A 55,407-nucleotide genomic window follows, 5' to 3' on the forward strand; every position below is an offset into this window, starting at 1 on the left:
GCCGTCGCGCTGCGGGTCGAACATGAAGGCGGCCTCGCCGTCCAGCGTGCCGGGAATGGTCACGCCAGAGCTCGCCGCCTGGCCGGGCAGGCCGTTGAAGCCGTAGTCGGGCGAGCTGCTCAGCGGGCCGAGGAAGGGCGCCAGGGCACTGCCCAGCGCGCCCAGCAGCGGGATGCCGTTGGTGTCCTTGCGGTTGGCCACCTCCACCATTTGCTCGCGCAGGCCCTGCAGCTGGTTGGCAATGGTGGCGCGGTCGTTGGGCGTCAGGGCGGCGCTGCCGGCGTTCACCACCAGCTCGCGGAAGTTCTGCACCAGGTCGACCGCGTCGCCCAGTGCGGATTCGGCCTGGGCGATGGCGTTGCGCTGTGTTTCCAGCGCGCGCTGCTCGGTCTGGATGCGCGACAGGCGGTTGATGGCGCGCTCGGCCTGCGCGGCCGACACGGGGTCGTCGCTGGCGCGCACCACGCGTTTGCCGGAGGTGAGGTTCTCCTGCAGGTTGGACAGGTTGGTCTGCCGCGTGCCCAGGTTGCGCAGGGCGTTGTCGTACATGTTGGCGGTGCCAATGCGGTAGATGCTGCTGCTCATGGGAGGCTCCTAGCTCTGTACGGTGCGGTCATCAGCGGCCCATGCCCTGGATCAGCGAGTCGAAGATGTTCTGCGCGATCTGGATCATTTTGGACGATGCCTGGTAGGCCTGCTGGTATTGGATCAGGCGGGCGGCCTCTTCGTCCAGGTTCACGCCCGAGATCGCGGTGCGGTCGCGCTCCAGGTTGGAGGCGATGGTGGTGGACAGCTCGGCCGCGAACAGCGAGCTTTGCGTGCGGGTGCCCACCTGCGCAATGGCGCCGGCGTAGCCGTCCGAAAGAGTGGATTCGTCGAACATCTTCACGTCGCGCAGGCCCATCAGCGCGCTGGCGTTGCCCGAGTTGCGGGTGAAGGTGTCGCCGTACTGCGGGTCCGACGCATTGCCGATGACGACCGTGTCGCCGGTGTTGGGCGTGCCCTGCAGCTTGATCTCCCAACCGTTGATGGTGATGGGTGCACCCGGCGTGTAGGGCTGCGCGGCCGCCACGGTGGTGGGCGGCGCGGTGCCGCGGTCGAGCACGTCGTAGGTGGTCGGCGGGCCGGCAGTAAAGCGCAGCTGGATGCCGCCCAGGATGGGGGGCACGGCAGCCGCGTTGGCGTTGGGCGGCAGCACCAGGCCGGGCGGGTTGGGCAGGCCGGTGGCCTTGAGGCCTGCCAGCTGCATGGTGCCGCCGTTGGACGTGCCCATGGCCGCGTTGACCGGGTTGGCCACGGCCAGGTCGCGCGGCGAATACACCAGCGCCTGGATGTTGCTGGCGGCCGTGCTGAACGGCTTGAACAGCATGCGCTCGCCCGGGTTGCCCGGCGTGGTCAGGTTGAAGTTGAGCCCGTCGATCTGCAGCGTGGCCAGGTTGGCGGCGCTCGTGAACGCAGTGGCCTTGCCATCCGACAGGCGCACTACCTGCCCGGCGGTGCCGGTGGTGAAGCGGATCTCGTAGTCCGATGCAGCGAACTGCGTGGGGCCGGTGAACGCCACCGATCCCACGCCCGCACCGTTGGTGTGGCCGGGCATGCTGGTGGGCAGCGAGAACAGGTCCTTGCCCAGCGCGCCGTCGAGCGTGAGGCCCAGGTTGTGCTGGTCGTTCATCGTCGTGCCGATGGCCATAGCCATGCGGCCCAGCAGGTTGCGGCCTTCCGCCAGATCGGTGTTGTTGAAGCGCAGCAGGCCCGACATCGATCCACCGCCCAGCACGTTCTCGTCCATCTCGATGGAGGGCGAGCCGGGGCGGTTGAAGAACAGCTTGATCTGCCCGCTGCCCGGGAAGGCGGTGGCGTCGTCCACCGAGAGGCTGGTGGCGGTGGTGCCCAGCACCAGCGGCTGGCTGCCCGCCACGAACAGGCCCACGGTGCCGTCGTCGGCGTAGATCTGCGTGGTCTGGATGTACTGGTTGATGTCGCGGATGACCTGGTCGCGCTGGTCGAGCAGGTCGTTGGGCGTCTGGCCGTTGCCCTTGGCGCGGGCGATCTGCTCGTTGATGCTGGCCATCTGCTTGGCCAGGCTGTTCACGGCGGTGACGCTGCTGTTGAGCTGCTCGGTGACGGTGTACTGGATTTCGGTCAGGCGGTCCGCGGCCGAGCGCATGCGCGCAGCCGTTTCGTCCATGCGGGTGAGCACCACGGTGCGGGCGGTGATGTCGGTGGGCGCGCTCACCACGTCGGAGAACGCGTTCATCATGTCGTTGATGGCTGCGCCCAGGCCGGCGGTGCCGCCGCTGAAGACTTCCTGCAGCTGGCGCAGGCGCTCGGCCCGCACGATGTCGGACGCCTGCACCGAGCCGGCCGTAGCCGACTGGCGCGTGAGCAGCTCGCTCTGGTTGCGCAGGATGGTCTGCACGTCCACACCCTGGCCGATGTAGCCGCCGCCGGTGAACTGGCCCTGCACGGTCTGCAGCGCCACGGTCTGGCGCGAGTAGCCGGGCGTGTTGACGTTGGCGATGTTGTGGCCCGCCGTTTGCAGGGCCACCTGGTTGGCCAGCAGCGCGCGGGCGCCGACGTTGAGCAGGCTCATGGCTTACCTCGCGTTGTCATGCTTGGGCACGTTGAGTGCGCAGCGCGCTGTTGATGGCACCGCTGAGCTTCTTGGCGTAGTCGGGGTCGGTCGCGTAGCCGGCCTTTTGCAGCTCGGCGGCGTAGGCCACGGCCGAGCCGGTCTTGGCGGTGGCCTGGGCTTTTTCGTAGCGGGGGTTGTCGTTGATCAGCCGTGCGTAGTCGCGGAAGGAGTCTTCGTACGAGTCGTAGGCGCGGAACTTGGCCGTCACCTTTTGCGGCTTGCCGTTGATGAATTCGGTGGTCGTGATCTCGGCGACCTTGCCCGTCCAGCCCTTGCCGGCCTTGATGCCGAACAGGTTGAACGAGTTGGAGCCGTCCTTGTGGCGGATCTCGCTCTTGCCCCAGCCGGTTTCATGGCCGGCCTGGCCGAGCATGAAGCTGGCCGGAATGCCGCTGTCCTGCGCCACGCGCTCGGCGGTGCCGGACAGATGCTGCACAAAGCCTTCGCGGCCCTTGGGCGCCTGGATGGTGGACTCGGCCGGCGCGCTGCCCGAAGCCGCGGCAGCGCCGGGCAGCGAGCGCTGCAGGCTCAGCGTGGACGGTACGGAGAAGTTGGTGTCGGCCCCGCCCATCTGGCGCGACAGCTGGCGCGCAATGGCCTCGGACAGCCCGCCCTGCATGCCGGCCATGTTCACCGACAGCTGCTGGTCCAGCATGTCCTGGCCCAGGTCGGCCTGGCCGCCCTCCATCAGGCCGGACTTCATCGTCGCGTCGCGCATGCTCTTGATCAGCTCGCGCATGAACAGCGACTCGAACTGCTTGGCCACCTCGCGCGTGGTCTGCGCGTTGTTGGCCGTGCCCGCGTCGTACTTGAGCGAGTTCAGCGAGCGGATGTCCACCGCCAGCGCGTTCGACTTGCTGGTGGTGCTACCGGACGAAGGGAGGGTGAGGGCCATGGTCAAGCCTCTTGCGTTGGGCTACCCACTGGCCGTGAATCGGGCGCGGCGCAGGCCAGTGCACCCGTGGAACTGGCTTTGCCAGGCCACCGGGTGCGTCCCCATCCCGAAGGAGAGGGGGAAGGCGCGAAGCGACTCAGGGGGTGCTTCATGTCAAATCACTTCCAGTTCGGCGTTCAGGGCGCCCGCGGCCTTGATGGCCTGCAGGATGGCCAGCAGGTCGCCGGGCGTGGCGCCCAGCGAGTTGAGCGCCTTGACCACGTCCGCCAACTGGGGCGACGACGGCATCTGGATGATGTTGCCCGGCTCCTGGTTGATGCGGATGTCGCTTTGCTGCGCCACCACGGTCTGCCCTTGCGAGAGCGGATTGGGCTGGCTGATGACCGGGGTGGAGCTGATGGTGATCGACAGGTTGCCGTGTGCGATGGCACACGGGCCCAGCGTGACCGCCTGGTTGAGCACCACCGATCCGGTGCGGGCATTGATGACCACCTTGGCGGCCGGTGTCATGGCTTCGAGCTGCAGCTCTTCCAGGTCGGCGATGAAGCCGACGCGGGCACCCGGGTCGATGGGCGCGCGGACCTGCACGGTGCGGCCGTCGAGCGCCGTGGCCAGGCCGTTGCCCAGCTTGCCGTTGATGGCCTGCGCCACGCGGCGCGCCACCTGGAAGTCGGAGGCATTGAGCCCCAGGTTGATGGTGGCGCCTTCGTTCAGGGGGGTGGGCACGGCCCGCTCGACCTGTGCGCCCTGCGGCACGCGGCCAGCGCTCAGGTGGTTGATCTGGACCTTGCTGCCGCCGGCGGAGGCGCCTGCGCCACCGACCACCACGTTGCCCTGGGCCAGTGCGTAGATCTCGCCATCGGCACCGCGCAGGGGCGTGACGATCAGCGTGCCGCCCTTGAGCGACTTGGCATTGCCCATGGAGGACACGTTGATGTCGATCATCTGCCCGGGCTGCGCAAAGGCCGGAAGCTGCGCCGTGACGATCACGGCCGCCACGTTCTTGAGCTGCAGCTGGTTGGCCGCGCCGGGCGGCAGGCTGATGCCCATCTGCTGCAGGTAGTTCGACATCGCCTGCGTGGTGTAGGGCATCTGCGTGGTCTGGTCGCCGGTGCCGTCCAGGCCCACGATCAGGCCGTAGCCCGTCAACTGGTTGCTGCGCACGCCTTGCACCGCAGCCACTTCCTTGATGCGCAACGCATGGGCGGGCAGCGCCACCCCAGCGGCCACCAGGGCCAGCAGCAGCCAGAGAGCGCGCGAAGTGCGTGGCAGGAAGGAGTGGGACAAGGCTTTCATGGCATCGATTGTGGTCGGCCCCGCCAAGAACTAAAACCCAAAAAGAAGCCGGTTCACCGGCTTATTGCGTGCGTTCCCGGGCGGGTGGGGCGCGGCCAGTGGCGCGCAGAAAACCAGGCAGACGCTGGTGCCGCGCTACGGGGAAAAATATGATTCAAAACAGCATCTACCGCTTGATAGGTAAGCGTTAGCAGCTATAAATTATGTAGCAATGACGGCGAGGGAGCACCACAGCCCCCAGACGTACAAAGTCTCATGCCCCCGGTATTTGGAGTCCCGGCGCATCCCGAGCCCGCCCCCGTAAAAACTGGCGCGCCCCAGGCGAGGGCCGCCGCGCAAGGGCCGCCCCGCCGCGCTGGCGGCGTCCCCCTCCCCGTAGCGCGCAGCGCGTAGAGAGAGGGGGAAGGCGCGCAGCGCCTCAGGGGGTGAAACTCTAGAACGGCGTGACGGTATTGAAGATCCGGTTCATCCACCCCATGGCCTGGGCTTCGTTCTGCGCCCCGCGGCCGCGCGATTCGACGCGCACGTTGGCCACCTGGGTGGAATTCACGATGCTGCCGGGCTGCAGGGCGCGCGGATCGATGGTGCCCGAGAAGCGCAGCACGTCCACGTTCTGGTTCACGCCGATCTGCTTTTCACCCGTCACGACCAGGTGGCCGTTGGGCAGCACGTCCACCACGGTGGCGGTGATCGAGCCGGTGAAGGTGTTGGCGCTTTCGGTGCCGCCCTTGCCGGAGAAGGTGTTTTCCGAGCCCGCGCCCAGCGTGGTGACGTCGCTGAGCGACTTCTTCACGAAGGGCAGGTTGGTGATGCCGGCCTTGGCGTTGGAGGTGCGGTCCACGGTGGATGTGGACTTCTGGCTGGCCGTCACGTTCTCCACGATCATGATCGTCACGTTGTCGCCCACCAGGCGTGCACGGCGGTCTTCGAACGCAGGCCGGTAGCTGGCGTTGTGGAACAGGCTGCCGGTCACCGGTGGCGGTGTGCGCTGCACTGCGGCGATGGGCGGCGGCGTGGTGGGCAAAATGTCCACGGGCGGGGGCGGCGACATGGTGGCGCAGCCGGTGAGCACCAGCGCGCCGAGGGCTGCAGGCAGGGCGAGAAAGCGGTTGAACTGCAGCATGGCAAAGGCTCCTGTCGTCATCGTCATCGTCACAGCTGTGCGAGCTTGGCCAGCATCTGGTCGGAGGTCTGGATGGCCTTGGAATTCATTTCGTAGGCGCGCTGGGTCTGGATCATGGTGACCAGCTCTTCCACCACGTTCACGTTGGAAGCTTCCAGAAAACCCTGCTTCAGGATGCCCAGGCCGTTGGTGCCGGGCGTGCCCTGCTGGGGCTGGCCGGACGCGGCGGATTCCTTGAACAGGTTCTGGCCGATGGGCTCCAGGCCCGCCGGGTTGATGAACGCGGCCATCGCCAGGTTGCCCAGGGGCTGGGGCTGGGTGTTGCCCTGCACTGTGGCAGACACCACGCCGTCGGCGCTGATGGTCACGCTGGTGGCGTTGGCGGGCACGGTGATTCCGTTGGCCACGGGCAGGCCGCTGGAGGTGACCATGCGGCCTTGCGCATCGACCTGGAACGAGCCGTCGCGGGTGTAGCCCAGCGTGCCGTCGGGCATGGTCACTTCAAAGAAGCCGTTGCCGTTGATGGCCACATCCAGGTTGTTCTTCGACTCCTGCAGGCTGCCCTGCACGAAGTTGCGGCTGGTGGCCACGGTGCGCACACCCAGGCCCAGGTGCAGGCCGGTGGGCAGCTGGTTCTGCTCGGTGGTGGCAGCGCCCACCTGGCGCAGGTTCTGATAGATCAGATCTTCGAACACCGCGTTGTTGCGCTTGTAGCCGGTGGTGGAGACGTTGGCCAGGTTGTGCGAGACGACGTCGAGCTGGGTCTGCTGGGCAGACATGCCGGTCTTGGCGATCCAGAGGGAGTTGATCATGGTGCTTCCTTATGGCGTGTCAGCGTGCGATCCGCTTCAGCCGTTCATGCTCAGCAACTGGCTGGCGGTCTTGTCATTGGTCTCGGCGGTCTGCAGCAGGCGCATCTGCTGCTCGAACTGGCGCGATGCGGCAATCATTCCGACCATGCTTTCCACCGGGTTCACGTTGGAGCCTTCCACTGCGCCGGACAGCATGCGGGCGTTGGCATCGTTGGGCATGGGGTCGCCCGACGTGGTGCGAAACAGGCCATCGTCGCTGCGCTTGAGCGGGTCTTCCTGTGCGGGCGTGGCGAGCTTGAGGCGGCCGATGTTCTGCGCGGCCTGGCCCGGGATCTTGGCGGTGATGGTGCCGTCGCCGCCCAGCGAAACCTCGGCACCCGGCGGCACGTCGATGGGTGCGCCGCCGTCGGACAGCACGGGCAGGCCCGTAGGGGTCATCAGCTGGCCGGCGGCCGACACTTCAAAGGTGCCCGCACGGGTATAGGCCTCCGTGCCGTCCAGGCCCTGCACGGCAAACCATGCATTGCCGGCGGCCATGGCGTCGAGATTGCGGCCGGTGCGCTGCACCGGGCCGGGCGTGTTCACGTAGCCCGAGGTGGCTTCGAGCGCGAAGACGCGGGTCTTGGAGCCATCGCCCTGCATGGGCACCGAGCGGAAGGTCGACATCTCCGCGCGAAAGCCCTGGGTGGACGCGTTGGCCAAGTTGTTGGACAGCACGGCCTGCCGGTGGGCGGCCGCGTTGGCGCCTGTCATCGAGGTGTAGATGATGCGGTCCATAAGTGCTTTCCGAAGTCCAGTGCAGGGTCAGTGGCGTGTGATCAGGTCGATCAGGTCGATCAGCGCAAATTCACCAGGGTGGACATCACCTGGTCTTGCGTCTTGATCGTCTGCGCGTTGGCCTGGTAGGCGCGCTGCGCGGTCATCATGTTCACGAGTTCGGCGGTCAGGTCGACGTTGGAGTCTTCCAGCGCGCCCGAGCGCAGCGAGCCGAAGTTGCCATCGGTGGCGGTGCCCACCACCGGCTGGCCGGATTCGAACGTGGCCACCCAGTTGTTGCCGCCCACCGAGGCCAGGCCCTGCGTGTTGCGAAAGCTCGACAGGGCGACCTGGCCTTCGGCACGGGTCACGCCGTTCGAGTAACGGGTCATGATCATCCCGTTGTTCTCGATGTTGATGCCGGTCAGCTCGCCGGAGGTGTAGCCGTCCTGGCTCAGGGTGGACACCGAGAACTTCTGGCCGAACTGCGTCACCTTGTCCAGCGCCACATCCACCGTGTAGGGCGTCAGGTTGTTGGGGTTCGGGGGCGTCGGGTTGACGGTCAGCGGCAGCGAAAAGCCGGTGGCAGGCGGCGTGGCGGCCGGGCCGACTATGGCGCCGTTGTTGTCGAAGGTGATCTGGCCGATGGCCGTGGCCACCACGGGCGGCGTGGCGGTGGGGTCGTCCAGCGCGTCGTACACGTCCCAGGTGTTGGCGGTGGCGGTCTTCTGGAAGTACAGGTTGACCGGCTTGGCAACGCCCTGACTGTCGTACACGTTGATCGAGGTGCCGTAGGTGGCGCGCGGCGTGGCGGGCACGGGCGGCGTGGCCGTGGGGTTGCCTGCTGCGTCGGTGGCGCGTGCGTCCAGGTTGAACGCTGCCGTGATCTTGGTGGTCTGCTTGGCAGGGATGGGTTCGGTCGTCGGGAACACCATCGGGATCGGGTCGGTGCCCGACCGCAGGCCCGTGGCCGGGTCCACCGGAAAGCCCATCACCTTGGCGTTGTCGTTGGTGATCATGTTGCCTTCCTTGTCCAGCTTGAAGTTGCCGGAGCGGGTGTAGGCAGGCGTGCCATCGGGCATGGTCAGCGAGAAGAAGCCGTTGCCGTTGATGGCCACATCGAGGCTGTTGCCGGTGATGGTGAGGTTGCCCTGCGTGAACTGCTGCGACACCGCAGCGACTTCCACACCGATGCCGGCGTTGGTACCGCCAGCCGAGCCGATGGCCGAGGCCACCATCTCAGCGAACTCGGCCCGCGAGGCCTTGAAGCCCACGGTGTTGGAGTTGGCGATGTTGTGCCCGATGACATCGAGATTTTTGCTGGCGGCATTCAAGCCCGACAGGCCTTGCTGAAAACTCATGGTGTTCTCCTATGGACGCGAAGAAAAGGGGGGGCGGGCCGGCGTTACACCAGGGCCTTGATCTGGCTGTAGCTGATGGTCTTGCCGTTGGACAGGGTCAGCTGGAGCTGGCCGTCCTCGGCGCCCGCGGCGGTGACCTTGGACAGGGCCAGCGGCGTGCTCGACAGCTTGGCCGAGCCGTTGACGGCGCTGACGCGGAACTGCAGCGCATCGGTGGCGCCGGTGTATTTGCTGGCATCCCACTCGAAGGTGTGGCGGCCTGCGCCCTTGGCGCCCAGGTCGATCGTGTCCACCACCTGGCCACCGGCGGTGGTGACCTCGATCTTCACGTTCGTGGCCGCCGACGGCAGCTCGAAACCGCCCTTGCCGACCTTGTCGGCCACCGCGATGGAGGCGCCTTCGGTCAGCACGTTGCGCCCGATCAGCGTGGTGCCCTGCATGACCTGCAGCGAGTTGAACTGCTCGGACATGCTCTGCATGGTCTGGTTGAGCTGCTGGATGCCGGTGACCGTGTTGATCTGCGCGATCTGCGAGGTCATCTGGGCGTTGTCCAGCGGGTTCATCGGGTCCTGGTTGTTCAGCTGCGCGACGAGCAGCTTCAAGAACCGGTCCTGCGCGGCTGCGGGGTCCGTGGCGGCGTTGGCCTTGGTGCCGCCGGTGGCGTCGGTGACGGTGGGCGCGCTGGTGGTGGAGTTGAGGATCATGGTGAGGTCCTTGAGTTACTGGCCCATCTGCAGGGTCTTGAGGAGCAGCGACTTGGCCGTGTTCATGACCTCGACGTTGTTTTGGTAAGAGCGCGAGGCGGAGATCATGTTGACCATCTCCTCCACCGCGTTGACGTTGGAATGCGTGACGTAGCCCTGCTCGTCGGCGGACGGGTGGCTGGGGTCGTGCACCTTGCGGCCTGGCGTGTTGCTTTCGTTGATGCCCGTCACGCGCACGCCGGCAGAGCTTTCCGCGCCCATGGGCTCGGTCTGGAACATCACCTGGCGTGCCTTGTAGGCCTTGCCATCGGGGCCGGCCACGGCATCGACGTTGGCCAGGTTGCTGGCCACCACGTTGAGCCGCTGCGACTGCGCACTGATGGCGCTGCCCGACACATTGAAGATGGAGAACATGGACATGGGGTGACTCGCTTTCTGCGCTCGATGCGGGGGCGTTTTGCTTATTGGCCCTGGATGGCGCTGAGCATGGTTTTGGCGTTGCCGTTGATGAACCGCAGCGTGGCTTCGTAGCGCACGGCGTTGTCGACGAAATTGGCGCGTTCGCGGTCCAGGTCGACCGTGTTGTTGTCCAGGGCGGGCTGGGTCTGCACCGAATAGCCCAGCGAGCCCTTGGCGCCCAGCTCGCCGCTCATGCGGCTGGTGGGCAGGGGCATGTGGCGCGCGTCGGTGGTGCCGGCCGTACCCACGGAACCCGCGGTCAGCTTGGTGGTGAAGCCCGAGCCGGTGCCCGTGCTGCTCTCGCCCGTGGCCTCTTTCAGCGCTTCGCTGAACTTGAAGTCGCGCGCCACGTAGCCGGGGGTGTCCGAGTTCGCAATGTTGCTGGCGATGGCACGCTGGCGCTCGGAACGCAGGATCAGTGCGTTGCCGTGGAAGTCCAGCCGGTTGGTCATCTTGTCGAGCATGTTTGCCTCGTGCCCTGGAGTGCAAAGACGCCGGTCCAGGGGGTTTTCCGGCGTGGCTCGATTGTGGAGAGCGTGGCTTTTTTCTAAAGCGCGAAGAACGCGGAAATGGGCGCGCAGTTTCGGGTTTTGCCCGGGCCGGGCCTGCCTATAGTTCCAGTCGTGAAATAGTCTTTGCCGCCCTGTGCGGGAAGACCCGCGACGACTCGACGACGTGCGACGACTTGCGAACCCGCCCCGCGATGCCCCAGGAGGCCCCATGCCATCGATCTCGTTCCCTCGTTCCTTCTCCGCTCCCCGTGCCGCCACCCGCCGTGCCCTGACGGCCGCGCTGCTGCTGGGCGCGGCGCTGTGCACCATGGGCTCCGCGCGCGCCCAGGCCGCTGCGGACCCTGCGGCGGACCTGGGGCCGCTGACCCAGCGCTGGCTGGACGATGCCCTCACGCGCAACCAGTCTTCGGGCTTGCCGCTGCGCATGGAAGTGAGCGTGGGCTCTCTGGATTCGCGCCTGCGGCTGGCGCCCTGTGCGCGGGTCGAGCCTTACTTGCCGGTGGGTTCGCGGCTGTGGGGCCGCACCCGCCTGGGGCTGCGCTGCGTAGAGGGGCAGACCGCCTGGAACGTGTACCTTCCGGTCACGGTCAAGGCGTTCGGCCCTGCCTGGGTGCTGACCAGCGCCGTCGCACCGGGGGCCGTCCTGACCGCCGCCGACGCCACCGAGTCGGAGGTCGACTGGGCAGCAGAATCTGCCGCCGTCATGGCCAACCCGGAAATGTGGGTAGGACAGATTGCGGCGCGCCAACTGGTGCCCGGACAGGCGCTGCGCCAGAGCATGGTGCGCGCGCCCAACCTCTTCCGTGCCGGGGCCCAGGTCAAGGTGGTGGCGCAGGGGCCGGGCTACGCGGTCACCTCCGCTGGGCAGGCGATGTCTTCAGGTGCTGCAGGCCAGATTGTCCGCATCCGAATGGACAATGGCCGCATCGTTAGCGGCACTGTGAGCGAAAACGGGACAATCGACGTCACTCTTTGATGACCGGACTGCGATAAATCGCTAAAGTCCCCGTCAAATGGGTCGAAACCATTGCTACTGTGCCCCACATCGAAGGGGTGGTGGAGAGAGCGATGAAGATTGGTCAAAAACCGGAACTCCCGGGCGGGTTGCCGCAGGCAGCGCTTGCCAAGCAAGCCAAGAGCCCTGCCACGGCTGCTGAAGGAGCCACGAAAGACGCGCTGAAGGCGTCAGCCGCCGGTGTGCCTGTCACGGTGTCGACCGCGGCCCGCGCCCTGGACCAGACGGCCCGCACCACGGGCGACTTCGACGCCGGCAAGGTCAAAGCCGTGCGCGCGGCGATCGACAAAGGCACCTTCTCGGTGAACGCCGAAGCCATTGCCGACAAGATGCTCACCAACGCCCAGGAAATCCTGTCCCGCTCACGCGGCTGACCTGACTTGTTATCGGACAGACCGCGCGTTTCTCGAGTCCTGAACTTTCCTTGGCAGACCAGCACGGTTCATCGCACAATGCGCCATGTCGCTGGAAGAATCCCTCTCGGCTGTTGAACAGCTGATCGAAAAAGTCTCCGCCGCGCTGCTTGCGGCCGATCCCCAAATCCTGGAAAAGAACAGCATCGCCCTGCGCGATGCTGCGGCGCAGTTCACCTATGCGCTGGAGCAGACGGCGCAGCGCGGGCTCCCCGTGCCCGCACAGCTGCAACAGCGGGTGGATGCCATCCGCGACGCGCTGGCCAACCACCGCGAAGGCCTGGCCCGCTTGTCCGCCAACGCCGACCGCCAGGTCGCCAGCCTCATCCCTCAGTCCGGCACCCCCGCCACCTACGGCGATGGCCGCGGCACCCAGCCCGGCAAGCCCGGCGTGGCCCGCATCTACAAGTCGGCGGGTTGAGTCGCAACTCAAAAAAGATAGCTGCTGACGCTTGCCTCGCCTGGGTTGGAATGGATAAACCGGCTCGATCTGCCGTCAGCCAAGCGCAAGCAGCTATCCTATCGATAGCAGAAGCGATGGCGAAAGCGGGTCAGTACGTCGGGAGTTAGCCTTGAGCAATGCCCGTCGAAACGGTCGCAGCCCCATACCAGTGCCACCGTGGATCTGGCTCCGCCAGTCCAGGGGTGGCGTCCCCCTCAGGGGGAAGCGGCGCAGCCGCTCAGGGGGAGCGCTAGTGCGCCCGCATTTTCGCCCGCAAGCGGGCGATGGACTGGCTGTGCAGCTGGCACACCCGGGATTCCGTGACGCCCAGCACGGCCGCGATCTCCTTGAGATTCATGTCGTGCTCGTAGTACATGCCCATGATGTGCTGCTCGCGCTCGGGCAGGCTCTTGATGGCGTTGACCAGGGACACCTTGAGCCGCTGGTCGCGCAGCATCTCCATCGGGTCGGCGTCACCGTCCGCGACGTGGCGGTCGAGGAAACCGTCGTCGTCCTCGTTGTGGGTCATGTCCTCCAGATACACCAGCTGGGTGCCGCGCACCTTACCCAGCAAGCTCTGATAGTCGGACAGCTCCATGCCCATTTCGTCGGCGATCTCGGATTCGAGCGGGCTGCGGCCGAGCTTTTGCTCCAGGCGGTGCACGGCGTGCTCGATGTCTTTCTGGCTCTTGCGCGAGCTGCGGCTCATCCAGTCGCCCTCGCGCAGCTCGTCGAGCATGGCGCCACGGATGCGCTGGGTGGCAAAGGTCTCGAACTGCACACCCTGCGCCACTTCATAGCGCGACAGCGCCTCCGCCAGGCCCATCATGCCGACCTGGATCAAGTCGTCCAGCTCCACATTGGGGGGCAGCTTGGCGATCATGTGGTGCGCGATCCTGCGAACCAGCGGAACATGCTGGCGGATCATCGCGTCACGATCGAGCTGGCCTTTGGCGGTGTACATCAGATCAGTGGCTCCGGGCAAAATGGACAGGCGCACCTGTCAGATTGTGGGTGGGGAGAGCCGTCATCGATTCACTGATAGTGCCCGCATTTTCCAGCAGTTGCAAGGCCAGGCGCTGCAGGTCCTGCGGGTTTTGCGTGGCGATGGTCGTCGTGCGCACGGGGCCGACCAGGTGCTGTTCGGCGCACTCCTGCAGGGTTTGCAGGGCGCCCTGGGTCTTTCGGCGCTCGGCAGCGGTGTTGCCGTGCAGCAGGCCGGCCACCATGCAGGGCAGGCCGGTGTGCAGCGCAATCTGCTTCAAGCTCTTGTAACTCTTGAGCACGCCTGCGGCATCGTTGCCCATCACGACGAGCGGAATGGTCGCCGTGTGCGTGAGCAAGGGCCCCAGCGTGGACGCGGGCGCGTGCAGCACCATCAGGCCGTAGGTCCTGAAGTAGGGCAGCAGGCCCTGCAGCGGCGGTGTGTCCTGCGCCAGCGCGCGGCGGGTGGTGAGCTGCAGTCCCCGCGCGGCGGGGATCACGGCCAGCGACGAGGCCGCAGCGCCCATGTTCAGGTGCGCGCCGTCGTTCCACGGCGCCTGCTGCAGCAGGTGCAGCAAACCGGGGCTGTCGTCGGTCTCCTGCGCGGTGCCGTCCAGCACCACGACCGGGTGTCCCAGGCGCTGCAGGATGGCGCAGACCTGCCACAGCGCTTCGAGGCCCGTGCCGGCGTTGTCCTGGCTGGCGACCGCCACCACGCGCAGTTCGGACTGCGGCGTGAAGCTGTGCAGGCTGGCGCCTTGGTGAAATCCGATATCAAGCATCGACCATCCCTCGCTCGTTGATGCCGTCTGGCGAGTGCGAGAAGAAGAAGTTCAGGTCGCTGGCCTTGGGGTCGAACGCCGACTTCACCGGAGCGCGCATCGAGGTGTTGATGAGCTTGTGCGCATCGGCGCGCTCCCAGTCTTCGGGCACGCGCTGGCCGTTGGTCACGCCGCGCAGCACCATCTGGTGGCGGATCAGCGCGTCGATCGCGGGGCCGAGTTTGACGGCTTCGTCCACCTTGGACAGGATGGCCTGCTGCGAGCCGTCGGTCTTGAAGGCGGTGAGCACGTCGTCCAGCGTGTCGCCATGGCAGCCGGCGTTGAGCACCAGCAGGCGGTTGACGTGCGGCAGGTCCAGCACGTCGAGCATGTCGCGCTTGCGCGGGTCGCGCGGGGCGACGCCGGTGGTGTCGATGAGCACCATCTTCTTGCCGGACAGCAGGCCCAGCAGGTCCTGCAGCGCGGCGCGGTCGTGGGCCAGGTGGGCCACGATGCCCAGCATGCGGCCGTAGGTGCGCAGCTGTTCGTGGGCACCGACGCGGTAGGTGTCCAGCGTGATCAGGCCCACGCTGCCGGGGCCGTGGATGCGGGCGCACATGGCCGCCAGCTTGGCGGTGGTGGTGGTCTTGCCCACGCCGGTGGAGCCTACCAGCGCGAAGATGCCGCCCTGCTCGTACAGCGGGGCTTCGGCCAGGTCGGTCTTGAGGTTGCGCTCCAGCACTTCCATCAGCCAACGCACCGACTCGGCGGCCGACAGCTCTTCAGGCATGCGTTCCAGCACCGCGCGGGCCAGCGAGGGCGAGTAGCCGCCGCGGATCATCTTGAGCATCAGGTTGGACTGGATGGGGTTCTGGCGCGCCTGCCCCAGCCACGCCAGCGTGTTGAAGCGGTCTTCGATCAGGTCCTTCATCGCGTGCAGCTCGGACATCACGCTTTGCTGGTTGGCGGCGGACTGCACGGCGTGGCTCACCGCGGGCTCTGGCCGACGGCGGGGCTGCTCGGGCGGCAGGTCCATCGGGATGGAGCGCAGCGGGTTGTGGCGCACCACGGCCGGTGCGCTGGCGATGCGCTCGCGCTCGGGCGCTTCGTCGCGGCTGCGCTCGGACAGCGTGGGCGGGTCCGACGGGCCGTTCATGGCTTCATGGCGGCGGCGCAGCATGCGTTCGCGCACGTAGTCCTGGAACGACAGCGTGCTCATCGCCAGCTGCTCGGTGTCTTCTTCCACCGGGTTGCGGTTCAGAGCCGACAGGGCTGCCATGGCGGCCTGGTTGTTGTGGTTTTGGCTCTGGCCTTGGCTGGCGCGCTGCGGTGCGCTGCGGGCCGGCGTGGGGGCCAGCAGGGGCGGGTTGGCGGACTGCGACGAGCCGCCGCCCGCACCGCTGCCGTCCAGGGCCGAGAGCGTGTCTTCCGCCGTGGCCACCACCTCGACGCCGTTGGCCGTGGGGCGGTTGGACAAAATGAGTGTGCCGTCCCCGAAGGCCATGCGCGCTTTGGCCAGAGCTTCCCGGGATGTGGGGGCGGTAAAGCGTTTGATGTTCATGCTGATGCACCTCTAAGGATCGGCCCAATGCGGATGGTGTGGGTCTCGGGGATTTCACTGTGCGCCAACACCTGCAGGCGGGGCGCGACGCGGCGCACCAGGCGGGAGATGGCATTGCGGATCTGGTCGGGCACCAGCAGGCACGCTGGCAGTCCCATTTCTTCCTGCTTGAGGGCTACTTCGGCGGCCTTCTGGGTCAGGATGTCGGCCACGCCGGGGTCCAGGGCCGGGCCAGCGGCGTTGCCCAGGGCCTGCACCAGGAGGCGCTCCAGGCCCGGTTCGATGGCGATGACGTTGAGCTCGCGCGTCGGGCCGTAGATCTGCTGGACGATGGCGGGCGACAGCGCAATGCGCACGCGGCGGGCCAGCTCGACGGGGTCGCTGATGCCACCGGCGAATTCGGCCAGCGTCTCGATGATGGTGCGGATATCGCGGATGTGCACAGATTCCTCCAGCAGCAGCTGGAGAACTTTCTGGAACGTTGCGATGGAGACCATTTTGGGGACCACTTCTTCGATGAGCTTGGGGGCCAGTTTCGCCACGTGTTCCACCAGTTGCTGCGTTTCCGTGCGACTGAGGAGCTTGGCGGCTTGCACTTGCATCAAGTGTGACAAATGGGTGGCCATCACGGTTTCGGAATCAACGACGGTAAAACCCGCCATTTGTGCCGCTTCCTTCTGGCGATCGTCGATCCAGTGCGCGGGCAGGCCGAACGCGGGGTCCGTGGTGGGCGTGCCGATCAGCGGCGTGGTGATGCCGCCGGGGTTGATGGCCAGGAACATGCCGGGGAAGGCCTCGCCTTCGCCCACCACCACGCCGCGCAGGGTGATGCGGTAGCCGCTGGGCTTGAGCTCCAGGTTGTCGCGCACGTGCACGGCCGGGGGCAGGAAGCCCACCTCCTGCGCGAACTTGCGGCGCACGCCCTTGATGCGGGTGAGCAGGTCGCCCTGGCGGCTCTTGTCCACCAGGCTGATCAGGCGGTAGCCCAGCTCCAGGCCCAGCAGGTCCACGGGCTGCAGGTCGTCCCAGGTGGCTTCGCCGTCGGCTACAGGGGCGGGCGGGGCCTCGACCTCGGGCGGTGCCTTCTGGCGCTCGTAGAGCAGCCAGGCGCCATAGGCCATCATGCCGCCCATGGTCAAAAACACCAGGTGCGGCATGCCGGGGATCATGCCCAGCAGCAGCAAGATGGCGGCCGTCACACCCACCACGCGGGGCGACATGAACAGCTGCGCCACGATCTGGCGGCCCATGTCCTGGTCCTTGCCCACGCGTGAGATCACCATCGCGGCGGCCACCGAGATCAGCAGCCCGGGGATCTGCGCGACCAGCGCATCGCCCACCGCCAGCAAGATGTAGCTGTCGGCGGCCTGCCCGGCCGACAGGTTGTGCTGGAGCATGCCGATGGCAAAGCCGCCGACGATGTTGATCACCAGGATCAGGATGCCGGCGACGGCGTCCCCGCGCACGAACTTGGAAGCACCGTCCATGGATCCGAAGAAGTTCGCTTCTTCAGCGACTTCGGCGCGCCGGCGCTTGGCTTCCTTTTCGTCGATCATCCCGGCGTTCAGGTCGGCGTCCACCGCCATCTGCTTGCCCGGCATGGCGTCGAGGGCAAAGCGCGCGGACACTTCGGCGATGCGCTCCGCGCCCTTGGTGATCACCACGAAGTTGATCACCACCAGGATGGCGAACACGATCAGGCCCACGGCAAAATTGCCGCCGATCAGAAAGTGGCCGAAGGCCTCGATCACCGCACCGGCCGCCCCGGGGCCGGTGTGGCCTTCCAGGAGCACGACCCGGGTGGAGGCCACGTTGAGCGACAGGCGCATCAGCGTCGTCAGCAGCAACACTGCGGGGAATGCCGCGAAGTCCAGCGGGCGCAGCATGTATGCCGCCACCATCATCACCATCAGGGCGACAGCGATGTTCAGCGTGAAGAACGCGTCCAGCAGCCACGGCGGGATCGGGAGCACCATCAGCGCCAGGATGGCGACCACCAGCAGCGGCGCCGACATGCCTTGAAGGGCGCTCGAGTGGTTGCCCGCCCAGAGTCGGACAGACTTTACAGAGGTATTCATACGGCGGCGCCTTGCACGGTGGTGCGGTTCAGCGGATCAAGCTCTGGCGGAACGAAGGGCTCCTCCAGGCTGTCGGGCATGCGGCCTTCGCCGCGCAGCGCGGCCTTCAGGCGGTACACGTAGGCCAGCACCTGCGCCACGGCGGTGTACAGCGTGGCGGGGATGGCTTGGTCGAGCTCGGCGTGGGCATACAGCGCACGTGCCAGCATGGGGGACTGCAGTACGGGCACTTCGTGCTCCTTGGCCACGTCGCGGATCCGCAGGGCGATCAGGTCGGTACCGCGGGCGATCACCTGGGGGGCGCTCATGGTCTTTTCGTCGTACTTGAGCGCCACGGCATAGTGGGTGGGGTTCATGACCACGAAGTCGGCCTTGGGCACGGCGCCGACGCTGGCGCGCTCGGCGATCTCGCGCTGCTTTTGGCGGATGTGGCCCTTGATGTGGGGGTTGCCGTCCGACTCCTTGTGCTCCTGCTTGATTTCCTCGTGCGACATCTTCAGGCGCGACTTGAAGAAATACGCCTGCAGCGGCACGTCGATCAGGGCTGCGAGGAACACCACCAGCAGCAGCAGGCTCATGCCCGAGGTCAGCCAGTCCGCCAGCTGGCGGATGGCGATGGGCGAGGGCTGCAGCACCAGCATGGCCACGGTCTCGATGCTGTTGCCCATGAACTTCCAGGCCACGTAGCTCAGGATCACGGTCATCAGCACCATCTTGGCCACGTTGGCCATCTGCTGCTTGGAAAAGAGGTTGGCCAGGCCCGAGATCGGGTTCAGGCGGTTGAACTGGGGCGTGATGGGCTTGCTGCTCATGATCCAGCCGCCTGCGCCGATGGCGCTGATCAGGGCCGCGCTGCTGGTGAGGATGGCGAACACGGCGCTGGCGATGAGGCCGATCATCACCATGTCCGACAGGCGCTTGAGCATGGTGCCGGGCGCCATCACGATGGCGGAGTCGAACGCCAGCTGGCGGCTCATGGCCAGCTGCATGTGGTCCATCAGTGCCGGGGCCATCATCAGCATGCAGGCCGCACCCGCGCCCAGGATCGCCAGGTGCGACAGGTCGCGAGAGCGCGCACCCTGGCCGTCTTCGCGCGCTTTTTGCAATTTGCGCTCTGACGCGGGTAGGTTTTTTTCTTGGCTGGATTCCATGATGGCATGACGGCTGGTGCCATGCCATTGTCGTGAGCGACCCGGAAATCTAAAGGTGGATAAGGGGGCGTCGATGCCCGCTTTTCCGTGCCGCGAGGCCTTTGGAGGGCTCCTTGAGCGCCAGCGCGACCAGCTACACGCACGCTCTCCGAAACCGGCGCGCCCGAAGCCAGCGCACCCGTGGAACTGGCTTTGCCAGGCCACTGGGTGCGTCCCCCTCAGGGGGAAGGCGCCGAAGGCGACTCAGGGGGAGATCAGAACCCGAGGCTGGCGAGCAGGTCGTCCACCTGGGACTGGTCGGTGACCACGTCCGCGGTGTTCTCGGGGTCGACCACCGGGCCTTGCAGGTGCATGGGCTTGGCTTCGACCACCGGCACCTGGGCGTTGGGGGGCGCCGTCTGGATGAGCAGCTGCACCAGCTGCTCTTCGATGTTGGCCGCCAGGTTCACCACGCGCGCGATCACCTGACCGGTGAGGTCGTGGAAGTCCTGGGCCATCATGATTTCGGTGAGGTGCGTGTCCGCTTCCTTGGTCACGCGCTCCACGTCGGTCAGGAAGTTCATGATCTCGCCCTTGGCCACGGCGGCCACGGGGTCCTTGACCAATGAAGTCACCACCCGGCGCGTTTCCGCCGCGATGTAGTCGTGCTGCGCCTTGGCCTGCTCGACGCGGTTGAGCACCTTTTCCGCCGCTTCGCCGGTCAGGCGGGCGATGTAGGAGAGGCGGCTTTGCGCGTCGGGCAGCTCGCCCATGGAGCCGCGCAGCTTGTCGGCGTAGCCCAGTTCGTTGAGCGAGTCGTGCAGTTGCCGGGTCAGCAGGCCGATCTTCTGGTGGACTTCGGCAGGCTGTTGGCTGTGGTCCGGTGTGGCATCCATGATGTCATAGCCCCATCTTCTTGAGGATCAAGGTCACCTTTTCCTCCAGGGTGGCCTTGGTGAAGGGCTTGACGATGTAACCCGCTGCGCCACCCTGGGCGGCGGCCACGATGTCTTCCTTGCGGGCTTCGGCGGTCACCATCAGGACGGGCAAGTGCTTGAGCTTGTCGTCCTTCTTGATCTCCGCCAGCAACTGGAAGCCGTTCATGTTGGGCATGTTGATGTCGGTGACCACGAAGTCGAACTTGCTGTTGCGCAACTTGTTCAGGGCAGCGACGCCGTCCTCGGCCTCGTCGGCGTCGGCGAAGCCGCTTTCCTTGAGCAGGTTGCGCACGATGCGCCGCATGGTGGAGAAGTCGTCAACAATCAAAAAACGAAGGGCTGTGGTCACGTGGGACCCTTTCGGTCGGAAGTATCTGTAAGTATTGTCATGGGCGGCAGCTTTGGTGACAAGTCGTAACCGTTATCTGCCAGGGGTGGGATTTTCCCGCTTTTCATTCAACAGTTCTGTGGAAGTGATTTCGGGGATCCCTTTACCCATGAGACGTTCTTCGGCTTCGCGGGTCAGCACCGTGATGGTGATGCGCCGGTTGGCAGGGGCACGCGGGGTCTTTGGCTCCAGCAGATCGCTGGCCGCCAAGCCCACCACACGCCCCAGTTTAGCGTCTGGCATGCCGGCCGAGACCAATTCGCGCCGCGACGCGTTGGCCCGGTCGGCCGACAGCTCCCAGTTGCTGTAGCCGCGATCACTGTTGCCATACGGCACGGCGTCGGTGTGGCCGGCCAGGCTGATGCGGTTTTCGACGCCGTTCAGCGCAGCGCCGATTTCGCGCAGGATGTCGCGCATGTAGGGTTTCACCAACGCACTGCCGCTGTCGAACATGGGGCGGTTCTGGTCGTCGATGATCTGGATCTGCAGCCCGTCGGGGGTGATGTCGATGCGGATCTGCGACTTGTATTCGTTCAGGCGCGGGTTTTCGGTGATGAGCGCGTCGATCTTGGCCTCCAGCGCCTTGATGCGGGCCAGGTCCTGCTTGGCGCGCTCGGCCTTGGCCGCGTCGATGCTCATTCGGCGCTGTTTGGCCTCTTCCACGTCCGAGCGCCGCACCTGGCCGTGTACCTTGGCCAGGTCGTTGCCGCCGCCCGGGATGATGCTGGAGCTGTTGCCCGAGCCGTCGCCGCCCGTCATGGCGACCTTGAGCGGCGAAGAGAAGTACGCCGCGATCCCCTGCAGCTCGCCCTTGGCGGTGGAGCCCAGCAGCCACATCAGCAAAAAGAACGCCATCATCGCCGTCACGAAGTCGGCGTACGCGATCTTCCAGGCGCCGCCATGCACTGCATGGCCGCCTTTCTTGATGCGCTTGATGATGATGGGCTGGAGTTTCTTTTCTGCCATGGCGCTCGGGAATCAGGGGAGGGAGCGTGCCGCTCCCGCTACTTCTTGCCTTTCACATGCCCCTCCAGCTCGGAGAAGCTGGGGCGGACGTTGGAGAACAGCACCTTGCGGCCGAACTCGATGGCGGTGGCCGGGTTGTAGCCCTGCATGCTGGCCAGCAGGGTGGACTTGATGCACTGCAGCTCCTTGGCCGCATCTTCGGTCTTTTGCTCGACCAGGCCGCCCAGGGGCTCGACCACACCGTAGGCCAGCAAGATCCCGAGGAATGTGCCCACCAGCGCCGAGCCGATCATGCCGCCCAGCACCGACGGCGGCTGGCCCACCGAGCCCATGGTGTTCACCACGCCCAGCACGGCGGCCACGATGCCGAAGGCGGGCAGGGCGCCGGCCAGACGGGCCAGCGCGGCCACGGGGGCGTGCGCCTCCTGGTGGTGGGTGTCGATCTCGCTGTCCATCAGCGCCTCGATCTCGTGGGAGTTGAGGTTGCCCGACACCATCATGCGCAGGTAGTCGGTGGTGAACTCGATCACGTGGTGGTCGCTGCCCACCGTGGGGTATTTCTTGAAGATCTCAGACTCGTGGGGCGCCTCGACATCCTTTTCAATCGCCATCAGCCCTTCCTTGCGGGCCTTTTGCAGGATGTCATAGAGCATCGCCATGAGCTCCATGTAGCGCTCTTTGGTGTACTTGGAGCCCTTGAGCGCCATCGGCAGCGCGGCCATGGTGGCCTTGATCACCTTGGGCTGGTTGTTCACCACGAAGGCGCCCAGGGCGCCGCCCAAAATGGTGATGATCTCGAAGGGCAGTGCCTTCAGGATCACGCTGATGTTCCCCCCGTGCACGATGTACACGCCGAAGATGCAGCCGAGGCAGACGACGTAACCGATGATGACAAACATGCTTTGGACGTGTTGGGCGGCAACTGCAATGAGGCCGGGAACGGCGGGTTGGGCACGGCTGCTGGCAATGCAGCTTACCGAAGGTTACTGCAAATGTATCGGATTGAAGAGTGCCAAATGGCGTCAAGAGAGCGGACATCACAGCGCTTCTTGGGCAAATGGAGCCAGAGCGACAGGCCGCGACCCGCTGTCAGCCCCCTGCGACCCGCGTGCGGACTTCGGGTGCAGCCGGGAATGGCGGCAACACTTGAGAAGCAGAGGATCTGCAGACCCGCTGAGCTCGCGACGAGGCATCGGCGCAACGGCAGCAGCCCCCGAAATTGAATGAAAAAGGCCTCTTCCGCGCGATCAACAAGCGCAAGCAGCTATATTTTAATAGCATTTGGTGGGAAACACGGCCAGCGTCGCTCCCGGCGGCCGGCATCAATCGCTGCATTTGGGGCGCTTTTGGGCGCCCACAGGGCCTTTTGGCGCTGCGGGGGCTGCACTATGCTGCGGGCATGAAAGCCGTACTGCTCGCGGGGGGACTGGGAACCCGCATCTCGGAAGAGTCGCACCTGCGTCCCAAGCCCATGATCGAGATCGGTGGGCGGCCCATCCTTTGGCACATCATGAAGATGTATGCCGCCCATGGCGTCAACGACTTCATCATCTGCCTGGGCTACAAGGGCTACGTCATCAAGGAATACTTCGCCAACTACTTCCTGCACATGTCCGATGTCACCTTCGACATGGCCAACAACCGCATGGAAGTGCACCACCGCCACGCCGAGCCCTGGCGCGTGACCCTGGTGGACACCGGCGAAAGCACGCTGACCGGCGGGCGCCTCAAGCGCGTGGGCGAATACCTCGAGCCCGACGAGCCCTTCTGCTTCACCTACGGCGACGGCGTGGCCGACATCGACATGCCCGCCCAGTTCGCCTTTCACCGCGCGCACGGCAAGCTGGCCACCGTCACCGCCGTGCTGCCCCCCGGCCGCTATGGCGCGCTGATGCGCGACGGCGACCGGGTCGAAGGCTTCGTCGAAAAGCCCCGGGGCGACGGCGGCTGGATCAACGGCGGGTTCTTCGTGCTGTCCCCCCGGGTGCTCAGCCGGATTGAGGGCGACGCCACCCCCTGGGAGGCCGAGCCCATGGACACCCTGGCGCGCGACGGCGAGCTGATGGCCTACGAGCACCACGGCTTCTGGCAGCCCATGGACACGCTGCGCGAGAAAAACCTGCTCGAAGACTTGTGGCAAAGCGGCCAGGCACCCTGGAAGCGCTGGTGATGGTGCCAGTCCCGACGACGACCCCTACAAGGCAGCAGCACCATGCGTCCTGATCCCGACTTCTGGCGCGGCAAGCGCGTGTTGCTCACGGGCCACACCGGCTTCAAGGGCGCATGGCTGGCCCTGTGGCTGCAGCGCCTGGGCGCCCAGGTCACCGGCGTGGCCCTGCCGCCCCCGGCCGACCCCAACCTGTTCACGCTGGCGCGGGTAGACGAGGGCATGGACAGCCATTTCTGCGACGTGTGCAACCCCCAGGCCTTGGCGATGCGCATCCGCGCCGCGCGGCCCGACGTGGTGCTGCACCTGGCCGCGCAGGCGCTGGTGCGGCCCGGCTATGCCGACCCGCTGGCCACTTTTGGCACCAACATCATGGGCACGGCCCACGTGCTCGATGCCCTGCGCGGCCTGCCCGAGGCGCGCGTGGCCCTGGTGGTGACCACCGACAAGGTCTACCGCAACCGCGAATGGGCCTACCCCTACCGCGAAGACGACCCGCTGGGCGGGCACGACCCCTACAGCGCCAGCAAGGCCGCGGCCGAACTGGTCACCGCCAGCTACCGCGACGCCTTTTTGGCGCCGCAGGGCGTGGCCGTGGCCACGGCCCGGGCGGGCAACGTGATCGGCGGCGGCGACTGGGCGCAGGACCGCCTGCTGCCCGACGCCGTGCGCGCCTGGGAAAAGGGCGAGACGCTGCACATCCGCCGCCCCGAGGCCACCCGCCCCTGGCAGCACGTGCTGGAACCCCTGGCCGCCTACCTGCGGCTGGCGCAGCGCCTGTGGGATGCCCCGTCGCTGGCAGGCCCCTACAACTTCGGGCCACTGCCGCACGAGGCAGCCACCGTCAAACATGTGATCGAAATGGCCTCTGGCGCTTATCTAACCAGCGCTGTAAGCTATGAAAATGATAGTGACGGCCCGCACGAGGCCGGCTGGCTGGCGCTGGAAACCGCCCACGCCCGCCAAGCCCTGGGCGTGGCCCCGCGCTGGGCGCTGACCACCTCGGTGGCCCGCACCATGAACTGGTACCGCCAGCAGCACGGCGGCGCCGATGCCCGCACGCTGTGCCTGGCCGACATCGCCGCCTGGGAGGCCCAGGCGTGAGCCGCCTAGTCCGCACACCCTTGCCCCTGGCCGGGCTGTTCCGCATAGAGCGGCAGCCGCTGGCCGACGAGCGCGGCTTCTTCGCCCGCCTGTTCTGCGCGGACGAGCTGGCCGCCGCCGGCTGGACGCAACCCATCGCGCAGATCAACCACAGCCATACCGCGCGGGCCGGCACCGTGCGCGGTCTGCACTACCAGCGCCCGCCGCATGCCGAGATGAAGCTCGTCACCTGCCTGCGCGGCGAAGTGCTGGACGTGGCCGTGGACCTGCGCCACGGCTCGCCCACCTTCTTGCAGTGGCATGCCGAGCGCCTGTCGGCCGACAACGGCACGGCGCTGCTCATCCCGCCAGGCTTTGCGCACGGCTTTCAGGCCCTGTCCGACCAGGCCGAGCTGCTGTACTGCCACTCGGCCGCCCATGTGCAGGGGGCCGAGGCGGGCCTGAACCCGCTGGACCCGCGCCTGGCCATCGCCTGGCCGTTGCCGCCCGTGGGCCTGTCGCCGCGCGACGCGGGCCAGCCCTGGCTGACCGACGGGCCCGGCCCCGAATTCGAAGGAGTGCGCCTGTGAAGTGCCGACACTGCAGCAGCCCGCTGCAACTGCCGTTTCTGGACCTGGGCAGCGCGCCCCCGTCCAACGCCTACCTGCCCGAGGCCGCCCTGCGCGCGCCCGAAACCTGGTTCCCGCTGCGCCTGCTGGTGTGCGAGACCTGCTGGCTGGTGCAGACCGAAGACCACGCCGGGCGCGAGGCGCTGTTCACCGACGACTACGCGTACTTCAGCTCGTTCTCGTCGTCCTGGCTGGCCCACGCCGATGCGTACGTCGGTGCGATGCGCGAGCGCCTGGCGCTGAATGCCGACAGCTGCGTGGTCGAGGTCGCCTCGAACGACGGCTACCTGCTGCAGTACGTGCAGGCCGCAGGCATCCCCTGCTACGGCGTGGAGCCCACGGCCAGTACGGCGGCTGCCGCCCGCGCCAAGGGTATCGAGGTGGTCGAGCGCTTCTTTGGCGTGGCCTTGGCCGACGAACTGGCCCGGGCCGGCCGACAGGCCGACCTGATCGCCGCGAACAACGTGCTGGCGCACGTGCCCGACATCAACGACTTCGTGAGCGGCTTTGCGCGGCTGCTCAAGCCCCACGGCGTGGCCACGTTCGAGTTTCCGCACCTGCTGCGCATGGTGCAGGGCTGCCAGTTCGACACCGCGTACCACGAGCACTACTCGTACCTGTCGCTCACTGCCGTGCAGCGCATCGTCGCGGCCAACGGCCTTGCGGTGCTGGACGTGCAGGAGCTGTCCACCCACGGCGGCAGCCTGCGCGTGTTCGCGGGCCGGGCCGATGCAGCCAGCCACCCGCACGCCACGGCCGACGGCGCCAGCCGCGTGCGGCAGTTGCTGGCCGACGAGGCCGCTGCAGGCATGCTGGGCGCTGATTTTTATGGCGATTTCCAGGCCCAGGCATTGCGCATCAAGCGCGAGCTGCTCACTTTTTTATTGCAATGCCAGGCGGACGGCATCACCGTTGGGGCCTATGGCGCAGCCGCCAAGGGCAACACCCTGCTCAACTTTGCGGGCGTGCGGCCCGACCTGCTGCCCTACGTGGTGGACAAGAACCCCGCCAAGCAAGGCCAGTACCTGCCCGGCAGCCGCATCCCGGTGGTGAGCGAGGCGCACCTGCACGCCCACCGGCCCCAGCGCGTGCTGATCCTGCCGTGGAACCTGCGGGACGAAGTCAGCGCGCAGCTGAGCGACATACGGGGATGGGGAGGGCAGTTCGTCACGGCCGTTCCCCGCCTTGAAGTCTGGTAGCCGCACAGCGCACCCGCTACGCAAAGCAACGCACCCGCCACGCCCATCTGAACCGTACACAACCGAAGGAGACCACCATGATCCCAATGTTCAAGCCCTTGATCGAACAGGAAGAAATCGATGCCAGCCGAGAGTCGCTGGAGCTGGGATGGCTCGGCATGGGCAGCTATGTGTCCGGCTTTGAAAAGAAGGTGAAAGAGATCCTGCAGGCGCCGGACCGCCATGTGGCCGCGGTCAGCACCGGCACGGCAGGCCTGCACATCGCGCTGCTGCTGGCGGGCGTGGGCCCGGGCGACGAGGTGATCGTGTCGGCCTTCAACTGCTCGGCCGACTACCAGGCCATCACCTGGGTGGGGGCGGACATCGTGTTCTGCGACTGCACCGACGACACGCTCGAGCTGGACCTCGCCAAGGCCGAGTCCCTGGTGGGCCCGCGCACCAAGGCCATCATCGTGATGGACTACGACTGCATCATCAGCAACCACGAAGACATCGCCGCGTTTGCCGAGCGCCACAAGCTGCGCGTCATCCACGATGCGGCCCACTCGTTCGGCTCCAGCTACAAAGGCCGCATGGTCGGCAGCTTTTCGGACATTTGCGTGTTCAGCCACGACCCGGTCAAGACCGTGACCTGCCTGGACGGCGGCACCGTCGTCGTGCGCACCGAAGAGGAATTGCGCCGCGTGCACGAACTGCGCCTGCTCGGCATGCAGCAACCCGCCGAGGTGATGTACCAGAACAAACGCGCCTGGACTTTCGACGTCGAGCGGGTGGGCTTTCGCTACCACATGCTCAACATGCACGCCGCCATCGGCTTGGCCCAGCTGGGCAAGCTCGACGTGATCAAGTCGAGCCGCCAGGCGGCATCGCGCCGCTACAACGAAAAGCTGCAGGGCATCGCACAGGTGCGCACGCCGGCAACCGACTTTGCCGATGTGAACCCGTTCCTGTACTACATCCGCGTGCCGGCGGAGCACCGCGATGCGCTGCGCGACTTTCTGAAGGCCAACGGCGCCGACACGGGCATCCACTGGCAGCCGGGGCACTGGTTCTCGCTGTGGAAGGACTGCCGCGCGGGCGACCTGTCGGTGACGGACAGCGTGGGCAAAGGCATTCTCTCGCTGCCCCTGCACTCGCGCATGTCGCTGGACACGGTGGACGCCGTGGCCGAGCAGGTGCGCCGCTACTTCGAGCAAATCTGACGAACGGGGGGCGGCCATGCAAGCACCAACTCCTGGACAGCAGCTTTTCGCAGCGATCAAGCAGACGGCCCGCGCTGGCGAGCCCGGCCTGGTGCTGCCGGTGGGGCAGCCGCTGGCGGCGGTCGTGCGGCCCATTGCCACCGTCCCCGGACACACCGACGCCCTCGACGCGCAACTCCTGACCGACTGGCGCAATCGCCATGTCAAATCCTTCCTGACCGAATTCGTTTCCACCCCCGAGCGCACGGCGGCCTGGCTGGCGGGAGCCGTCCATGACAACCCCGGCAAGATGCTGTTCATGGTGGAAACGCTGGACGGCGAGCGCGTGGGGCATGTGGGCCTGGGCTTCATCGACTGGCAGCGGGGCTATGGCGAAGCCGATGCCATCGTGAGCGGCGGGGCGTCGCCCCCGGGGTTGATGAAGGCCTCGCTGCTGGTGCTGATGCGCTGGGCCCGCGACGCGTTGGGGTTGCAGACCCTGGCCGTGCGGGTGCGCTCGGACAACCCGGCGGTCGAGTTCTACCGCAAGGTGGGTTTTCAGGAATACCAGCGCGTGCCCATCGTCGCGACCACCGTGCCGGGTGGCGTGGACTGGAACGAAGACCCTGCGGCGGTCGGCGCGCCGGCCAGCCTCGTGTACATGCAATTGCAGCTGCCCGCGGCCTGAATGAATGACTGGATAACTGACTGACTGAGCGGTTGCGGCGCACCGCCTTGGGAGACCCACCATGGACATCTTGCGGATGGACCGCGACCGGTTGCTGCGCTACGTGGTGCAGCAACTGCACAACACCCTGCCCGACGACTTCGACCCGCGCCCGGACATCGATGCGCACCTGGACGAGGCGCTGCACCGGCTGCACACGTGCATCAATGCCGTGCGGCCCTGGCGGCAGGACTGCTTCGACCCGCTGCACTCCACGCAGTACTGCAGCTTTCTGTACTTTCTGGCGCACACCATCTGGCGCAGCACCGGCAACGCCGACACGCCCACGCGGCTCTTCTTGCTGAACAAGGCGCTGAACGGCATCGATCTCTTTTATGAAATCGAGCTGCCGCCGGTGTTCTTCATCGGCCATTCCGTCGGCATCGTCTTTGCCAAGGCCACCTACGGCAACTACCTGGTGATCTATCAGAACTCCACGGTGGGCAAGAACCACGGTGTGGCGCCGGTGCTGGGAGAGGGCGTCGTCATGTACCCCGGCACCGCCATCATCGGGGGCTGCCAGGTGGGCGATGCCACGGTGCTGTCGCAGGGCACGAGCCTCGTGAATACCGACACGCCGGGGCATTGCACGGTGTACCCGGCACAGGCCGGCAAGGTGAGCTTCAAGCCCACCCGGCGCGACGCACTGCAGGACATCTTCCGGCTCTGACACGCCAGCGCGCGTCAGCCGGCCGTGACGCCCATCCCCATCGCCTGCGTGGCGTGCTGCAGGTAGGTCACCGCAAACTCGGTGTGTCCGTGGGCATGTTCCACCTCGGCCAGGCAGGCCAGGGCCACGGGGTCGTGCGGCACGGCGCTCAGCACCAGCTCTGCCAGCTCGGTCACGGCCACCCAGTGGCTGCCCATGACCGCTTGCGCCGGTGCCCCGGCCGGGGAGGGTGAGGCCGACGATGCGGCCGGCGTTGCCTTGGCCTTTTCCACCAGGTCCTGCAGGAGCTGGTGGGCTTCGTGCAGGCTCACCCGCTGGCCGGGCTTCAGGCCCACGCCGGGCACCGGGGGCTGCGTCCATTCCGGCGGGTATTGCTGCACCCAGGCCTGGATGGCCTGCTCCTGCGCCTCGGGGTCGTCCGGGTGTTCGGCCCGGGCCAGCCACTGCAGCCACATCACCCGCAGGCCCTCGCCGAAGAGCTGGTTGTACAGGTCCTCGCGCATCAGGGGTGAGTTCTCCGTCTCGCCACGCAGGTTGAGCCGCAGGTTGTTGAGCGCGGGCACGTCGGCCGCCAGGCCCGCCGCGATGCGCACGTAGTCGTCGGGCGTCTCGGCCAGCCACTCGGTGCGGCCCAGGTAGGTGAGCATGCCCACGCCCATGCGGCTCTTGAAGCTCTCGCCCACCATGGAGACGATGGGCACGCCCATCCACAGCACGTCGAAGGTGGTGGTGCCGCCCGTCAGCGGAAACGGGTCCAGCGCAATGTCGATGCGGTGGTAGGTGAGGTACTGGTTGTCGTGGCTGAGCGCCACCAGGTCTACGCGCGCCGGGGGCAGGCCCAGCCGCTCGCACCGGTCGCGGTAGGCCTGCGCGAACTCGGGGCGGTCCAGGTTCTTGCCTTCGATCAGCAATCGGGAATCAGGCACGGCCGCAAGAATCCTGCCCCACAGCGCCAGCACCTCGTCCGTGAGCTTGCCCAGGTTGTTGCAGCTGCCGAAGGTGACAAAGCCGTTGCCCACCGCGGGCGAGGTGCGCACCTGGTAGCGCGGCTGGTAGCGCCACAGGGGGTTGCGGCTCATGGGCCGATAGCACGCGAACAACGTCGGCAGCCGGTACAGGTGCTCGGTGTACTGCGCCTCGGCTCCGGGCGGGTCGGTGATCTCGTCGGAGAATTTGTAGTCCACGGCCTCCAGGCCGGTCGTGGCCGGAAACCCCAGCCACGACACCTGCACCGGTGCCGGCTTGTGCGCCAGGGCCAGCAGCCCGTTGTTGCCGGTGTGGCCGGCCAGGTCGATCAGGATGTCGATGCCGTGCGCGTGGATGGCCTTCGCCTGCTGCTCCGGCGTGAACCCGGCCAGCCGCACGAAATGATCGACATGGCGCTCCACGCGGTCCGTGACATGGTCGGACCGGGGGAACAGGAAGAAGGCATAGACCTCGAACTGCCGGCGGTCGAGCTGTGCGAGCAGGCCTTCCACCGAGTACATCACCGCATGCACCCGGAAGTCGGGCGACAGGAACCCGATCTTGAGGCGCCGCCACGGCGGGCCGCGGTGCGCGTCGAAATGGGGCCACTCGGGCCGCAGCGGGGGCTCGAACACGCTGCCGAAGTGGCGTGCCGCCACCGACAACTGGGACGCATCCACCTGGGGGTCCGCCAGCATGAACAGCAGCCGGTTGGTGTAGTTGCCCGGGTCGTTGGGGCGCAGCGCGATGGCTTTTTCGCAGTCGTGCACGGCCTCGCGCACCTGGCCCAGTTCGCGCCGGTGGATGGCGCTTTGCATCAGGGCCGCCACCTGGTCGTGGAGCGTGTCCGCCAGCTTGGCGGCTTCCTGGCTGGCGGCAAAGCCCTTGTCGTGCAGGTTGATCAGGTAGCAGCACTCGGCCAGCTTGATCCAGGCAATGGCCTGCAGGGGGCGCAGGGCGCACACCTTCTCCAGCAGCGGCAGGGCATCGATGTTGTAGGCGTGCTCGATCAGGATGTTGGCGTAGTTGACGAGCAGTTCGGCATCGTCCGGCCAGTAGATCCGCGCCTGCTTGTAGGCCTTGAGCGCGCCATCGAAATCGCGCTCTTTGTTCAGCGAGAAGCCCAGCAGGCGGTGCGCGGTGAGGTGTCGCCCGTTCTTGCGCAGCGCCTGGCGGCACAGGCGGGTGAGGAGGGGCCAGTCAGCGGCGGTGAGCGCCGCATGCAGGCGGGCGTCGTCCTGTTCGGTGTGTTTGGGTTGCACGTTGCGGCCGATCTCCGGGCAAAGGGGCGTCAATGCGGCAGTGTGCCATGCACCAAGGCAAAGGGGCCCGTCGGGGCCCCTTTGTCGTCGTCATCGGTCCACCACCAGCGGGGGGGCTTACTTGAGCAGCGAGAGCACGCCCTGCGGGATCTGGTTGGCCTGGGCCACCATGGCGGTGCCGGCCTGTTGCAGGATCTGGGCGCGCGACAGGTTGGCGGTTTCGGCCGCGAAGTCGGCATCCTGGATGCGCGAGCGCGAGGCGGAGAGGTTCTCGGACGTGATCTGCAGGCTGGCAATGCTGGTCTCGAAGCGGGACTGCATGGCGCCGAGCTTGGCACGCTCACCGCTGATGAAGGCCAGCGCGGAGTCCACGGTCTTCAGGGCGTCGGTCGCGTTGGTGAACGTGGTCACATCGAGGTTGGCCACCGTGTGCAGCGACGAGCCGCCGTTGTCCAGCTGGTTGCTGGTCGACGTCAGGGCGAACGACTTTTCCGAGTCCAGGGTGATGTAGCCACCGGTGGAGACGTTTTCTGCCGTGGTGTCGGCGGCCAGCGTGCGGGCCGTGCCGTTGCTGGCGCCTGCAGCGTCGTAGCCGGTCACGGTCACCGCTGCCGCATTGGCGTTCAGGGTGTCGCCGATCACGATGTCGTTGCCGGTGGCGTTGGTCAGGATGATCTGCGTGCCGTCCGAGCTCAGCGAGGCGTTGATGCCGGTCTTGGCCGATTGCTCGTTGATGGCCGACACCGCGGGCGACAGGCGGTCGGTGCCGGTGGCAGACGTCAGCGTGAAGGACACGGTGCGGGAGGCGCCCACGTTGTCGCCTTCGAGCGTCAGTGAGTACGAGCCGGCCGATGCCATGCCGGCCAGGCGCACTTCGGTGCGGGCCGTGGCGGTGACGCCGGTGGTCGATTGCAGGGAGTTGATCTGGTCGGCCGTGGCCTTGGCCGTGGCGTTCGATGCCACCGTCATGGTGCCGGTGCCCAGGTAGCCGCTGATGGACACCGCGCCGCTGGTCACGCCGTTGGAGACGGGCGTGGTGCCGCTGACGGCAGCCTGCGCGCCGATGCCGGAGCCGTTGGAGGCAATGTTCTGGTTGTTGCCGTACACACTGGTGCGCAGATTGGCCGTGGCGGCCACGATGGTCTGGTTGGCATTGGCGCCGACCTGGAACTGCTGCGTACCAAAGGTCCCGTCCAGCAATTTCTGGCCGTTGAACTCGGTGGTTTGCGAAATACGGTCAAGTTCTGCCACCAATTGGCCGACTTCCTGTTGCAGGGCCTGGCGGTCGCCGGCGCTGTTGGACGCGTTGGCCGATTGCACAGCCAGTTCACGCACCCGCTGCAGGATGTTGCCGGCGGAGCCCATGGCGCCTTCGGCCACCTGGGCCAGGGAAATCCCGTCGTTCGCATTGCGAACAGCCTGGTTCAGGCCACGGATCTGGCTGGTGAAGCGCTCGGAAATCGCCAGGCCCGCGGCGTCGTCCTTGGCGCTGTTGATGCGCAAGCCCGACGAAAGGCGCTGGATCGCCGTGTTCAGCGACGCCTGGCTGGTGCCCAGGTTGCGCTGTGCTGTGAGCGAGCTGATGTTGGTATTGATGGTTGCTGCCATGGCGAAACTCCTTAACGTCGCAAGACGGATCTGTTTGCCGGTTCAAGCGCACCCGTCCGGCTGTCAATGGGGGAACGATGGACGAATTGTGGAGATGCCACTTTTTGGCGTTGGGGAGATAAGCGGCAAAAAAGTCGCACAACTTGTGCGTTTGACCCTCAAGTTTTCCGGCGGGAACCCGAAAACATTTGCAACGGTCCGTAAGCGGCCCGCCGTTCACCAGGTAGCAAAAGCGCTGGCGAACCCAGGAGGCCAGCGTGGTGCTGGCAACCCCGGCTGGCGGCAACGCCATATTCAGTCAGTTCTTTCTGGAGATTTGCAATGGCTTCCACCATCAATACCAACATCGCCTCGCTCACCGCTCAGCGCAACCTGGGCACCAGCCAAACGTCGCTGAACACGTCCATCCAACGCCTGTCCTCGGGCCTGCGCATCAACAGCGCCAAGGACGACGCTGCTGGCCTGGCGATTTCCGAGCGTTTCACCAGCCAGATCCGCGGCCTGAACCAAGCGGTTCGCAACGCCAACGACGGTATCTCCCTGGCGCAGACCGCTGAAGGCGCGCTGAAGGCTTCCGGCGACATCCTGCAACGTGTGCGTGAACTGGCTGTGCAGTCGGCCAACGCTTCCAACAGCGCCGGCGACCGCCAAGCCCTGCAACAGGAAGTGGGCCAGCTGGTCTCCGAACTGGACCGCATCTCGCAAACCACCGAATTCAACGGCGCCAAGCTGCTGGACGGCTCGTTCGGTACGCAACAGTTCCAAGTGGGCGCCAACGCCAACCAGACCATCGTGGCTGCCACCGGCAACCTGCGCACCAGCGTCTACGGTAACAACCAGAACGTCGCCTCCAACGGCTCCGGCATCGGCGCACAAGCCCCAGCCAGCGGCACCACCGCCGTGAACAACGGCGTGACCAGCGGCGCTGTGTCCATCAGCGGCTACTTGGGCACCGGCAGCCTGACCGTGGCGTCGAGCGCCACTGCCAAGGCCACGGCCGACCAGATCAACGGTATCAAGGCCACCACCGGCGTGACCGCCACGGCCCGTACCGAAGTGCGCCTGGGCGGCATGGCATCGGCCGGCTCCTACTCGCTGACGCTGGAAGGCGACAACGCCGGTGCCGCCCGCACCGTGTCGTTCACGCTGACCTCCGCCACCGGCACCGACCGCCTGTCCGCCGCTGTGTCCGCCATCAACGACCAGACCGCCAAGACCGGTATCAACGCCTCGCTGAGCTCGGACGGCACGCAAGTGATCCTGACCAACGCCACCGGCAATGACATCGTGGTGGGCGACACCGCCAACGCCAACGCTGCCGCCGTGACGGTCACGGGCTACGACGCTGCCGGCGCCAGCAACGGCACGGCCCGCACGCTGACCGCCGACACCACGGCAGAAAACGTCTCCACCGGTGGCTACATCACCCTGGACTCGGAAAAGTCGTTCGCCCTGACCTCCGCCAGCAACCAGCTGGACGCCGGCGGCTCGTCGCTGCAAACGGTGGCCAACCTGGACGTGACCACGTTCGGCAACGCGACCAACGCCCTGAAGACGGTGGACTCCGCCCTGTCCTTCATCAACGGTGAGCGTGCCAAGCTCGGTGCTCTGCAATCGCGCTTCGAAACCTCGATCAGCAACCTGCAAGTGACCTCGGAAAACCTGTCTTCTTCGCGCAGCCGCATCCTGGATGCCGACTTCGCCGCAGAAACAGCCAACCTGTCGCGCTCGCAGATCCTGCAACAAGCTGGTACGGCGATGGTGGCCCAGGCCAACCAGCTGCCACAAGGTGTGTTGGCCCTGCTGCGTTAAGCGGCGGGTAAGGCGGCCGGGGCGTTGCAGCGCTCCGGCAGGACCAGGCGGCGGCAGATTTCTGTCGCCGCCATTTGGCTTTTTGGCGGCAGATGGTGGTGCCGCCAGCGGGCTCTGTAAGCCAGCGGGTGCCAGGACCGCTGGATAAGACGGGTTTCCTGGTGTGAATACGGACGATGCTGGCGACCATTCGGCGCCATAATTTCCGTTGGACCAGTTCAGGAGGTTGTTATGGCCACGATTTCATCCGTAGGTGTCGGCACGAACGGACTTAATGTCAAAGACATCATTTCCAAGTTGGTCGAACTGGAAAAAGCGCCGCTGACCAAGCTGGGTGTCGAGGCCGCCACGGTCAAGACCAAGATTTCCGCCTACGGGCAGATCAAGTCGATGGTGTCCACGCTGCAGGACGCCGCGAGCAAGCTCACCAGCGTCACCGGCTGGAACGGTGTCTCCACCACATCGTCTGACTCCAAATTTGTATCGGCCACCGCCGTCGGCGGCACTTTGCCCACCACGTTCAGCGTGGAAGTGCAAAGCCTGGCCAAGGCGCAGGCTACAGCCTCGGCGGCGCTGCTGCCGGTGGGCGGCGCCCTGGGCGCAGGCACGTTGCGGCTTGAACTGGGCAAGTGGAGCGTCTCCCCGGCGTCCTTCACGCCCGGCGCCGGCCAGCCGGTGGACATCACCGTCAGCGCCAGCGACAAGCTCTCTGATGTGGCCAGCAAGATCAATGGCTCCAATGCGGGTGTGACCGCGTCCATCCTGTCGGATGCTTCGGGCGAGCGTTTGCTGCTGCGCAGCAAGAGCACGGGCGAAGAATTCGGTTTTCGCCTGAGCGTGACGGAGGGCGCGGACACCGATCCGCAGAGCGCAGGCAACACCGACGCCTCCGGGCTGTCGCGCCTGGTGGCGGGCTCCACCGTGACGCAGGTGGCCGCCAACGCCAAGGCGACCGTGAACGGCATTGCCGTGTCGTCCGCGACGAACACGTTTGCATCCACCGTGTCCGGCGTGACCTTCAAGGCCGAGCAGGTCACCACCGCACCGATCGAGATCGCGGTGGGCAAGGACCAGTCTGCGATCCAGTCGAACATCGACGGGTTCGTGAAGGCCTACAACGCCATCAACGAACTACTGCAGGACGCGACCAAGTACGACGCCAAGACCAAGTCGGCCGGTTTGCTGCAAGGCGACTCGACCGCGGTGGCGCTGCAGAACTCGCTGCGCAATGCGATCCAGTCCGTCACCTCGGGTGGCGGCGCCTTCCAGCGCCTGGCCGATGTGGGCATCACCCAGCAGCTGGGCGGCAATCTGGCGGTGGACACCGCCAAGCTGAACAAGGCGTTGACCGAAAAGCCGGACGACGTGAAGGACCTGTTTCGCAGCACCGGCGGCGGCAAGGCCGATGGCATCGCCGTGCAGTTGAAGGCCCTGACCACCAACCTGCTGTCCAACGACGGTTTCTTCAAATCCAAGGACGACACGCTGCAGCTGAACCTCAAGCGCAATTCGCAGGACCAGACCCGCGTGGCCGAGAAGGTCGACTCATTCGAGAAGCGGATCACGCGGCGCTACAACGCTCTCGATACGCAGCTGAGCAGCTTGAACGGCCTGAACACCTATATCTCGCAGCAGGTGGCCGCCTGGAACAAATCGACGGGTTAAAGAGGCTTCAGTTTTTCTGGCGCAGGCCGATAACTTAAGTAATACCTCGGAAGGATTGTCAGCATGTTCAGCGCCTACAGCCCCCGTGCAGCCAACGCATATCAGCGTATCAATGTGGAGACCAGCATGCACACGATGGACCAGCACCAGCTGGTCAGCCTGCTGTATGAAGGTGTCCTCAACTCCATCGCCACCGCGCGCGGGTCTCTGGCCCGCGGCGATGTGCTGGGCAAAGTCAACGCCATCGGCAAGGCCGTTCGCATCCTCGAAGAGGGTTTGAGCACGTCGCTCGACAAGGTGGACGGCGGCGAACTGGCCGAAAACCTCGGTGCGCTGTATGACTACTGCATGCGCCGCCTGATTCTGGCCAATGCCCGCAACGACGACGCCATCATGCTGGAAGTGATGCGTTTGATCGAACCCGTGGCCCAGGGCTGGAACGAGATCAAGAAAACCGGCGCCACCAACGCGCCATCTGCCTATTCTTCTGCCGCTGGCCAGCCTGTGCTGGTGGAGGCTTGAGTCATGTCCCACATGCTGATTGATTACTACAAGGCGATTGAAGACAGCAGCGCCAAGATGCTGGAAGCCGCCAGGCTCAAGGACTGGGATGGCGTGGTGCGCTACGAAGGCGCCTGCGCTGTGCTGATCGAGCAACTGCGCTTCAAGTCGCAAGAGCACGAGCTGCTCCCCGAACACCGCCGCGAAAAGAGCCGCATCATGCAGCGCATCCTGCGCAACGATGCCCAGATCCGCTGCCTGGCAGAACCCTGGCTGGCCCAGTTCGAACACCTGTTCGAAGGCCAGCCGCAGATGATGCACTGAGCCCTGCGCTGACGTCCAAGACAAAGCCGACCCTACGAGGTCGGCTTTTTCATGGGCCAAATAGGGTGCTACCGCTTGTCTATCAAGCGCAAGCAGCTATCAAATTAAGAGCGATTGGCTCCTGACTCCTGGCGCGAAGGCTCCACGGGCAACGAAGTCCCCGATACCAAGAGCGTGGCGTGTATTTTGGGAGGTAAAAAGTGACCGCAGCGCTTATCCAACCAGCGCAAGCAGCTACGAAATCAGGAGTAGGCCCCCACGGTTCGATACCGGCGCGCCCCAGGCGAGAGATGCCCAGCAAGGGCCGCCCCGCAGCGAGGGCATCGTCCCCTTGCCCACAGCGCGCAGCGCTGTGAGAGCGAGGGGAAGGCGCGCAGCGCCTCAGGGGAGTGCCCCTGCTACACCTGCATGTTCATGATGTCGGTATACGCCTGCACCATCCGGTTGCGCACATGCAGCGTGGCCTGGAAGCCGATCTGCGCTTTCTGGATGGCGACCATGGTCTCTTCCAGGCTGACGGAGGGGTTTTCCATCTGCACTTCGGTCTGCAGGTTGGACGATTTGTTCTGTGCGGCGCTGACGGACTGCAGCGCGCCCTTGAGGGCGCCGGAGAACCCCACGTCGTTGGCGTCGTTTTGCGGCGCTGCAGCACGGCGCGCCACGCCTGCGCCCGTCAGGGGGGCGGTAGAGCTGGAGATGCGAAGGTCCATGGCTGTGGTTCCGTGGGGAATAGGGGTATGCTGCGTATCCTAGCCATCGCGCCGGGACCCATCGCTTTGAATTGATGGCCAAACGGGCGGCTTATTCAGCGAACATTTTGGAGGCGGGACCGAATAATCGACCCCACGCTTTGGTCCCTCGTCGGGCCTTCCTTACTGGAACGCAAGATGTCTGCAGTTGCTGAAATACCCCTCAATTCCCCCGCCAGCCCGAACTTGCTGCAGCGGCTGTCTACCCTGGACAGAGCCAAGCGCATGCGGCTGGGTGTGGGTGTGGCGCTGCTGGTGGTGGCGGCCATCGCGGCGATCGTGCTCGGTCGCCAGCCTGACTACCGCGTGCTGTTTGCCAACCTGAGCGACAAGGATGGCGGCGCCATCGTCGCCCAGCTGTCGCAGATGAACGTGCCCTACAAGTACGCGGATGGCGGCGGCGCCATCCTGATTCCCTCCGACCGTGTGCACGACGTGCGCCTGCGCCTGGCCACCCAGGGCCTGCCCAAGGGCTCGGTGACGGGCTTCGAGCTCATGGAGTCCAGCAAGTTCGGCATGACCCAGTTCCAGGAACGCCTGAACTTCCAGCGCGGGCTGGAGGGCGAACTGACCCGTTCCATCCAGGCCTTGTCGTCGGTGCAGGGTGCCCGCGTGCATCTGGCGCTGCCCAATCAGAATGGTTTCTTCCGCGAGCAGCAAAAGCCATCGGCGTCCGTGCTGGTCAGCCTGCACCCCGGCCGCATCCTGGACCGCGCGCAACTGGCGGGCATCGTGCACCTGGTGGCGTCCAGCGTGCCCGAGCTGTCGCCCTCCGCCGTGAGCGTGCTCGACGACACCGGCAAGCTGCTGTCGCAGTCGCCCGACGGCGGCACCGGTACCGAAGTGAACGCGCAGCACCTGCTGCACGTGCAGCAGCTGGAGCAGCAGTACACCCGCCGCATCATGGACATCCTGGAGCCCGTGGTGGGCCGCAACAACGTGAAGGCCCAGGTCACGGCCGAGGTGGACTTCACGCAGACCGAGTCCACGTCGGAACAATTCCGCCCCAACCAGACCCCGGACTCCACCGCCATCCGCAGCCAGCAGGTGCTCGAGAGCAAGGGCAGCGCGAACAAGACCGCCACGGGCGTGCCCGGTGCCGTGTCGAACCAGCCCCCGGCCCCGACCACGGCCCCTGTCAATGGCGCCAACCCCGCACCCACAGCCGGCAACAGCCAGCAGGGCACCGAAGAGCAGACCAGCAAGCGCGAGTCGACCACGAACTTCGAGGTGGACAAGACCGTGCGAGTCACCCGCGGCAGCACCGGCAACGTCAAGCGCCTGAGCGCCGCCGTGGTGGTGAACTACCAGACGGGCGAAGACAAGGGCAAGCCCATCACCAAGGCGCTGACGCCCGAGCAGCTGGAGCAGATGACGGCGCTGGTGCGCGAGACCATCGGCTTCAACAAGGAGCGCGGGGACTCGGTCAACCTCATGAACACGCCGTTCCAGGTCGATGCCACCCCCTCGAACGACGTGCCGCTGTGGAAGCAGCCGGAGGTGATGGACCTGGCCAAGACCTTTGCCTGGCCGGTGGGTGCGGTGCTGTTCGCAGCCCTCGTGCTGCTGGGGCTGGTGCGGCCTGCCCTGAAGGGCGGTGCTTCCGCCAAGCCGCAGCCCGTCACCGCAGCGGGTGCCCAGCTCGATGCCCTGGAGTCGGAAACCCCCGAGCGGGCCGCACTGCCTGCGCCCAACAAGAAGGACGAGGTGCTCCCTGCGACGCCCGAGCAGCTGCGCCTGGACGATGCCCGCGTGCTGGCCAAGGAAAATCCTGTGGCCGTTGCCAACATCCTGAAGTCCTGGCTCAACGGCGACCCTGCCTAAAACTACCTATTCCGGACGACCACCATGGACGAGCAAGGACTCAACGACGCCGCCATCATGCTGATGTCCCTCGGCGAAGAAGAGGCTGCCGAGGTTTTCAAGCACTTCTCGCCCAAGGAGGTGCAAAAGCTGGGCGAGACCATCGCCCGCATGCGGTCGGTGTCGCGCGAGAAGGTCGACCAGGTCATCAACAAGTTTTCCAACGCCGCATCTGCGCAGAGCCTGCTGGTGTCCGACACCGGCAACTATGTGCGGGCCGTGCTCAAGCGCGCGCTGGGCGACGACAAGGCCGGGCTGCTGATCGACCGCATCTTGCAGGGTGGCGATGTGTCGGGCATCGAAAGCCTGAAATGGATGGACCCGCTGTCCGTCGCCGAGTTGCTGCGCAACGAGCATCCGCAGATCGTGGCGGCCATCCTGGTGCACCTCGACAGCGACCAGGCATCCGGCATCCTCATGCACCTGACGGACCGCCAGCGCAGCGAAATCCTGCTGCGCGTGGCCACGCTGGAGGGCATCCAGCCCACGGCGCTCAAGGACCTCAACGAGGTGCTGTTCAAGGTGCTGGCCGGCGGCGACAAGATCCGCAAGAGCTCGCTGGGCGGCGTCAAGGCCGCGGCCGAGATCATCAACCTGCTGGGCGGCAACATGGATGCCGTGGTGCTGGAGTCGATCCGCGGCTACGACCCGGACCTCGCCCAGAAGATCATGGACAAGATGTTCGTGTTCGACGACGTGCTCAAGCTCGACGACAAGGCGATCCAGACGGTGCTCAAGGAAGTGGCGTCCGAGACGCTCATCGTGGCGCTCAAGGGCGCAGTGCCCGAGCTGCGCGAGAAGTTTCTGTCCAACATGTCGTCCCGTGCGTCCGAGGCCATGCGCGAAGACCTGGAGTCGCGCGGCCCGATGCGCCTGTCCGAGGTCGAGGCGCAGCAAAAGGAAATCCTGAAGACCGTGCGTCGCCTGTCCGACGAAGGCCAGATCGTGATCGGAGGCGGTGGTGATGATGCATTCGTCTAGCCGCTCGTACTCCCGCTTCATCCCCAGCGAAGAGGTGGGCGACTTCGTCCAATGGAAGTTCGGCGCTGTGGATGGCTCCGACCTGGTCGAGCCCGAGCCCGCCGAGGCGGTCCCTGAACTCCCCCCCGAAGTGGACGAAGCCGCCCAGCAAGCGCTGGTTCAACAGGCCTGCGACGATGCCTACGCCGAAGGTTTTGCCCAGGGCCAGGCCGAAACGGGCCTGGAGTGGCAGCGGCGCATGGACGACTACATCGCCCAGCAGGGTGCAGACGCCGCGCAGCGGCTGCAGGCCACGATGCAGACCTTCGATGCAAGCCTGATCGACATGCAGCAGGTGATGGCGCAGCAACTGCTGGAGCTGGCCTGCGACATTGCACGCCAGGTGGTGCGCCAGGAGCTTTCGGTCAACCCGAACACGCTGCAGCCGGTGGTGCGCGAGGCCGTCAACATGCTGGTTGCCGAAGGCCGGCCCGCCATGGTCCGGCTGAACCCTGCCGACATGGAATCCCTGGCGCAGCCGCTGCGCGCAGAGATGGATGGGCCTGGCGTTCAGTGGGTGGCAGACGCCGCTGTGGCGCCGGGTGGCTGCCTGGTGGAGTCGGCAGGCACGGTGGTGGACGGCAGCCTGGACAAACGCTGGCAGCGCGCCATTGCGGCGCTGGGCCTGCAGTCGCCCTGGCAGGAAGAGGACGGCGGCGATGACCGTTGAATCGCCCTCTGACTGGACGCGTTTCATCGACGATGCGCGCGAGCGCGTGGCCGAGCCAGCGCCACTGGAAACCCGCGGCACGCTGACGCGGCTGACCGGCCTGGTGCTGGAGGCCGTGGGCATTCGCGTACCGGTGGGGTCGCAGTGCATGGTGCAGATGCCGGGGGCCGAGCCTGTGCTGGCCGAGGTGGTGGGCTTTTCTGCCGACCGCGCGTTCTTGATGCCTGCGGGCGATATCCATGGGCTATCGAGCGGCGCGAGCGTGGTGCCTGCAGCACCGTACATACCGATTCCGCGCCTGGGCGAGCCTGCCCGGGCCATCCAGCGCGCCGGCGTCCTGCGCCTGCCGATGGGCGAGGGCCTGCTCGGGCGCGTGGTGGATTCTCAAGGTTTGCCACTGGACCACGGCGGGCCCGTGCAGGACGTGGTGGCCGAGCCCATGGGCCGCCGCCAGATCAACGCGATGGACCGCGACCCGGTGCGCGAGTCGCTGGACACCGGCGTGCGCGCCATCAACGCGCTGCTGACCGTGGGGCGCGGCCAGCGCCTGGGGCTGTTTGCCGGCTCGGGCGTGGGCAAGAGCGTGCTGCTGGGCATGATGGCCCGCTACACCCGCGCCGACGTGATCGTGGTGGGGCTGATCGGCGAGCGGGGGCGCGAAGTCAAGGAATTCGTCGAGGATATCCTGGGCGAAGAAGGCCGGGCCCGTTCGGTGGTGGTGGCCGCCCCGGCAGATGCGCCGCCGCTGCTGCGCATGCAGGGCGCGGCCTATGCCACGGCCGTGGCCGAGCACTTTCGCGACAAGGGCAAGCATGTGCTGCTGCTCATGGATTCGCTCACGCGCTACGCCATGGCCCAGCGCGAGATTGCGCTGGCCATTGGCGAGCCGCCGGCCACCAAAGGCTACCCACCATCGTGCTTTGCCAAGCTGCCGCAGCTGGTGGAACGCAGCGGCAACGGCCTGCACGGCGTGGGCTCGATCACGGCCTTCTACACCGTGCTGTCGGAGGGGGATGACCAGCAGGACCCGATCGCCGATGCGGCCCGTGCCATTCTGGACGGCCACATCGTGCTGTCGCGCGCTTTGGCCGAAACGGGGCATTTCCCCGCCATCGACATCGAGCAGTCCGCATCGCGGGTGATGCACAACGTCGTGTCGCGCGGCCACTTCGACCTGGCGCGGCGCTTTCGGGCGGTGTATTCGCGCTATCAGAAGAGCCGCGACCTGGTGCAGGTGGGTGCTTATATGAGCGGTTCGGACCCGGCGCTGGACGAGGCCATCCGCCTGCAGCCGGAGATGGCGGCTTTTCTGCAGCAGGACATGTTCGAGGCCGCCTCGATGGACGACAGCATCGCCGGCATGGCTTCGGTGCTGGACCGTTGACCGCCCCGGCGTCATACCCCGTAATCCGCCATGTCCAACCTCAACTCCCTCGCCATCGCGATCGACGTCGCCGAGCGCAAGCGTGACGCAGCCCGCCAGGTGCTGCAGGACACCCTGGCTGCGCAACAGGCTGCACGTGCGCAGCTGGACCAGCTGGAAGACTACGCCCGCGAGACCGAGGCACGCTGGGGCATGAAGGCCGACACGGCCATGCAGCCCGAGGTGATGTACCACCACTACCAGTTCATGGACCGCCTCGGCCACGCCGCCGGCATGCAGACGGGCGTAGTGGGCGACCATGCCGGCCGGGTCGAGACCGCCCGGCGCGCCTTGCTGGAGGCCGAACTGCGGCTCGCCAGCCTGCGCAAGGTCATCGACAAGCGCCGCCATGACCTGGAGCTGGTGCAGACACGACGAGAACAGAAACAAACCGATGAGCGAGCCTCGTTGCAGTACAGCAATGTGAGCCGCAACTCGGTGGGCCAGGAGTAAGCACTATGGAACAGACAAAAATTTCTTCTTCACAGGGAACGCAGCCGGCCCACGCTGTACGGTCCCGTTCTTCCGCACCAGCGACCGATACCGCCGACGCTGCGGGTTCGGGCGGATTCCTTGCGCTGCTGGCAGCGCTGGGGGACGGATCTTCACCGTTGGACGGTGCGCCGCTCGACTTGGGGAGTGCTGAGCAGGATGCCACGGTGGCCTTGCTGCCTGACGCGGGCACGGATGCCGCAGATGCCGCCGCGATGGCTGCGTGGCAGGGGTTGCTGGCGCCATCGGCCCCGGGGCTTTCTGGCGTCGATACGGCAACGCTTGCGCAAGACGGGGTCCTGGGCGGTGGAGGGCGCGCCAGCGCACTGAACAGCGCGCTGGTGGGCGTGGACGGCATGCCTCAAGGCCTTGTGGCCGAGACCGCGATGCTCGATACCTCTGGCGACCTCAAAGGCGGCCCGCAACCTGGAGTGGGGCAAGGCTTCGGACGTGCGTTCTCGCGGTTGCAGAGCAGTGCACTGGCGCAGAAAGCCGATTCGCTGGAGGCCCTCGGCGGCCGGACGGCGGCGGGAGACAGCGGCAAGCTGCAGTCGACGCTGCAGGCTTTCACGCCAACGGTGGGCGCAAGCTTCCAGGCGATGGGCGAGCCGCGCATGGCCGGTGGCGGCGCGGGTGAGCGTTCCTTTACCGGCGTGCCGGGGATGTCGGCCATGGAGTCGGGCGCGCCGGCGGTCGACGGCTTGCTGGCAGCGACGGCATCGTCCCGCGGCGGAGAGTCCTCGGGCGGCCGCTCGGGCGATGGCCAGCAGGGTGCAGCAGCGTGGTCCGACGGCCTGTCGGCCAGTGCCCCGCAAGAGGCCGGCAATGTGGATGGGTCCGTGTTCACCGACCCGGCCCAGGCCGGGGTGGAAGAGCAGGTGGCAGACCAGGTGGCTTACTGGGTCCACCAGAAGACCCAGAACGCCGAACTCACGCTCAACCGTGACGGGCAGCCCGTGGAGGTGTCGGTGACGCTGTCGGGCAACGAAGCCCATGTGTCCTTTCGCAGCGACCAGGCGCAAACGCGTGACATGCTGGACCGCAGCATGGCGCAGTTGAGCGAGTTGCTGCGCAGCGAGGGGCTGGTGCTCTCGGGCATGTCCGTGGGTACGTCTGCCGGCCAGGGCGCAGGCTCCGGCGAGCAGCCGCGTCAGCGCGACGGCGGCGGCACCCGCCAGGCGCAGGTGGTGGCGACAGCGCCGGTGGGTACCGCGTCGCTGCAGCGCAGCGGCGGCTCACCGGACCGTGCGGTCGATGTCTTCGTGTAACGCTACCCGGGGCGTGCGGGGCCGGGCCTAGGCAGGGTGCCACGCACAGTCTGAGCCCCAGGGCAGGTCGAGCGGGCCGAATGCCATGGTTTATGGCTTTTATTCTGGCTATTATGGGCTGCCTCTTCGTCCAATAATGGGCCTTCCAGCTTTGCCCGCCCCCTGATGGCGCAGGCGCGGCTTGCTCACTACCGCAAGGAATCCGCATCGTGTCAGCCAATACTCCTGCAGCAGCACCTCCGGCCAAAAGCAAGAAGATGCTCATCATCATCATTGCAGCCGTGGCTGTGCTGGTGATCGGTGGCGGTGCTGCGGCGTGGTTCATCTCCAGCCGCTCGCACGCCGATGCAGAGGACGGCGGTGAAAAAGTGGCGCACAAGGAAAAAGAGACCCCCAAGGTCGCGCCCACGTTTTTGCCGCTGGAGAACATGGTGGTCAACCTGGCCGATCCTGGCGGCGACCGGTTCGCCCAGATCGGCATCACCCTGGAAGTGGAAGATGCGAAGACGGCCGAGCAGGTCAAGCAGTACCTTCCGTCCATCCGCAGCGGCATCCTGATGCTGGTGTCGCAGCGCACGTCTGCCGAGCTGCTGCAGCGCGAGGGCAAGGAAAAGCTGGCCACCGATGTGTTGCGCGAAGTCTCGCGCCCCCTGGGCTACTCGGTGCCCTCAGAGCGTGAACGTGAGCGCGAGCGCGCCCGCGAGAAAGAGTCTGCCGATGATGAAGACGACCGCCCCGCGCGCCGCCGCGCGGAACCGCGCAACCCCGTGCGCCGCGTGCTTTTCTCCAACTTCATCATCCAATGACCCGGGCAAGGACCAGTCATGAGTGATTCGTTTCTTTCGCAGGAAGAGGTCGACGCCCTTCTGGAAGGGGTCACGGGCGAAAGCCAGAAGTCGGTCGAGGAAGTGGCCGAGGCGGGGTCGGTCCGCAACTACGACATCTCCAGCCAGGAGCGCATCGTCCGCGGCCGCATGCCGACGATGGAAATCGTCAACGAGCGGTTTGCGCGCAACTTCCGCATCGGCCTGTTCAACTTCATCCGCCGCAGCCCCGAGATTTCGGTGGGCACGGTGTCGGTCCAGCGGTACAGCGCCTTCCTGCGCGAGCTGGCGGTGCCCACCAACTTCAACATCGTGGCCATCCGCCCGCTGCGCGGCAGCGGGCTGATCGTGTGCGAGCCGTCGCTGGTGTTCGGCATCATCGACACGCTGTATGGCGGCGTGGGCAAATTCCAGACGCGGATCGAAGGCCGGGATTTCTCGCCCACCGAGCAGCGGGTCATCAACCGCCTGGTGGAGGTGATCTGCACCGAGTACAAGAAAGCCTGGCAGGGCATCTACCCGCTGGAGCTCGAATACCAGCGCTCGGAAATGCAGCCGCAGTTCGCCAACATCGCCACGCCCAGCGAAATCGTGGTGTCGACGGCGTTCCAGCTCGAAATCGGCGACCTCTCCGGCGCGATCCACATCTGCATGCCGTACGCCACGCTGGAGCCCATCCGCGATGTGCTGTACTCCTCCACGCAAGGCGACTCCATCGAGGTGGACCGCCGCTGGGTGCGGGTGCTGACGCGCGAGATCCAGGCGGCCGAGGTGACGCTGGTGGCAGAGCTGGCCAAGGCCGATGCCACGGTGGAGCAACTGCTGGCCATGAAGCCGGGAGATTTCATCGAACTCGACCGTGAGCCGCGCATCCGCGCGTCGATCGGCGGAGTTCCAATTTTTGAATGCCAGTACGGAACCCACAATTCCAAGTACGCCATTCGCATTGAAGAGTGCCTGCGCAATTCGGACATGAGCTGGCTGGGAGAAAAAGATGGCAACTGAAGAAGACAACAAGGACGCGGCCGCGGAAGATCCGTTTGCGGGTTGGGCCGAGGCGCTCGAAGAGCAAAAGAGCACGGACGGCAAGCCCGCCGATGGCGAGCAGGGCGGGCCGCTGTCGGGCGAGCCCGTGCGGCCTTTCTCTGGTGCTGGCGGTGGTGGCGACACCATCAACGACATCAACATGGTGCTGGACATTCCGGTGCAGTTGTCGGTGGAGTTGGGGCGCACCAAGGTGCCCATCAAGTACATCCTGCAACTGGCGCAGGGCTCGGTCGTCGAACTCGATGCGCTGGCCGGCGAGCCCATGGATGTGCTGGTGAACGGCTACCTCATCGCCCAGGGCGAGGTGGTGGTGGTGAACGACAAGTTCGGTATCCGCCTGACCGATGTGGTGACGCCTTCGGAGCGCTTGCGCCGTGTCAGCCGTGGATAGCAGCGGCATGACCCAGACCTTGCTGGTGGTGGTGCTCTTCGTGGGCGCCATGGCCTGCCTGCCGTGGCTGATCAAGCGTTTGCAGCAGCGGCATGCCGCCAGCTCGATGGCCGCAGGCACCGCGTCGCGCGTGTTGTCGGTGGTGGCGGTCGGTCCGCAGCAGCGGGTGGTGACGGTAGAGGTTGGACCCGAGCATGCGCGCACCTGGCTGGTGTTGGGGGTGACGGCTCAGAACGTGAGCTGCCTGCATGTGTTGCCGACCGCTCCCGCAGCCACGGGCCTGGGCGCCCCCGCGGTGGGTGCCGCTCCGGTGGTGGGCAGCGCACGCGCAGAGCCTTCATTCGCACAGGAAGTGGCTATCGCCGTGGCTGGTGCAGGAAAGCCGTCCAATGGTTGAAGGGCGCTCTGTGCGCCGCCTGGCGGCCTGGGGAGCGCTGGCGGCTCTGGGCCTTGCGCTGCAAGCTCCGGCGTTTGCGCAGGCTGCGGGTGGGTCATTGCCTCTGGTGGTGGGCAGCGGCCCTGGTGGCACCAACTACTCGGTGCCCATCCAGACACTGCTCTTCTTCACGGCCCTGTCCTTTTTGCCCGCCGTGCTCCTCATGATGACCGGCTTCACGCGCATCGTGATCGTGCTGTCGTTGCTGCGGCAGGCGCTGGGCACGCAGTCGGCGCCGCCCAACCAGGTCATCATCGGGCTGTCGTTGTTCCTCACGTTCTTTGTAATGGGGCCCACGCTGGACCGGGTGTACCAGGACGCATATGTGCCGTACACCACCAATGCGATCACGTTCGATCAGGCCCTGGAAAAAGCCGAGGCGCCGATGCGCAGCTTCATGCTCAAGCAGACCCGGCAGTCGGACTTTGCGCTGTTCTCCCGTCTGGCCCGCCTGGACCCGAAGGTCACTGCCGAGACGGCACCACTGCGCGTGCTGGTGCCGGCCTTCGTCACCAGTGAATTGAAGTCGGCGTTTCAGATCGGCTTCATGATCTTCATCCCGTTTCTGGTGATCGACATGGTGGTGTCCAGCATCCTGATGTCGCTGGGCATGATGATGCTGTCGCCGGTGCTGGTGGCGTTGCCGTTCAAGCTCATGCTGTTTGTGCTGGCCGACGGCTGGAACCTGCTGATCGGCTCGCTCGCAGCCAGCTTCGTACCCTGAAGGAGTCCGCAATGACCTCGCAAATGGTGCTGACCATCGGGCGCGATGCCCTGACGCTGCTGCTGATGATCTCCATGCCCGTGCTGGGCGTGGTGATGGCTGTCGGCCTGGTCGTGAGCATCTTCCAGGCCGTCACGCAAATCCATGAAGCCACGCTGGCATTCGTGCCCAAGCTGATCGCTGCCATGGTGGTGTTTGCCATCGCTGGCCCCTGGATGATCAGCACGCTGGTGGATTTCATCCGCCGGACGATTGAGTCCATTCCGTCGATGATCGGCTAGGCCACGCATCTGCCGTCCCCACCCGGCGACGGTTGTCTGGCCCTGCCTGTTTTGCCCCGCTGAGGACCGCGCGTGATCACCTTTTCGGAAGCCCAGTTGATGGCGTGGCTGTCGCCCATCCTGTGGCCTTTTCTGCGGGTGCTGGCGGTGTTTACGGTGGCGCCCGTGTTCTCCATGCGCGTCATCCCGATGCGGGTGAAAGTCGGCCTGGCGTTTCTGGTGGCCGTGTGCGCGCAAGGCGTGCTGGGTGAGCAGCCGGTCATCAGCGTCAATGGGCGCGAAGCGATGGCGGCGGTGGCCCAGCAGGTGGTCGTAGGGCTCGCCATCGGCTTTGCGGTGCGGCTGGTGTTTGCCGCCGTGGAGCTGGCAGGCGAACTCATCGGCTTGCAGATGGGGCTCAACTTCGCGTCGTTCTTCGATCCGTCCTCCAACACGCAGATCAGCGCGGTGGCGCGTTTCTTCGGGCACATGTCCTTGCTGCTGTTCGTGGTGATCAACGGGCATCTGTTGATTCTCATGGCCGTGGTGAAGAGCTTCGAGCGGTTCCCGGTCAACGGCAACTTCATGCAGGCACTAGGCCAGATGCGACTGCACGAGATGGGTTCGGCGCTGTTCTCGAGTGCGCTGTGGATTGCGCTGCCCATGATTGCGCTGCTGCTCTTCGTCAACCTGACCCTGGGCATCATTTCGCGGGTCGCACCGCAGATGAACATCTACTCGGTGGGATTTCCCGTCACGCTGACGGTGGGCATGCTGGGCATTGCGGCGACACTGCCCCTGCTGGAGCAACCCGTGCTGGCGCTGATGCAAAAGGCGGTGGATCTTTTCGCCAGGTAGGCGGCACCGTGGCGCGCTACACCAAACCGTTGCGGATGGCGTAGACCGTCAGTTCCGCGTTGTTGGAGAGCTTGAGTTTTTCGAGCACCCGGGAGCGATAGACGCTCACGGTCTTGGGGCTCAGCATCAGCTCTTCGGCGATGTCCGACAGGCGCCTGCCGGAGGCGATCTTGACCAGGGTCTGCAGCTCCCGTTCTGACAGCGTGGTGTGAGGCAGCTCCGGAGTCGGCTGCGCCAAGCTGTCGGCCAGCATCTGCGCCACCTCCGCCGTGAGGTACTTGCGGCCCTGCATCACGGTGCGCACGGCCGCAATCAATTCGACCGGGTCGCCGGCCTTGTTGGCATAGCCCTGGGCCCCGGCTTTGAGGCAGCGCAGGGCGTACTGGTCTTCGGGGTACATCGACACCACCAGGACCTTGATGGCCGAGTGGGTCTCGCGCAGGCTGGTGAGTACTTCGAGGCCGCTGCGGCCCGGCATGTTCAGGTCGAGCAGCAGCACGTCGCAGGTGGCGGTGCGCAGCACGTCCCGGAGCTCGGAATACCCCCCGGCTTCGCCCGTGACCTCGATGTCCGGCGCATCGGCCAGTGTGTCGCGAATCCCACGCCGCAGCACGGCATGGTCATCGCACAGGACCACATGAATCACTGAGCATCTCCAGAATCGGGTGGTATGGCCTGTGATGTTAGCGGTATGGACAGGATCACGGAGGTTCCGTGGCCCGGCCGGCTGCTGATATCCAGCCATCCCCCGACGGTCCGGGCACGCTCGTGCAGGCCCTTGAGGCCGAAAGCCTTGGGCTTGTCGAGCATTTGAGCGTCGATACCTTTGCCGTCATCGGTCACTTCCAGGGTCAACACTCCCTCCCTGTCAGACAGGTCGATGTCCACCTTGCGGGGCTGGGCATGCTTGGAAATGTTGGTCAGCGCCTCTTGTGCGGTGCGGTAGGCCACCAGCTGGACCTCCGGGGGCGTGTGCACGGTCTCGCTGTTGCTGACCACCCGGGCCGGAACGCCCGTGCGGCGTTCGAAACCGGCGGCCAGCCACTGCACGGCAGCCACCAGACCCTGCTCGAGGATGGGAGGGCGCAGGTTCATCATGATGCGCTGGCTGGCGCCAATGGCGTGCTGGAGCATGTCGGTGGCGGACTGGGCGTGCTCCTGCATGGCCGGGTCCGAGCTGTGGCGTCCGATCCACGCCACATCAAATCGCACCGCGGTCAGCGCGCCGCCGATGTCGTCGTGGATCTCGCGGGCTATCGATGCGCGCTCCTGCTCGATCGACAGCTGCAGGTGTTCGGTCAGGTCTGCGAGCCTGCGCTCCGATGCGGCCAGGTCCGCCACGGCCTGCTCGCGCGCCCGGCGGGCCTCGTGCACCTCGATCGCGCGTGCAATCACGTGCGGAAGCCGCTGGAGGTCATCTTTGAGCAGGTAGTCGGCGATCCCCAGGCGCATCGCATCCACCGCTGCCGCTTCGCCAATAGCCCCTGAAAGCAGCACGAAGGGGGGATGTTGCGGCTTTTGCGCCACATGTGACCAGGCGTCCAGTGCGGTGAAGCCTGGCAGTCGGTAATCCGCCAGGATGACGTCAAAAGACTGCTGATCGGTAAGCTTTTGAAATTCGGGAAGCGAATCCACCCTCTGGAGGTGGCATTGAAGGCCGGATCGCCGCAATATCCTGGCAGTCAGGTCGTGATCTGTCAGTGAATCTTCAAGATGCAGGATGTTCAGGGTCTGGTCTGATGCTATGGTGACCATAGGGGCGCTATCATAGGATACAAATTGGAACAAACAAGGGTGTTTGTCCGGTTGGGGCGGTTTCAGCGTACGCGTCCAATGGGCGATAACGCCGCGGTGCGTGCACCGGTTTTGGCTGTTGTGCGTGTATCGTAGTCCTGTGTTTTTTGCGTGCTGTGCTGCTGCGTGCTGCGATGGAGAAACGATGCAATCTACGCTAACAACCTCTGGAGGACCTGCTGTCCAGGTTCCCGTCATGGTGGCGGCAGAGTTGCAAGACTCCCTGCTGGTTGTCATGCACGACCTCCATCGGCTGGAGGGACTGCTGAGCCATGCCACCGACAACCTCATGGAACGCTTTGGCGAGGCCAATGCGGTGCTGACCGATGAGACCGTGGCCCATTCCCCGGAACTGGTGGCGGCGCGGGCTGCGCTGCGCAACGCCGTGACCGAGCTCCAGTTCCAGGACATGGCGTCCCAATTGATCTGGCACACCACCAAGGTTCTGCAGGGATGCGCTTTCCGGCTGGCCTCGGAGGCCATGGGACACGAGGATGGGGAAGAGGCCGCGCCTTTCGCCGAAATGGCGCCAGACCGCCCGAACCCGGTCACTCAGAGCGAGATGGATGCAGGTTCGGTGGACCTGTTCTGACCTTTACACCGCTGGTTAACCTATATATTCAAGTCAGTTGGAGCCATACATGCAATCGATCCTTGCCGTAGATGATTCACCCTCCATGCGGAAAATGGTGTCGTTCACCCTGACGGGCGCCGGCTATCACGTTGTGGAGGCGGTGGATGGGCAGGATGCCCTGGAGAAGGCCGAGAGTCACGATATCGATCTCGTGCTGGCCGACCAGAACATGCCGCGGCTCGACGGGATCGGCCTGACCCGCAAACTGCGCGAGAACCCCAAGTTCAAGACCATTCCCATTCTGATCCTGACCACCGAGTCCAGCGACCAGATGAAGCAGGCAGGACGCACCGCAGGCGCAACGGGCTGGCTGGTCAAGCCGTTCGACCCCAATCGCCTGATCGAAGTCATCCAAAAAGTGATCCGCTGAGCCCAGTCGGCCCGGACTACCCAGTACACAGCAGGAGCCTACGATGGCGGATACCTACCAAGAAGGATCGGGCGGGGGCGCTGACTTCGACCTGAGCCAGTTCTACCAGATCTTCTTTGAAGAGGCCGGCGAGAACCTCGACCAGATGGAGCACATGCTCCTCAATCTGGACCTGGTCAATGCCAATGACGAGGAACTCAACGGGATCTTCCGTTGCGCTCACTCGATCAAGGGCGGCTCAGCCACGTTCGGTTTTTCGGATGTGGCGGAGCTGACGCACCAGATGGAGTCGCTGCTGGACAAGCTGCGCCGCCACGAGCTGCAGCCGATTCCTCAGATGGTCGACGTGTTGCTGGAGTCTGCCGACGCTTCGCGCAGTCTGCTCGCCCGCCACCAGGCAGGTGGCCAGGGCGAGGCGGTGTCCACCGCATCGCTGGTGCGCCGTATCAGCGACCTGGCGGCCGGGCAAGTGCCTGGCGAGGCTGCCGCTGCAGCGGCACCGCCGCCCCCAGCACCGGCACCAGCGCCAGCGCCTGCTCCGGTAGCAGCTGCACCTGCGCCCAAGGCCGCAACGCCAGCCGTGGCAGGGCAGGCACGCAAACTCCAGATTCAGATCGGCCCGCTGGAGCGTTTGCAGCAAGCCGATGCCATCAAGGAGTTGTTCCGCGACATTCCAGGCCTGGGCGCGATCCAGGACCTGGAGAGTTCGCAGCCGAACACCCGCCTCTTCGCAGTGGAAACCACCTCCACCGACGACGACCTGCTGGACCTGTTTGCCTTCCATGTGGCCAAGGAACAGGTGCTCATCCGCGATGCAGCGGCAGCAGCAGACAGCGCTCAGCCTCTGGCAGACGACGAGGAAGTGTTGGTCGCTGTCGACCCGTCTGGCAGCGAGGCGCCGTACGGTTTCTTCAACGATGCGCCCGGAGCGCCTTCTGACGCGCCGCAGGCTGCCGCACAGGCCCCCTCTCAGGCCAAGGCTGTGGCTCCCAAGGCTGCCGAGCCCAAAGCCGCCATCCAGGCCCAAATGGAATCCACCACCATCCGGGTGGACGTCAAGAAGGTCGATCAGCTGATCAACCTGGTGGGTGAACTGGTCATCACCCAGGCGATGCTGGCGCAAAACAGCCGTGGCCTGGATGCCGGCGCCTACCAGCAACTGCTGGCAGGCCTGGCCGATCTGGACCGCAACACGCGCGACCTGCAGGAATCGGTCATGTCGATCCGCATGATCCCCATGTCCATCGTGTTCAGCCGGTTCCCGCGCATGCTGCGCGACCTCGCAAATAAGTTGGGCAAGAAGGTGGAGCTGGTCACGCTGGGCGAAGCCACCGAGCTGGACAAGGGCCTGGTCGAGAAGATCACCGACCCACTGACCCACCTGGTGCGCAACAGCTGCGACCACGGTATCGAAATGCCGGCCGACCGCCTGGCCAAGGGCAAGTCGGAGCACGGGACCATCACCCTGTCGGCGTCCCACCAGGGCGGCTCGATCGTGATCGAGGTGCGCGACGACGGCCGCGGGCTGTCGCGCGACAAGATCCTGAAGAAAGCCCAGGAGCGTGGCCTGGAAGTGTCCGAGCAGATGAGCGACGCCGAGGTGTGGCAGCTGATCTTCGCGCCGGGCTTCTCCACCGCCGACGAAGTTACCGACGTGTCCGGCCGCGGTGTGGGCATGGACGTGGTCAAGCGCAATATCGCAGCGCTCAACGGCTCGGTCGAGATCGATTCCGCCGAAGGCTACGGCATGAAGGTCTCCGTGCGCCTGCCGCTCACCCTGGCCATCATGGACGGCATGTCGGTGGGCGTGAGCGACGAGGTCTACATCCTGCCGCTGTCGTCGGTCGTGGAGTCCTTCCAGGTCAACTCGGACGACGTGAGCACCGTGGCGCAAGGTTCCCAGCTGGTGAAGGTGCGCGACGAGTACATGCCGGTGATCGCCCTGGAGAAGATCTTCCAGGTACCGCGCTTCGACCCCAACAAGTCCAGCAACATCATGGTCGTCGTGGAGGCCGATGGCAGCCGCGTGGCTTTGCTGGTGGATGAGCTTCTGGGCCAGCACCAGGTGGTGGTCAAGAACCTGGAGTCGAACTACCGCAAGGTGCCCAACGTGTCTGGCGCGACCATTCTGGGCGACGGCACGGTGGCCCTGATTCTGGACACGGGCGGTCTGGTGCGCAGGGCGCGCCACTAATTTCAAGCGATTCGAGCGCGCCAGCCTGCAGCGGGCGGCGCGGCTTAAAAAGGAGTGTGCACCATGAGTGTGATTGGAAAGACAGCAGAAGCGGTGCCAACCGGTACGCGGGAATACCTCACGTTCCGTCTCGATCAGGAAGAGTACGGGATCGATATCCTGAAGGTGCAGGAGATCCGGGGCTACGAGCCCCCGACACGCATTGCGAACGCCCCGAGCTTCATCAAGGGTGTGGTCAATCTGCGCGGCACCATCGTGCCTATCGTGGACATGCGCATCAAGTTCAACTGCGCGCAGGCCGACTACAACAGTTTCACGGTGGTCATCATCCTGAACCTGCGCAACCGGGTGGTCGGGATCGTGGTGGACTCGGTGAGCGATGTGATGGAGCTGACGCCTGAAAGCATCCGTTCCGCACCCGATATCGAAAGCGCGATCGATGCCAGCTGCATCCTGGGCCTGGGCTCGGTGGGTGAGCGCATGCTGATCCTGCTGGATATCGAAAAGCTCATGTCCGGCGTAGACATGGGGCTGGTGGCGGCCACCGAATAGGCCACACCCGCATGGACCGGCGACGGCGGCAGTGGGCCGCGTCGCCACTGTGGCTTGCAGATCTCTTGGAGTGAACAGAACTTCCCGTCGGATGATCAATATGGCCCAACCCACCAGCGCATCTGCTTCAGCCCGATCCCCCGCGTCCCGGGCGGAATCCGCCATGGCCGGGGCTCCATCGGGGCCTTTGGCGCAGGGGCGTGAGTTCGTCTGGACCAATGCCGACTTCGCGCGCGTCCAGGCCTTGATCTATCAACGCGCGGGCATCAGCCTGCACGATGGCAAGCACGCCATGGTGTACAGCCGCCTGTCGCGGCGGCTGCGGGATACCGGCCATTCGAGCTTTCATGACTACCTGGGTTGGCTGGAAACGCACGACGGCCCCGAGTGGCAGGAATTCATCAACGCGCTTACCACCAACCTCACGGCCTTTTTTCGCGAGCAGCACCATTTCGAAATCTTTGCCTCGCACCTGCGGGGCAAGCCGGGCACCAGCTGGCGAGTCTGGTGCAATGCTGCGTCCACGGGCGAGGAGCCGTATTCCATCGTCATGACCGCTTTCGAAGCGCTGGGGGCCAACGGTTCGTTCAAGCTCACGGCCAGCGACATCGACTCGCGGGTGCTGGCGACGGCGGCGCAGGGCGTGTACCGGCTGGATGGCCTCAAGGGCCTCAGCCCCGAGCGCCTGCAAAAGTTCTTTCTGCGCGGCAAGGCGGGCAACACCGGCATGGTGCGGGCCAAGCCCGAACTGCGCCGCGCCATCGACTTCATGAGCGTCAATCTCATCCGCGACGACTGGCCGTTCAAGGAACCGT

57 protein-coding genes (2 of these 57 cut by a window edge) are annotated in these 55,407 nt (G+C 65.8%); 32 read left to right on the forward strand and 25 right to left on the reverse strand.

The window, feature by feature from the left end; genetic code table 11:
- The 11 genes from flgL to flgB form a co-directional block, all read right to left on the reverse strand.
- Nucleotides 1-585: the 5' portion of a flagellar hook-associated protein FlgL gene (gene flgL / locus ASF16_RS23155; protein ID WP_056172828.1), read on the reverse strand. The gene continues 669 nt to the left of window position 1, outside the view; 585 of the gene's 1,254 nt are visible here — the first part of the coding sequence; its start codon is at nucleotides 583-585; its stop codon lies beyond the left edge, outside the window.
- Nucleotides 586-616: 31 nt separating this feature from the next.
- Nucleotides 617-2,593, reverse strand: a complete 1,977-nt coding sequence (gene flgK, locus ASF16_RS23160; protein ID WP_056172831.1) for a flagellar hook-associated protein FlgK — start codon at nucleotides 2,591-2,593, stop codon at nucleotides 617-619.
- Nucleotides 2,594-2,609: 16 nt separating this feature from the next.
- Nucleotides 2,610-3,530, reverse strand: a complete 921-nt coding sequence (gene flgJ, locus ASF16_RS23165; protein ID WP_056173050.1) for a flagellar assembly peptidoglycan hydrolase FlgJ — start codon at nucleotides 3,528-3,530, stop codon at nucleotides 2,610-2,612.
- A 153-nt stretch (nucleotides 3,531-3,683) separates the two neighbouring features.
- Entirely contained in the window at nucleotides 3,684-4,835 is a 1,152-nt protein-coding gene (locus ASF16_RS23170) for a flagellar basal body P-ring protein FlgI (RefSeq protein ID WP_369817191.1), read from the reverse strand.
- 424 nt (nucleotides 4,836-5,259) lie between these two features.
- Entirely contained in the window at nucleotides 5,260-5,949 is a 690-nt protein-coding gene (locus ASF16_RS23175) for a flagellar basal body L-ring protein FlgH (protein ID WP_056172847.1), read from the reverse strand.
- Nucleotides 5,950-5,978: 29 nt separating this feature from the next.
- Entirely contained in the window at nucleotides 5,979-6,761 is a 783-nt protein-coding gene (gene flgG / locus ASF16_RS23180) for a flagellar basal-body rod protein FlgG (RefSeq protein ID WP_056172850.1), read from the reverse strand.
- Between the two features lie 36 nt (nucleotides 6,762-6,797).
- Nucleotides 6,798-7,538: a flagellar basal-body rod protein FlgF gene (gene flgF, locus ASF16_RS23185; protein ID WP_056172854.1), complete on the reverse strand. Its 741-nt coding sequence runs from the start codon at nucleotides 7,536-7,538 to the stop codon at nucleotides 6,798-6,800.
- 59 nt (nucleotides 7,539-7,597) lie between these two features.
- Nucleotides 7,598-8,878, reverse strand: a complete 1,281-nt coding sequence (gene flgE / locus ASF16_RS23190) for a flagellar hook protein FlgE (RefSeq protein WP_056172859.1) — start codon at nucleotides 8,876-8,878, stop codon at nucleotides 7,598-7,600.
- A gap of 44 nt (nucleotides 8,879-8,922) precedes the next feature.
- A complete protein-coding gene (locus tag ASF16_RS23195; RefSeq protein WP_056172862.1) occupies nucleotides 8,923-9,582 on the reverse strand; it encodes a flagellar hook assembly protein FlgD in 660 nt (219 codons plus the stop codon).
- 15 nt (nucleotides 9,583-9,597) lie between these two features.
- Nucleotides 9,598-10,002, reverse strand: a complete 405-nt coding sequence (gene flgC / locus ASF16_RS23200) for a flagellar basal body rod protein FlgC (RefSeq protein WP_056172865.1) — start codon at nucleotides 10,000-10,002, stop codon at nucleotides 9,598-9,600.
- 41 nt (nucleotides 10,003-10,043) lie between these two features.
- Nucleotides 10,044-10,505, reverse strand: a complete 462-nt coding sequence (flgB, locus tag ASF16_RS23205; protein WP_056172869.1) for a flagellar basal body rod protein FlgB — start codon at nucleotides 10,503-10,505, stop codon at nucleotides 10,044-10,046.
- Between the two features lie 256 nt (nucleotides 10,506-10,761).
- Between flgB and flgA the strand changes: the two genes are divergently transcribed.
- The 3 genes from flgA to ASF16_RS23220 all read left to right on the forward strand — a co-directional run bounded on the left by flgA (nucleotide 10,762) and on the right by ASF16_RS23220 (nucleotide 12,402).
- A complete protein-coding gene (gene flgA / locus ASF16_RS23210; RefSeq protein WP_056172872.1) occupies nucleotides 10,762-11,529 on the forward strand; it encodes a flagellar basal body P-ring formation chaperone FlgA in 768 nt (255 codons plus the stop codon).
- A gap of 92 nt (nucleotides 11,530-11,621) precedes the next feature.
- Nucleotides 11,622-11,942 (forward strand): flagellar biosynthesis anti-sigma factor FlgM, encoded by a 321-nt coding sequence (gene flgM, locus ASF16_RS23215; protein WP_056172875.1) that lies wholly within the window; start codon nucleotides 11,622-11,624, stop codon nucleotides 11,940-11,942.
- Nucleotides 11,943-12,027: 85 nt separating this feature from the next.
- A complete protein-coding gene (locus tag ASF16_RS23220) occupies nucleotides 12,028-12,402 on the forward strand; it encodes a hypothetical protein (protein WP_056172878.1) in 375 nt (124 codons plus the stop codon).
- A 271-nt stretch (nucleotides 12,403-12,673) separates the two neighbouring features.
- On the opposite strand, the gene ASF16_RS23225 is transcribed toward ASF16_RS23220, so the two are convergent.
- The 9 genes from ASF16_RS23225 to motA all read right to left on the reverse strand — a co-directional run bounded on the left by ASF16_RS23225 (nucleotide 12,674) and on the right by motA (nucleotide 22,128).
- A complete protein-coding gene (locus ASF16_RS23225) occupies nucleotides 12,674-13,387 on the reverse strand; it encodes an RNA polymerase sigma factor FliA (protein ID WP_056172879.1) in 714 nt (237 codons plus the stop codon).
- Between the two features lie 4 nt (nucleotides 13,388-13,391).
- Nucleotides 13,392-14,189, reverse strand: a complete 798-nt coding sequence (locus tag ASF16_RS23230; RefSeq protein ID WP_056172883.1) for a hypothetical protein — start codon at nucleotides 14,187-14,189, stop codon at nucleotides 13,392-13,394.
- Entirely contained in the window at nucleotides 14,182-15,729 is a 1,548-nt protein-coding gene (flhF, locus tag ASF16_RS23235) for a flagellar biosynthesis protein FlhF (RefSeq protein ID WP_056172885.1), read from the reverse strand. The genes ASF16_RS23230 and flhF overlap by 8 nt, the downstream gene beginning before the upstream one ends.
- Nucleotides 15,726-17,807, reverse strand: coding sequence for a flagellar biosynthesis protein FlhA (gene flhA / locus ASF16_RS23240; protein ID WP_056172887.1), 2,082 nt, complete (start codon nucleotides 17,805-17,807; stop codon nucleotides 15,726-15,728). The genes flhF and flhA overlap by 4 nt, the downstream gene beginning before the upstream one ends.
- A complete protein-coding gene (locus tag ASF16_RS23245) occupies nucleotides 17,804-18,958 on the reverse strand; it encodes a flagellar biosynthesis protein FlhB (protein WP_056172890.1) in 1,155 nt (384 codons plus the stop codon). Before ASF16_RS23245 ends, flhA begins: the two co-directional genes overlap by 4 nt.
- A gap of 254 nt (nucleotides 18,959-19,212) precedes the next feature.
- Nucleotides 19,213-19,833 (reverse strand): protein phosphatase CheZ, encoded by a 621-nt coding sequence (locus ASF16_RS23250; RefSeq protein WP_056172893.1) that lies wholly within the window; start codon nucleotides 19,831-19,833, stop codon nucleotides 19,213-19,215.
- A gap of 4 nt (nucleotides 19,834-19,837) precedes the next feature.
- Nucleotides 19,838-20,224, reverse strand: coding sequence for a chemotaxis response regulator CheY (cheY, locus tag ASF16_RS23255; protein WP_010466076.1), 387 nt, complete (start codon nucleotides 20,222-20,224; stop codon nucleotides 19,838-19,840).
- 72 nt (nucleotides 20,225-20,296) lie between these two features.
- Nucleotides 20,297-21,229 carry a flagellar motor protein MotB gene (motB, locus tag ASF16_RS23260; RefSeq protein WP_056172895.1) on the reverse strand — a complete coding sequence of 311 codons (933 nt, stop codon included), beginning with the start codon at nucleotides 21,227-21,229 and terminating at the stop codon, nucleotides 20,297-20,299.
- A 38-nt stretch (nucleotides 21,230-21,267) separates the two neighbouring features.
- Nucleotides 21,268-22,128 carry a flagellar motor stator protein MotA gene (gene motA / locus ASF16_RS23265; RefSeq protein ID WP_056172898.1) on the reverse strand — a complete coding sequence of 287 codons (861 nt, stop codon included), beginning with the start codon at nucleotides 22,126-22,128 and terminating at the stop codon, nucleotides 21,268-21,270.
- Between the two features lie 500 nt (nucleotides 22,129-22,628).
- On the opposite strand from motA, the gene rfbF reads away from it, so the two are divergent.
- The 7 genes from rfbF (at nucleotide 22,629) to ASF16_RS23300 (ending at nucleotide 28,885) form a co-directional block, all read left to right on the forward strand.
- Nucleotides 22,629-23,399 (forward strand): glucose-1-phosphate cytidylyltransferase, encoded by a 771-nt coding sequence (gene rfbF / locus ASF16_RS23270; RefSeq protein ID WP_056173053.1) that lies wholly within the window; start codon nucleotides 22,629-22,631, stop codon nucleotides 23,397-23,399.
- A gap of 42 nt (nucleotides 23,400-23,441) precedes the next feature.
- Complete coding sequence (rfbG, locus tag ASF16_RS23275) at nucleotides 23,442-24,500, forward strand: CDP-glucose 4,6-dehydratase (RefSeq protein ID WP_056172903.1); 1,059 nt, start codon at nucleotides 23,442-23,444, stop codon at nucleotides 24,498-24,500.
- Nucleotides 24,497-25,069 (forward strand): dTDP-4-dehydrorhamnose 3,5-epimerase family protein, encoded by a 573-nt coding sequence (locus tag ASF16_RS23280; protein WP_056172907.1) that lies wholly within the window; start codon nucleotides 24,497-24,499, stop codon nucleotides 25,067-25,069. The genes rfbG and ASF16_RS23280 overlap by 4 nt, the downstream gene beginning before the upstream one ends.
- Entirely contained in the window at nucleotides 25,066-26,307 is a 1,242-nt protein-coding gene (locus ASF16_RS23285; RefSeq protein WP_082517114.1) for a class I SAM-dependent methyltransferase, read from the forward strand. Before ASF16_RS23280 ends, ASF16_RS23285 begins: the two co-directional genes overlap by 4 nt.
- Before the next feature lie 77 nt (nucleotides 26,308-26,384).
- Complete coding sequence (locus ASF16_RS23290; protein ID WP_056172909.1) at nucleotides 26,385-27,509, forward strand: DegT/DnrJ/EryC1/StrS aminotransferase family protein; 1,125 nt, start codon at nucleotides 26,385-26,387, stop codon at nucleotides 27,507-27,509.
- Nucleotides 27,510-27,525: 16 nt separating this feature from the next.
- Nucleotides 27,526-28,176: a GNAT family N-acetyltransferase gene (locus tag ASF16_RS23295; RefSeq protein ID WP_056172912.1), complete on the forward strand. Its 651-nt coding sequence runs from the start codon at nucleotides 27,526-27,528 to the stop codon at nucleotides 28,174-28,176.
- Between the two features lie 61 nt (nucleotides 28,177-28,237).
- Nucleotides 28,238-28,885 carry a hypothetical protein gene (locus ASF16_RS23300; RefSeq protein ID WP_056172915.1) on the forward strand — a complete coding sequence of 216 codons (648 nt, stop codon included), beginning with the start codon at nucleotides 28,238-28,240 and terminating at the stop codon, nucleotides 28,883-28,885.
- Nucleotides 28,886-28,899: 14 nt separating this feature from the next.
- On the opposite strand, the gene ASF16_RS23305 is transcribed toward ASF16_RS23300, so the two are convergent.
- Nucleotides 28,900-31,113: a glycosyltransferase family 41 protein gene (locus ASF16_RS23305; RefSeq protein ID WP_056173058.1), complete on the reverse strand. Its 2,214-nt coding sequence runs from the start codon at nucleotides 31,111-31,113 to the stop codon at nucleotides 28,900-28,902.
- 117 nt (nucleotides 31,114-31,230) lie between these two features.
- The gene (locus ASF16_RS23310; RefSeq protein ID WP_056172918.1) at nucleotides 31,231-32,721 is read right to left on the reverse strand and encodes a flagellin; all 1,491 of its coding nucleotides are present in this window, start codon (nucleotides 32,719-32,721) and stop codon (nucleotides 31,231-31,233) included.
- Between the two features lie 321 nt (nucleotides 32,722-33,042).
- Between ASF16_RS23310 and ASF16_RS23315 the strand changes: the two genes are divergently transcribed.
- The 4 genes from ASF16_RS23315 to ASF16_RS23330 all read left to right on the forward strand — a co-directional run bounded on the left by ASF16_RS23315 (nucleotide 33,043) and on the right by ASF16_RS23330 (nucleotide 37,023).
- Complete coding sequence (locus tag ASF16_RS23315) at nucleotides 33,043-34,533, forward strand: flagellin (RefSeq protein ID WP_056172922.1); 1,491 nt, start codon at nucleotides 33,043-33,045, stop codon at nucleotides 34,531-34,533.
- Between the two features lie 231 nt (nucleotides 34,534-34,764).
- Nucleotides 34,765-36,198, forward strand: a complete 1,434-nt coding sequence (fliD, locus tag ASF16_RS23320; protein WP_056172924.1) for a flagellar filament capping protein FliD — start codon at nucleotides 34,765-34,767, stop codon at nucleotides 36,196-36,198.
- 63 nt (nucleotides 36,199-36,261) lie between these two features.
- A complete protein-coding gene (fliS, locus tag ASF16_RS23325) occupies nucleotides 36,262-36,720 on the forward strand; it encodes a flagellar export chaperone FliS (protein WP_056172928.1) in 459 nt (152 codons plus the stop codon).
- A 3-nt stretch (nucleotides 36,721-36,723) separates the two neighbouring features.
- Nucleotides 36,724-37,023: a flagellar protein FliT gene (locus ASF16_RS23330; RefSeq protein ID WP_056172931.1), complete on the forward strand. Its 300-nt coding sequence runs from the start codon at nucleotides 36,724-36,726 to the stop codon at nucleotides 37,021-37,023.
- A gap of 398 nt (nucleotides 37,024-37,421) precedes the next feature.
- Here ASF16_RS23330 and fliE read toward each other — a convergent pair whose 3' ends face one another.
- Complete coding sequence (fliE, locus tag ASF16_RS23335; RefSeq protein ID WP_010466044.1) at nucleotides 37,422-37,733, reverse strand: flagellar hook-basal body complex protein FliE; 312 nt, start codon at nucleotides 37,731-37,733, stop codon at nucleotides 37,422-37,424.
- Nucleotides 37,734-37,910: 177 nt separating this feature from the next.
- On the opposite strand from fliE, the gene fliF reads away from it, so the two are divergent.
- The 13 genes from fliF (at nucleotide 37,911) to fliR (ending at nucleotide 49,048) form a co-directional block, all read left to right on the forward strand.
- Nucleotides 37,911-39,596: a flagellar basal-body MS-ring/collar protein FliF gene (gene fliF, locus ASF16_RS23340; RefSeq protein WP_056172934.1), complete on the forward strand. Its 1,686-nt coding sequence runs from the start codon at nucleotides 37,911-37,913 to the stop codon at nucleotides 39,594-39,596.
- Nucleotides 39,597-39,620: 24 nt separating this feature from the next.
- Complete coding sequence (fliG, locus tag ASF16_RS23345; RefSeq protein WP_056172936.1) at nucleotides 39,621-40,616, forward strand: flagellar motor switch protein FliG; 996 nt, start codon at nucleotides 39,621-39,623, stop codon at nucleotides 40,614-40,616.
- On the forward strand, nucleotides 40,600-41,325 hold the full coding sequence (locus tag ASF16_RS23350) for a FliH/SctL family protein (RefSeq protein WP_082517117.1): 726 nt from the start codon (nucleotides 40,600-40,602) through the stop codon (nucleotides 41,323-41,325). Before fliG ends, ASF16_RS23350 begins: the two co-directional genes overlap by 17 nt.
- Nucleotides 41,315-42,709: a flagellar protein export ATPase FliI gene (gene fliI, locus ASF16_RS23355; RefSeq protein WP_056172941.1), complete on the forward strand. Its 1,395-nt coding sequence runs from the start codon at nucleotides 41,315-41,317 to the stop codon at nucleotides 42,707-42,709. Before ASF16_RS23350 ends, fliI begins: the two co-directional genes overlap by 11 nt.
- A gap of 30 nt (nucleotides 42,710-42,739) precedes the next feature.
- Nucleotides 42,740-43,201, forward strand: a complete 462-nt coding sequence (fliJ, locus tag ASF16_RS23360) for a flagellar export protein FliJ (RefSeq protein WP_056172944.1) — start codon at nucleotides 42,740-42,742, stop codon at nucleotides 43,199-43,201.
- A gap of 5 nt (nucleotides 43,202-43,206) precedes the next feature.
- Complete coding sequence (locus ASF16_RS26915) at nucleotides 43,207-44,508, forward strand: flagellar hook-length control protein FliK (protein ID WP_235507493.1); 1,302 nt, start codon at nucleotides 43,207-43,209, stop codon at nucleotides 44,506-44,508.
- A 209-nt stretch (nucleotides 44,509-44,717) separates the two neighbouring features.
- A complete protein-coding gene (gene fliL / locus ASF16_RS23370) occupies nucleotides 44,718-45,314 on the forward strand; it encodes a flagellar basal body-associated protein FliL (RefSeq protein ID WP_056172947.1) in 597 nt (198 codons plus the stop codon).
- Nucleotides 45,315-45,332: 18 nt separating this feature from the next.
- Nucleotides 45,333-46,337: a flagellar motor switch protein FliM gene (fliM, locus tag ASF16_RS23375; RefSeq protein ID WP_056172950.1), complete on the forward strand. Its 1,005-nt coding sequence runs from the start codon at nucleotides 45,333-45,335 to the stop codon at nucleotides 46,335-46,337.
- On the forward strand, nucleotides 46,327-46,770 hold the full coding sequence (fliN, locus tag ASF16_RS23380; protein ID WP_056172953.1) for a flagellar motor switch protein FliN: 444 nt from the start codon (nucleotides 46,327-46,329) through the stop codon (nucleotides 46,768-46,770). Before fliM ends, fliN begins: the two co-directional genes overlap by 11 nt.
- Nucleotides 46,771-46,777: 7 nt before the next feature.
- A complete protein-coding gene (locus ASF16_RS23385) occupies nucleotides 46,778-47,167 on the forward strand; it encodes a flagellar biosynthetic protein FliO (RefSeq protein ID WP_056172956.1) in 390 nt (129 codons plus the stop codon).
- Entirely contained in the window at nucleotides 47,160-47,930 is a 771-nt protein-coding gene (fliP, locus tag ASF16_RS23390) for a flagellar type III secretion system pore protein FliP (protein ID WP_056172958.1), read from the forward strand. The genes ASF16_RS23385 and fliP overlap by 8 nt, the downstream gene beginning before the upstream one ends.
- Nucleotides 47,931-47,941: 11 nt before the next feature.
- Nucleotides 47,942-48,211 (forward strand): flagellar biosynthesis protein FliQ, encoded by a 270-nt coding sequence (gene fliQ, locus ASF16_RS23395; RefSeq protein WP_056172960.1) that lies wholly within the window; start codon nucleotides 47,942-47,944, stop codon nucleotides 48,209-48,211.
- Between the two features lie 72 nt (nucleotides 48,212-48,283).
- Complete coding sequence (gene fliR / locus ASF16_RS23400; RefSeq protein WP_056172962.1) at nucleotides 48,284-49,048, forward strand: flagellar biosynthetic protein FliR; 765 nt, start codon at nucleotides 48,284-48,286, stop codon at nucleotides 49,046-49,048.
- Between the two features lie 16 nt (nucleotides 49,049-49,064).
- On the opposite strand, the gene ASF16_RS23405 is transcribed toward fliR, so the two are convergent.
- Both ASF16_RS23405 and ASF16_RS23410 read right to left on the reverse strand, forming a co-directional pair.
- Nucleotides 49,065-49,694, reverse strand: coding sequence for a response regulator transcription factor (locus ASF16_RS23405; RefSeq protein WP_056172965.1), 630 nt, complete (start codon nucleotides 49,692-49,694; stop codon nucleotides 49,065-49,067).
- Nucleotides 49,691-50,803 carry an ATP-binding protein gene (locus ASF16_RS23410; protein ID WP_056172968.1) on the reverse strand — a complete coding sequence of 371 codons (1,113 nt, stop codon included), beginning with the start codon at nucleotides 50,801-50,803 and terminating at the stop codon, nucleotides 49,691-49,693. Before ASF16_RS23410 ends, ASF16_RS23405 begins: the two co-directional genes overlap by 4 nt.
- A 184-nt stretch (nucleotides 50,804-50,987) precedes the next feature.
- Here ASF16_RS23410 and ASF16_RS23415 point away from each other — a divergent pair, with 184 nt between their 5' ends.
- The 5 genes from ASF16_RS23415 to ASF16_RS23435 all read left to right on the forward strand — a co-directional run.
- Nucleotides 50,988-51,434, forward strand: coding sequence for a hypothetical protein (locus ASF16_RS23415; RefSeq protein WP_056172971.1), 447 nt, complete (start codon nucleotides 50,988-50,990; stop codon nucleotides 51,432-51,434).
- Nucleotides 51,435-51,483: 49 nt separating this feature from the next.
- Complete coding sequence (locus ASF16_RS23420) at nucleotides 51,484-51,846, forward strand: response regulator (protein WP_056173069.1); 363 nt, start codon at nucleotides 51,484-51,486, stop codon at nucleotides 51,844-51,846.
- A 43-nt stretch (nucleotides 51,847-51,889) separates the two neighbouring features.
- The gene (locus ASF16_RS23425; RefSeq protein WP_056172974.1) at nucleotides 51,890-54,040 is read left to right on the forward strand and encodes a chemotaxis protein CheW; all 2,151 of its coding nucleotides are present in this window, start codon (nucleotides 51,890-51,892) and stop codon (nucleotides 54,038-54,040) included.
- Between the two features lie 63 nt (nucleotides 54,041-54,103).
- Nucleotides 54,104-54,592 carry a chemotaxis protein CheW gene (locus tag ASF16_RS23430; protein WP_056172977.1) on the forward strand — a complete coding sequence of 163 codons (489 nt, stop codon included), beginning with the start codon at nucleotides 54,104-54,106 and terminating at the stop codon, nucleotides 54,590-54,592.
- Nucleotides 54,593-54,692: 100 nt separating this feature from the next.
- Nucleotides 54,693-55,407: the 5' portion of a CheR family methyltransferase gene (locus ASF16_RS23435; protein ID WP_056173073.1), read on the forward strand. The gene runs 185 nt beyond the window's last position; the window shows 715 of its 900 coding nt (coding positions 1-715); it begins with the start codon at nucleotides 54,693-54,695; its stop codon lies off the right edge, out of view.

It is taken from the genome of Acidovorax sp. Leaf78 (genome assembly GCF_001422735.1).
Classification (GTDB): domain Bacteria; phylum Pseudomonadota; class Gammaproteobacteria; order Burkholderiales; family Burkholderiaceae_C; genus Acidovorax.

Bases quoted from the DNA above. Each gene is read 5' to 3' on its own strand.
- flgK (WP_056172831.1), bottom strand. From the start codon at position 2,593: ATGAGCCTGCTCAACGTCGGCGCCCGCGCGCTGCTGGCCAACCAGGTG.
- flgJ (WP_056173050.1), bottom strand. From the start codon at position 3,530: ATGGCCCTCACCCTCCCTTCGTCCGGTAGCACCACCAGCAAGTCGAAC.
- ASF16_RS23175 (WP_056172847.1), bottom strand. From the start codon at position 5,949: ATGCTGCAGTTCAACCGCTTTCTCGCCCTGCCTGCAGCCCTCGGCGCG.
- flgG (WP_056172850.1), bottom strand. From the start codon at position 6,761: ATGATCAACTCCCTCTGGATCGCCAAGACCGGCATGTCTGCCCAGCAG.
- flgF (WP_056172854.1), bottom strand. From the start codon at position 7,538: ATGGACCGCATCATCTACACCTCGATGACAGGCGCCAACGCGGCCGCC.
- flgE (WP_056172859.1), bottom strand. From the start codon at position 8,878: ATGAGTTTTCAGCAAGGCCTGTCGGGCTTGAATGCCGCCAGCAAAAAT.
- ASF16_RS23195 (WP_056172862.1), bottom strand. From the start codon at position 9,582: ATGATCCTCAACTCCACCACCAGCGCGCCCACCGTCACCGACGCCACC.
- flgC (WP_056172865.1), bottom strand. From the start codon at position 10,002: ATGTCCATGTTCTCCATCTTCAATGTGTCGGGCAGCGCCATCAGTGCG.
- flgB (WP_056172869.1), bottom strand. From the start codon at position 10,505: ATGCTCGACAAGATGACCAACCGGCTGGACTTCCACGGCAACGCACTG.
- flgA (WP_056172872.1), top strand. From the start codon at position 10,762: ATGCCATCGATCTCGTTCCCTCGTTCCTTCTCCGCTCCCCGTGCCGCC.
- flgM (WP_056172875.1), top strand. From the start codon at position 11,622: ATGAAGATTGGTCAAAAACCGGAACTCCCGGGCGGGTTGCCGCAGGCA.
- ASF16_RS23220 (WP_056172878.1), top strand. From the start codon at position 12,028: ATGTCGCTGGAAGAATCCCTCTCGGCTGTTGAACAGCTGATCGAAAAA.
- ASF16_RS23225 (WP_056172879.1), bottom strand. From the start codon at position 13,387: ATGTACACCGCCAAAGGCCAGCTCGATCGTGACGCGATGATCCGCCAG.
- ASF16_RS23230 (WP_056172883.1), bottom strand. From the start codon at position 14,189: ATGCTTGATATCGGATTTCACCAAGGCGCCAGCCTGCACAGCTTCACG.
- flhF (WP_056172885.1), bottom strand. From the start codon at position 15,729: ATGAACATCAAACGCTTTACCGCCCCCACATCCCGGGAAGCTCTGGCC.
- flhA (WP_056172887.1), bottom strand. From the start codon at position 17,807: ATGAATACCTCTGTAAAGTCTGTCCGACTCTGGGCGGGCAACCACTCG.
- ASF16_RS23245 (WP_056172890.1), bottom strand. From the start codon at position 18,958: ATGGAATCCAGCCAAGAAAAAAACCTACCCGCGTCAGAGCGCAAATTG.
- ASF16_RS23250 (WP_056172893.1), bottom strand. From the start codon at position 19,833: ATGGATGCCACACCGGACCACAGCCAACAGCCTGCCGAAGTCCACCAG.
- motB (WP_056172895.1), bottom strand. From the start codon at position 21,229: ATGGCAGAAAAGAAACTCCAGCCCATCATCATCAAGCGCATCAAGAAA.
- motA (WP_056172898.1), bottom strand. From the start codon at position 22,128: ATGTTTGTCATCATCGGTTACGTCGTCTGCCTCGGCTGCATCTTCGGC.
- rfbF (WP_056173053.1), top strand. From the start codon at position 22,629: ATGAAAGCCGTACTGCTCGCGGGGGGACTGGGAACCCGCATCTCGGAA.
- rfbG (WP_056172903.1), top strand. From the start codon at position 23,442: ATGCGTCCTGATCCCGACTTCTGGCGCGGCAAGCGCGTGTTGCTCACG.
- ASF16_RS23290 (WP_056172909.1), top strand. From the start codon at position 26,385: ATGATCCCAATGTTCAAGCCCTTGATCGAACAGGAAGAAATCGATGCC.
- ASF16_RS23295 (WP_056172912.1), top strand. From the start codon at position 27,526: ATGCAAGCACCAACTCCTGGACAGCAGCTTTTCGCAGCGATCAAGCAG.
- ASF16_RS23300 (WP_056172915.1), top strand. From the start codon at position 28,238: ATGGACATCTTGCGGATGGACCGCGACCGGTTGCTGCGCTACGTGGTG.
- ASF16_RS23310 (WP_056172918.1), bottom strand. From the start codon at position 32,721: ATGGCAGCAACCATCAATACCAACATCAGCTCGCTCACAGCACAGCGC.
- ASF16_RS23315 (WP_056172922.1), top strand. From the start codon at position 33,043: ATGGCTTCCACCATCAATACCAACATCGCCTCGCTCACCGCTCAGCGC.
- fliD (WP_056172924.1), top strand. From the start codon at position 34,765: ATGGCCACGATTTCATCCGTAGGTGTCGGCACGAACGGACTTAATGTC.
- fliS (WP_056172928.1), top strand. From the start codon at position 36,262: ATGTTCAGCGCCTACAGCCCCCGTGCAGCCAACGCATATCAGCGTATC.
- ASF16_RS23330 (WP_056172931.1), top strand. From the start codon at position 36,724: ATGTCCCACATGCTGATTGATTACTACAAGGCGATTGAAGACAGCAGC.
- fliE (WP_010466044.1), bottom strand. From the start codon at position 37,733: ATGGACCTTCGCATCTCCAGCTCTACCGCCCCCCTGACGGGCGCAGGC.
- fliF (WP_056172934.1), top strand. From the start codon at position 37,911: ATGTCTGCAGTTGCTGAAATACCCCTCAATTCCCCCGCCAGCCCGAAC.
- fliG (WP_056172936.1), top strand. From the start codon at position 39,621: ATGGACGAGCAAGGACTCAACGACGCCGCCATCATGCTGATGTCCCTC.
- ASF16_RS23350 (WP_082517117.1), top strand. From the start codon at position 40,600: ATGATGCATTCGTCTAGCCGCTCGTACTCCCGCTTCATCCCCAGCGAA.
- fliI (WP_056172941.1), top strand. From the start codon at position 41,315: ATGACCGTTGAATCGCCCTCTGACTGGACGCGTTTCATCGACGATGCG.
- fliJ (WP_056172944.1), top strand. From the start codon at position 42,740: ATGTCCAACCTCAACTCCCTCGCCATCGCGATCGACGTCGCCGAGCGC.
- ASF16_RS26915 (WP_235507493.1), top strand. From the start codon at position 43,207: ATGGAACAGACAAAAATTTCTTCTTCACAGGGAACGCAGCCGGCCCAC.
- fliM (WP_056172950.1), top strand. From the start codon at position 45,333: ATGAGTGATTCGTTTCTTTCGCAGGAAGAGGTCGACGCCCTTCTGGAA.
- fliN (WP_056172953.1), top strand. From the start codon at position 46,327: ATGGCAACTGAAGAAGACAACAAGGACGCGGCCGCGGAAGATCCGTTT.
- ASF16_RS23385 (WP_056172956.1), top strand. From the start codon at position 46,778: ATGACCCAGACCTTGCTGGTGGTGGTGCTCTTCGTGGGCGCCATGGCC.
- fliP (WP_056172958.1), top strand. From the start codon at position 47,160: ATGGTTGAAGGGCGCTCTGTGCGCCGCCTGGCGGCCTGGGGAGCGCTG.
- fliQ (WP_056172960.1), top strand. From the start codon at position 47,942: ATGACCTCGCAAATGGTGCTGACCATCGGGCGCGATGCCCTGACGCTG.
- ASF16_RS23410 (WP_056172968.1), bottom strand. From the start codon at position 50,803: ATGGTCACCATAGCATCAGACCAGACCCTGAACATCCTGCATCTTGAA.
- ASF16_RS23415 (WP_056172971.1), top strand. From the start codon at position 50,988: ATGCAATCTACGCTAACAACCTCTGGAGGACCTGCTGTCCAGGTTCCC.
- ASF16_RS23420 (WP_056173069.1), top strand. From the start codon at position 51,484: ATGCAATCGATCCTTGCCGTAGATGATTCACCCTCCATGCGGAAAATG.
- ASF16_RS23425 (WP_056172974.1), top strand. From the start codon at position 51,890: ATGGCGGATACCTACCAAGAAGGATCGGGCGGGGGCGCTGACTTCGAC.
- ASF16_RS23430 (WP_056172977.1), top strand. From the start codon at position 54,104: ATGAGTGTGATTGGAAAGACAGCAGAAGCGGTGCCAACCGGTACGCGG.